Origin of the sequence: Rathayibacter sp. VKM Ac-2926, from assembly GCF_022815565.1 — a bacterium.
GTDB classification, from domain to species: domain Bacteria; phylum Actinomycetota; class Actinomycetes; order Actinomycetales; family Microbacteriaceae; genus Rathayibacter; species Rathayibacter festucae.
The window spans coordinates 55142-111416 of the sequence record NZ_JALGRS010000001.1; the positions used below are offsets into that span (position 1 = coordinate 55142).

Genomic DNA, 56275 nt, shown 5'->3' on the forward strand with positions numbered 1-56275 from the left:
GCCCGCCGGCCCGGCGGTCACAGGGAGCCGCCGGCGCCGAGGATCGCGTCGATGCGGGCCCGTGCCGTCTCGCTGCGGTAGGGGTCGGTCGCCTGGACGAGGGAGTCCGCGATGCCGAGCGCCCCGAGGACCGCGACGACGGAGTCGAGCCGGGCCGAGCCGTCTCCCGCCTCAAGCCGGCGCAGCGTCTCGCGGGTGACGCCCGCCCGCTCGGCGAGCGAGGACGCGGTCATCCCGTTCACGGCTCGCCAGCGCCGGATGTTGGCGCCGATCTCGGCCAGCTGGAGGGAGCGGCGAGGCGATCGTCGTGCGACCATGCGATCCTCCTGAACTCTGTAGGTTACAGACTATCGCCGATTGGCACCTCTACCGTTCAGACTTCCTACCGCTCCCTCATGGCTGAATGCGCGGGAATATCCCCAGCCGCACGTGGTTGGATGAGGATGTACATGCGAACGCATGAATCAGGTCTCGCCAGCACGGGGCCACGGAGAGAAGGAGCGCCCGATGCAGTTCGGCATCTTCACGGTCAGCGACATCACCACCGACCCCACGACCGGCCGCACCCCGACCGAGTCCGAGAAGATCGCGGCCACCGTCGCGATCGCCCAGAAGGCGGAGGAGATCGGCCTCGACGTCTTCGCGCTCGGCGAGCACCACAACCCGCCGTTCTGGTCCTCCTCCCCCACGACGACCCTCGCCTACATCGCGGCGAAGACCGAGCGGCTGCAGCTCAGCACCGCGATGGCCCTGATCACCACGAACGACCCGGTGAAGCTCGCCGAGGACTACGCGATGCTCCAGCACCTCAGCGGCGGCCGCGTCGACCTGATGCTCGGCCGCGGCAACACCGGCCCGGTCTACCCGTGGTTCGGCAAGGACATCCGCCGCGGCATCGAGCTCACGATCGAGAACTACGACCTGCTGCACCGCCTCTGGACCGAGGAGTTCGTCGACTGGGAGGGCCAGTTCCGCACGCCGCTCCAGGGCTTCCAGTCGACCCCGCGCCCGCTCGACGGCGTCGCCCCGTTCGTCTGGCACGGCTCCATCCGCTCGCCGCAGATCGCCGAGCAGGCCGCGTACTACGGCGACGGCTTCTTCGCGAACCACATCTTCTGGCCCGCCTCGCACACCGCGAAGATGGTGCAGCTCTACCGCCAGCGCTTCGAGCACTACGGCCACGGCAGCGCCGACCAGGCGATCGTCGGACTCGGCGGCCAGATCTTCCTCGCGAAGAACTCGCAGGACGCGGTCTCGCAGTTCCGCCCCTACTTCGACAACGCCCCGGTCTACGGCCACGGCCCCTCGCTGGAGGACTTCACCGAGCAGACCCCGCTCACCGTGGGCTCGCCGCAGGAGATCATCGACCGCACCCTCGGCTTCCGCGAGTACGTCGGCGACTACCAGCGCCAGCTGTTCCTGATGGACCACGCGGGCCTGCCGCTGAAGACCGTCCTCGAGCAGATGGACATGCTCGGCGAGATCCTGCCCGCTCTGCGCGCCGGCTTCGCCGAGGGCCGCCCGGCACACGTGCCGGACGCGCCCACCCACTCCTCGCTCGTCGCCGCCCGCGCCGAGCAGCCCGTCCCCGTCAGCGCCTAGGAGGCCCGCCCATGGACACCCGCAGGATCACCGTCCTCTCGGCCGGCCTCAGCACGCCGTCCTCCACCCGCCTGCTCGCCGACCGCCTGGCCGACGCGGCCGAGGCCTCGCTCACCGAGCAGGGCTTCGCCGTCGAGCGCAGCGTCGTCGAGCTGCGGGACCTCGCGCACGACGTCACGAACAACCTGCTCACCGGCTTCGCGAGCCCGGCGCTGCAGACCGCGCTCGACGCGGTGGCCGGCGCGGACGGCCTGATCGCCGTGACGCCGATCTTCACGACGAGCTACAGCGGGCTCTTCAAGTCGTTCGTCGACGTGCTCGACACCGAGGCGCTCCGCGGCCTGCCCGTCCTGCTCGCGGCGACCGGCGGCTCGCCCCGCCACTCGCTCGCGGTCGACTACGCCATGCGCCCGCTCTTCAGCTACCTGCACGCCGCTCCCCTGTCGACGACGGTCTTCGCCGCGACCGAGGACTGGGGCGGAGCCACCGAGGACGGCCGCGCGCTGCCCTCGCGGATCGAGCGGGCGGGCCGCGAGCTCGCGACCGAGGCGGCACGCACCTCGCGCGCTCCCGCGGACCCGTGGGCGCTCGACGGCTCGTTCGAGGGGATGCTCGGCCGCCGGAGCTGACCGGGCCGTCTCACAGGATCGGCGATCCGTCCAGTAGGTCCGCGCTGCCGTTGCGCGGGGTTAGCCTCCCTCGGGGAGCCCGCCCGTGGCCCCCGAGGGGAGGCCATGATGGCTCTGGACAGGACCGCGCTCGGCACGAGCGTCTTCGACCGCGCGATGCTGGACCGCCGCCGCTTCCTCAGCGCCCTGGGCGTCGCCGCCTCGGTCCCGGTGCTCGCGGGCTGCGGCTTCGCGCCGGCCCGCCCGGCGGCGAGCGCCGACAGCGGCACGCTGACCTTCACCACCTGGGGCACGGATGCGGAGCTCGCCGGCTTCCAGCGGGCGATCGACCGCTTCCAGGAGGCGAACCCCGGCTCGACCGTGGCGCTGAACTCGGTGCCGTACGAGCAGATGTTCACCAACATCGACGCGCAGCTGCAGGCGGGGAACCCGCCGGACGTCTTCCGCGTGCCGTACTACACCTTCGGCAGCTACGCGGGTCGCGACCAGCTGCTCGACCTCACCCCGCACCTCGAGGCGGACGTGGCCGACCGCTTCACCGACCCGGCCTGGGCCGCGGTGCAGAGCAATGGCAGCCCCTTCGGCGTGCCGCACCACACCGACACCTCGCTGATCCTCTACAACACGGAGGCGCTCGCCACCGCGGGCATCACCGACTTCCCGGCCTCGCCGGAGGAGGCGTGGACCTGGGAGGAGTTCACCGAGGTCGGCCGCACGCTGCGCGCCTCGCTCCCCGCCGAGCGCTACCCCTTCGCCTACAACTGGCAGGGCAACGGCGTCACCCGCTGGCTGAGCCTGCTCTTCCAGGCCGACGGCCGCTTCCTCACCGAGGACCTCTCCGCCCCGGCCATCGACTCCGACGCGGGTCGCGCGGCGATCGACTTCAGCCGCAGCTTCTTCACCGACGGCCTCGTGCCGCCGAGCAGCTCGATCCAGGCGACGACCTACGCGAGCGACCTCTGGTACTCGCAGACGACCGCGATGACCTTCGGCGGGGCGTTCCTCATCCCGGACGCGGAGTCGACGCTCGACTTCGAGTGGGGCGCGACCTACTCGCCGCGGAACGTGCGCGGCGGCGGCGACTTCGGCGGCAACGCCCTCGTCGCGACCAAGGCGACCGCGAACCCCGAGCTCGCGGCGGCGTTCCTCGCCTTCGTGACCGAGGAGGAGTCGATGCGCGACTTCTGCGCCGGCGCCTCGCTCCTGCCCACCCGCCGCGACCTGACCGAGTCTGGCATCGAGTTCGAGGTGCGCCCCGAGCTCGCGGAGGTCTTCCTCGGCCAGGCGGGCACCGTGCAGGCGTCCGACGCGGCGCAGGTGGCCTCGCCGGACATGGCCGCGATCATCGCGGTGCTGAAGGACCAGCTGGAGCAGGCGTTCGTCGGCGGCCAGAGCACCGAGGACACGATCGCGAAGCTCAGCTCCGGCATCGCCACCGCCGTGCAGTGAGCGGCAGGATCCGGTGACCCGCACCCTCCCCGCGCCCGAGGAGGTGACGGCGCGACCGCGCCGCTCCTCCCGGGCGCCCGCCGCCCGCGAGACCGTCGCGGCCTACGGGTTCCTCGCGCCGAATCTGCTGATGCTGGCGCTGTTCGTCTTCGTGCCGCTGGTCGGTGCGTTCCTGCTCAGCTTCCAGCGCACCAACGGCTTCGGCGACGGCGTCTTCATCGGCCTGGACAACTACGCGCGGCTGCTCAGCGACCCGCTGTTCTGGCGCTCGACCCTCAACACCGCGCTGTTCACGCTGATCGTCACGCCGCTCTCGATGGCTCTCGGGCTGGGCGCCGCGGTGCTGCTGAACTCCGTGCTGCCGGCCCGGCCCGTCTTCCGCTCGATCCTGATCCTGCCGATGGCCGTCTCGGGCGTCGCGACGGCGCTGATGGGGGTGCTGATCTTCGACGAGAACAGCGGTGTGCTCGACGGGCTGCTGCAGACGATCGGGCTGCCGCGCATCGCCTGGCAGTCCGGCGGAGCCGCGGCCTTCGCCTCCGTGATCCTCGTCACCCTGTGGTGGCGGGTCGGCTTCAACATGCTGATCTACCTGGCCGGGCTGCAGGGCGTGAACCCCGCGCTCTACGAGGCGGCGCGGCTGGACGGCGCGAACGGCTGGCAGCAGTTCCGGCACGTGACGGTGCCGCTGGTCGGCCCGTCGACGTTCTTCCTGCTCATCCTCAACGTCATCTACTCGTTCCAGGTCTTCGACATCGTCTTCGTCCTCACCGGCGGCGGGCCGCAGAACTCCACCTCGGTGCTGGTGACCTACGCCTACGACACCGGCTTCGTCACCCGCGATCAGGGCTACGCGGCGGCGATCGGCATCGTCCTGCTGATCCTGACGATGATCTTCACCGCCGTGCAGTGGCGCACGAACCGCTCGAGGGACCTCGTCGAATGAACCGCGTCTCCCGCTCGACGACCGTGCTCCGGCTCGTCCTGGCGATCCTCGTCTCCCTCGTCATCCTCTTCCCGCTCTACTGGATGCTCGTCGTCGCGTTCTCCTCGCGCGCCGAGCTGCTCGGCGGCACACTGCGGCTCTGGCCGCGCGAGTTCACGCTGGCCAACTTCGAGCGCGTCTTCGACTCGTTCCCGGTCGCGACCTGGTTCGGCAACTCGCTCGCGATCAGCCTCACCACCGCGCTGATCACCGTGGCGATCAACCTGCTCGGCGGCTACGCCTTCGCGCAGCTGCGCTTCCGCGGCTCCGGCGTGCTCTTCCTGCTGGCCCTGTCGACGCTGACGCTCCCCGTGCAGGTGATCATGGTGTCGCTCTTCCGGCTCGTCACCGATCTCGGCCTCTACGGCAGCTACTGGGCGGTGATCCTGCCGACGGCGGCCTCGGCCTTCGGGCTGTTCCTCGCGCGGCAGTTCATCCTCGCGATCCCCCGCGACCTGATCGAGGCGGCCCGGATCGACGGGGCCGGCCACTTCCGCGTCTTCACCCGGATCGTGCTCCCGCTCTCGAAGCCGCTGATCGCCGTTCTGTTCTTCATGTCGCTCCTCGGCTCCTGGAACGACTTCGCCTGGCCGCTGATCGCCCTCAAGGAGAACGCCCTCTTCACCCTCCCGATCGGGCTGCTCTACCTGCAGGGGCAGTTCGGCAGCGACTACGGCGGAACGATGGCCTTCGCGCTGGTGAACGTGCTGCCGATGGTCGTGCTGTTCCTGATCTTCCAGCGTTACTTCGTGCAGGGCTTCGCCCGCAGCGGACTGCGCTGAGCGGTCCCGCTCGGCGCCGGATCGACTGCTTCTATCACGGCAGTATGTCAATCCCGGCTATTGCGCTCCCCGTTGTCGCGGCACCGCGGTACCGTCTACCCAGGCGCTCGTCCTGAGCGCCGCGGAGCACGTCGCTCCAGCAGAAGGCGGGGTCGTCGTGAGCACCATCGCCGCCAATGCCGCCCAGCAGCGGGTGGCCGGGCGCTACTTCCTGATCGAGCGCATCGGCTCGGGCGGGATGGGCTCGGTGTACCGGGCCCGCGACGAGACCGTGCAGCGCGAGGTGGCCGTGAAGGTCTTCCGCGCCGAGGCCTCCAACCCCGAGGACGTCGCCCGCCAGGAGCGCGAGGTGCGGATGCTCAGCTCCTTCGCGCACCCCGGCATCGTCAACCTCTTCGACGCCGGCCTGCACAACTTCGGCGGCGAGGTGCGCCGCTACGTCGTGATGGAGCTCGTCGCCGACCCGACCCTCGAGGCGCGGCTCGAGCCCGGCCCGATGGCGCCGGACGAGGTCGCCGCGATCGGCACGCAGCTGGCCGAGGCGCTCGCCTACCTGCATGAGCGGGGCGTCGTGCACCGCGACGTGAAGCCCGCGAACATCCTGGTCAGCGAGGTGGCCTCCAGCGGCTACGCCCGCACCGCCAAGCTCACCGACTTCGGCGTCGCCCACTTCATGGACGGCTCGCGCCTCACCAGCGACGGCATCGTGATCGGCACCGCCAGCTTCGTCAGCCCCGAGCAGGTCGCCGGCGAGCCGATCAGCGGCGCCAGCGACGTCTTCTCGCTCGGCCTCGTGCTGCTCGAGGCGATCACCGGGCACCGCGAGTACTCCGGCACCGTCCTCGAGGCCGCGATCGCGCGCCTCAACCGCTCCCCCGTCGTCCCGGCGACGCTGCCCGCACCCTGGCGCGCGCTGCTCACCTCGATGACCGAGCGCGACCCGGCGAAGCGGCCCACGGCCGACCAGGTCGCGCACCGGCTGCGCGCGGGCATGACCGCGTCGACCGTCTCCGGGCTGGATGCGGCGTCGGCTCCCGACGGCCGCGCCGTCCGCCTCCGCCGCGCCGTCATCATCGGCTCGAGCGTCGTCGGCGTCGGCGCCGTCGCCGCCCTCTCCTGGATGCTCGGGATGCTCGCCGGCCGCTGAGCCGCACCCCCGGCGGCCGAGCAGCCGCCACCGCACACGCTGGTGGAGCAGCCGCGCAACGGCCGCCTTGCATGCTGGTCGAGTAGCCGCGCAGCGGCGTATCGAGATCCGCCCCTCCCTGACGTGGGCCCGGCGGCTCAGGTCTCGGTGACGGTGGATCCACTGGGCAGAGACGCCCGCAGACATGCTGGTCGAGTAGTCGCGCAGCGGCGTATCGAGACCCACCGACTTCAGAACGCAGGCCCGACGGCTCAGCTCTCGGGGACGGTGGATCTCGATACGCCCGCTGCGCGGGCTACTCGATCAGCATGCAAGCGGGTCAGGCCTCGCCCGGGAGGGCCTGGCGGAGGACGATGCGGGTCCAGGCGCCGACGTAGACGCGGTCGCCCTCCTCGATCTCGCGGCGCTGGCCGGTGGGGATCGGGGTCTGCGGGAGCGGAGCGCCGGCCGCGGCGAGGTAGGTGCCGTTCGCGGACTGCAGGTCCTCGACCCACCAGCGGTAGCCGTCGGTGTTGAGCTGGCAGTGGCGGCGGGAGACGCCGGAGTCGGTGCCGCAGTCGATCTGCGGCGAGATGCCGCGCGAGACGGAGGGTCGGCCGACGAGCACCGAGCGCTCGCGCAGCACGACGATCGTCGGCGGGCCGGCCGAGGGCATCGGGTCCTCGGCGCGCTGCTCCGTGTACCAGTCGGGGTCGACCCAGATCTCGGCGATCCAGGGGTCGCCCTCCTCCGGGGCCGCGGGCACGGCGGGCGCGGCCGTCGGCGTGCTCCCGGTGACCTCGGCGAGGACCTCCGTGGCAGGCGCGGCGGGCGGTGCGGTCGCGATGGGCACGTCGAAGCCGGCCGCCTCCTCCGGAACGAGTTCGGGCGGCGCACCGGGAGCGGCCGACGCGGGCGCCTCGCCCAGGTGGGCGGCGGGGTCGCCGGCCGCCGAGGCGGAGCCGCCGACCTCGCCGGGTGCGCGGACAGCGCCGGACTCGGTGAAGGGGTCGGCCTCGGGGAGCGAGCCGGTGGTGAAGTCGTAGCCGCAGTTCTCGCAGAACAGCGCGCCGGCCTCGTTCGGGTACGAGCAGTTCGGGCAGACGGCGGGACCGGTCGGGATCGCCGTGGTCGGGTCGGCGGCGCGGGGCGCGGGGGCGGACGGCGCGGCGGGCGCGATCGGCGCACCGCAGACGTCGCAGTAGTCGCCGGACTCGGAGGTGTGCCCCTCGGGGCAGCGGTAGCTCACTTGCGCACCCGCGTGGTCTTCGTCGAGGCGGTGTCGAGCGCCATCTCGTCGAGGCGGGCGACACCGCGCTTCAGCCGCACCGTCCCCTCGTTCGGGTCGTCGATCTCGACGACCTTGCGCAGCTTCGCGGTCGCCTCGTCGTTGCCGGTGGCGGTGGCGAGCTGCACGGCACGGCCGAGCTTGACGGTCGCGGTGGCGTCGTCGCCGACGGCCTTCGCGGCGAGGCCGTCCTGGATCGCCGAGGCGAGCTCGGTCTGGCCGGTGTAGTGCGCGACCGCCGGGTCGATCCGGGCGGTGAGTGCGGAGTCGTCGGTCCAGCGGGCCTTCACCAGCGCGGAGGCGACGACCTCGTCGCGCACGCTGAGCTGCACGCGGGCGGCGAGCTGCTCGGCGCCGACCGGCTTCGAGGCGACGCGCACGGCCACGTGGTACTCCCGCGACTCGTCGCCCCAGGCGCCGGTCGGGTAGGAGCCGGTCAGCGGGTTGACCGCGGTGCGACGCGAGCTCAGGTCCTCGAGGTTCGGTGCGACCTGGCGGACGAAGAGCAGCTGCGAGCCCTGCGGGGTCCAGACGCGCAGCTCGCCGTCGGCGACACCGCGGCCCATCGACGCCTGGATCAGCTGCTCGAAGTCGGCGGCCATGTCGGCCGGGTTCGCGATCAGGCCCACGGTGCCCAGCAGCGCGCTGGCGATGGTGCGCGCCTCCTCGACGACCCAGCGGGAGCCGACGCCGCGGACGTCGCACTGGAAGACGCCGCCGGCCGCGCGGATCGCCGCGTCGAGCTGCATCCGCGACTCGTGCTCGTTCTTGCCGTCGGTGAGCAGGATGGCGTGCCGCTGCTTCGCCTCGGGGACGCTGGAGAAGAGCTGGCGGGCGAGGGTCAGCCAGGTGCCCATCGCGGTGCCGCCGTCGGCCTGGAGGAAGCCGATGGCCTCCTTCGCGGCCGCGCGGGCGCCGGGCTCCATCCGCACCATCGAGACGGAGGCGTTGGGGTACGGGAAGGCGCGGTCGGCGCGCTCGGAGCCGGCGACGACGGCGAAGAAGGTGCCGTCGAGGATCTGGTCGACCGCCACGGCGGCGGCGCGCTTGGCCGCGGTCATGTTCTCGCCGGTCATCGACCCCGAGCAGTCGACGATGATGATCTCGGCGGCCGCTCCGTCGCTGCCGGCCGCGCCGGTGCCCGAGGCGGTCACCGTCACGATCGCGTGCACATCCGTCGCGCCGTCCGAGAGGAACTCGTTCTGAAAGACACTCGCGCTGAACTCCGCCATTCGGCCAGTTTATTGTGCTGCCTGGCCGCGACGGCCCTCCTCCTCGCCGGATGCGCAGCAACCGTCGGACAGCCGACCCCTCCCCCGGCGGGCGCGGGCTTCGACTACCAGCTCGGCGGCAGCTACCCGCCGGCCGACGGCGTCGAGCTCGTCGTCCGCGACCGCGAGGCCGAGCCCGCGCCCGGCGTGTACTCGGTCTGCTACGTCAACGCGTTCCAGACGCAGCCCGGCGAGGAGGCGGAGTGGGCGTCGCGCCCCGAGCTGCTGCTGCGGGACGCCGCGGGCGAGCCGATCACGGATCCGGACTGGCCGGACGAGACGCTCCTCGACGTGTCGACGGAGACGAAGAGGGAGGCGCTGGTCGAGGTGGTCGCGCCGTGGCTCGAGGGCTGCGCCGAGAGCGGCTTCGACGCCGTCGAGGCCGACAACCTCGACTCCGCCACGCGTTCCGAAGGGCTGCTGACCGACGACGACACGGCGGCGTTCGCGAGTGATCTCGTCGACGCGGCGCACTGGGCCGGCCTCGCGATCGGCCAGAAGAACGCCGCGGAGCGGGCGGCGGAGATGCGCGGGCTCGGCTTCGACTTCGCGATCACGGAGGAGTGCGAGGTGTTCACCGAGTGCGACGCCTACACGGACGTCTACGGCGAGCGCGTGTACGAGGTGGAGTACACGGACGTCGACGATGCGGACGCGGTCTTCGCGCGGGCGTGCGCGCGCGGCGACGGCATCGGCGTGCTGCTGCGCGACCGCGACCTGCTGACGCCGGAGGACGAGGGGTACGTCTCGGAGCGGTGCTGAAGCACGAGAGAGTCTGCACGGCGAGAAATACCGCCCGACCTCGGGCCGTTCGACGGGTCAGGCGGACGGAAAGGACGGGACCGCCGACGCCGGGCGGGCCGCCTCCCACCAGGCCGCGTGGCGGAGCACGTCGAGGTCGGCGAAGCGGCGGCCGGAGATCTGCAGGCCGATCGCGCGACCGTCGGCCGTGCGGCCGGCGTTGATGCTCGCGGCCGGCTGGCCGGACATGTTGTAGGGCAGCGTGAAGGCGATGTGCGCCATCCCGCGGTCCTCGTGTCCCCACGGCATCGGCCACTCGGCCGGGAACGCGGCGACCGGGGCGACGGGAGACAGGACCGCGTCGAACGGCAGGGTCGCCTCGACGGTGCGGCGCCGCAGCTCGCTGATCGCCTCCGTCGCCTCGAGCACGCGCCGACCGGAGACGTCCGCCCCGCCGTGCACCCAGGTGGTGATGAAGGGGAGGGCGCGCGCCTTCGCCTCGGTCGGGAGGTCGTAGTAGGTGCGCCAGAACCGCACGCGCCAGAACAGGTCGACCTGCTCGAGCACGCCGTCGTCGATGAACGGGGGCAGCGCGACGACCTCCGCGCCGGCGTCGGAGTAGGCGTCGGCGGCGGCGAGCACCGCCGCGCGGATCTCGGGGTCGAGGGGCATGCCCGCGCCGGCGTCCGTGTGCACGCCGATCCGGGTGCCGCGCACGTCGAGCCCGAGGTCGTCCCACGCGATCGCCTCGGGCGGCAGCGAGGTGTAGTCGCGCGCGTCGGGGCGGGCCAGCACCGACATCGCGAGCGCGACGTCGGCGACCGACTGCGCGAGCGGGCCGGCGGCGCGGCCCTGGTAGGGGTTGTCCAGCGGGATGCGGCCGTCGCTCGGCTTGAGCGTCGCGAGGCCGAGCCAGGCGGCGGGCAGCCGCACGGAGCCGCCGATGTCGGTGCCGACGTGGAAGGTGCCGAAGCCGGCCGCCGCTGCGGCGCCCGCACCCGAGGACGAGCCGCCGACGGTGAGGGCGGGGTCGAGCGGGCTGCGGGTGATGCCGTGCGCACTCGAGACACCGGAGGAGAGCATCCCCCAGTCGGGCATCGTGGTGGAGCCGACGATGACGGCCCCCGCCTCTTTGAGACGGGCCACGATCGGCGAGTCCTCGCGGGGCACGACGGCGGCGGCCGCCGCGGTGCCGGCGCGGGCGGGCAGGCCGGCGCGGGAGAGGTTCTCCTTGACCGTGACAGGCACACCGTCGAGGGGGCCGAGCGGCTCCCCCGCGCGCCGGCGCCGCTCGCTCGCGGCGGCCTGAGCGCGCACATCCGCCGGGTCGAGGTCGCTGAAGGCGTTGATCGCGCTTTCGCGCACGGCGATGTCGGCGAGGATCTCGTCCGCCACATCGACGGGCGAGAGCTCCCCCGAGGCGAAGGCGGCGGCGAGGCGCGCGCCGTCGTAGCGCGAGAGGGCGGTCGAGACGGAGGTGTCGGTCATCGGATCTCCTGGCGGTGGCGGATCGAGGGCGTCGCAGCGATCAGCGCCCGGGTGTAGTCATCGGCGGGGTTCTCGTAGATCTCGCGGGTCGAGCCCTGCTCGACGATCTCGCCGCTGCGCATCACGGCGACGCGGTCGCAGAGGTAGCGGACGACGCCGAGGTCGTGCGAGACGAAGATCAGGGTCAGCCGGTACTCCTCGACCAAGTCGGCGAGCAGGTTGAGCACCTGGGCGCGCACCGAGACGTCGAGGGCGCTCACCGGCTCGTCGGCGACGAGAATCCTCGGCCGGCAGACCAGGGCCCGCGCGATCGAGATGCGCTGGCGCTGCCCGCCCGAGAACTGGTGCGGGTAGCGGTCGACGGAGTCGGCGGGCAAGCCGACCGCGCGGATCATCTCGGCGACGCGCGCCTCCCGCTCGGCCTTCGGCACGGCGGCGCCGGTGTTCGCGGCGTTGAGCAGCGGCTCCGCGACGATGTCGCCGACGCGCATCCGCGGGTCGAGCGAGGCCATCGGGTCCTGGAACACGATTTGGAGGCTGCTGCGCAGCTCGGCGAGATCGGCGCGGCGGTGCGTGGTCAGATCGCGGCCGACGACCTCGATCGCTCCGGCGGTCGGGGTGTCGAGGCCCGAGAGGATCCGCAGCAGGGTCGACTTGCCGGAGCCGGACTCCCCCACGATGCCGAAGCGGTCGCCCGCGCGGATCTCGAAGTCGAGTCCGCGGAGGGCCTCGACCTTCTGCGGTGCGGCGAAGAGGGAGGAGCGGCCGCGCGTGTAGGTCTTGGTCAGCCCGGAGGCGCGCACGACGGCCGGCGCCGCGGGGGCGGCCTCGCGCTCGGCGCGGCCCGCGTCCATCCGCGCGACCGAGCGACCCGGGGTGTAGCCCTCGGCGGTGGCGACGGTGAAGAGACGCCCGGCCGCGTCGGTCGCGTCGAGGTCGGAAGCGGCGAGCAGGCCGCGGGTGTACGGGTGCTCGGGCCGGGTGAAGACACGATCGATCGGCCCCTCCTCGACGACGACTCCGGCGTTCATCACGAGCACCCGGTCGCAGGTCTCGCCGACCACGGCGAGGTCGTGGGTGATGAAGAGGAGCCCGGTGTCGCGCTGCGAGACGGTGCGCAGCACGAGGTCGAGCACCTGCTTCTGCACCGTGACGTCGAGCGCGGTCGTCGGCTCGTCGGCGACGAGCAGCGCCGGATCGTTGGCGAGCGCGATGGCGAGCACGACGCGCTGCCGCTGACCACCGGAGAGCTGGTGCGGGTAGGCGCGCGCCGCCTCCTCCGGCGAGGGCAGCCCGACGTCGGCGAGCATCTCGACCGCGCGGCGGCGCGCGGCGCGGCGGTCGGGCTGGGTGCGGTGGATCTCCATCGCCTCCGCGATCTGGCGGCCGACTCGCATCAGCGGATTGAGCGCGGTCATGGGCTCCTGGAACACCATCGCCACGGCGGAGCCGCGGAGGCGGGCGGCCTCCCGCTCGCCCAGGCCGACGATGTCGGTGTCCGCGCCGCCGACCCGCACGCGGCCCGTCGCGGTGACGGTGTCCGGCAGCAGGCCCATGACGGCGAGCGAGGTGAGGGACTTGCCGGAGCCCGACTCGCCGATCAGGCCGACGCGCTCGCCGGCGCCGATGCGGAACGTGAGGTCGTCGACGAGGAGGCGCTCGCCGGCCCGCACCGAGAGACCGGCGACGTCGAGGGCGGACGGACGTGCTTCGGAGGTGCGGGACTCGGGCATCAGCGGTTCCTCATCTTCGGGTCGAAGCGGTCGCGCAGACCGTCGCCGAGCAGGTTGAAGCCGAGGACCGCGATTGCGATCGCCAGGCCGGGCACGATCGCCAGGTAGTCGTAGGCGCCGAGGAACTGCTGCGAGTCCTGCAGCATCCGGCCCCAGGAAGGTGTCGGCGGCTTCGTGCCGAGCCCCAGGAACGACAGCCCGGCCTCGGCGAGCACGGCGATGCCGAAGTTGACCGAGCACTGCACGACGAGAAGGCCGGCGATGTTCGGCAGCACGTGGCGGATCGCGATGGCGAACCCGGAGCGGTTCGCCGCGCGGGCGGCGAAGACGTAGTCCGTCCCCATCACCTGGAGAGTGCCGGCCCGGGCCACCCGGGCGAACGCCGGGGCCGCGCCGATGCCGAGGGCGACCATCGCGGTCGTGGTGTCCGCCCCGAAGACGGCGCCGAAGACGATCGCGAGCAGCAGCCCGGGGAACGCCATCACGACATCGCTGCCGCCCATGATCAGCGAGCCGACGCGCTTGGGCCGCATTCCCGCGAGGATCCCGAGCGGGACGCCGAGGATCGCCGCGATCGCGACCGCGACGGTGCCGACCAGCAGGGTGATCTGCGCGCCGACCATGATCTGGGACAGGACGTCGCGACCGTAGCGATCGGTGCCCAGGAGGTGCGCCGGGCCGGGGAACAGCAGCCTGTCCCCCGGGACGGAGCGCTCCGGGTCGTACGGGGTCCAGACCAGCGAGACGAGCGCGACGACCAGCACGAGCAGGATCAGCGCGGCGCCGATCCAGAGCTGGGCGTCCGCACCGAGGCGCGATCGGCGGAAGCGGCCGGGGACCTTCGGGATCAGCGTGGTCCGCGGCGGGACCGAGCGGCCGGCCGGCGAGCCGGTGCCGGGCGGGAGCATGGCGGTCATGCGGCCCTCCTGAGTCGGGGATCGAGGAACGTGAAGGCGAGGTCGACCAAGAAGTTGATCGCCACGATCGCGACGACCAGCACGGCGACCACGGCCTGCACCGCGAGCAGGTCGCGGTTGCCGACCGAGTCGACGAGATAGCTGCCGAGACCGGGGATGCTGAAGACGCGCTCGATCACGACAGCGCCGATGAAGAGTCCCGCGAGCTGGACGCCGACGATCGTGAGGACAGGGATTCCCGCGTTGCGCAGCCCGTGCTTGACCAGGGCAGCGCCCGCGGTGAGCCCCTTCGAACGGGCGGTGCGGAGGAAGTCCTCGCGCATGATCTCCAGGACGGCCGAGCGCACGTACCGGGTCAGGATCGAGGCCTGCACCGAGCCGAGCGCGATCGCCGGCAGCGCGATGTGCGACAGGAACTCCGGGTCCGAGGGTGGCACCCACCCGCCGGAGGGGAACCAGCGCAGGTCGATCGCGAACACCGCGACGAGCAGCACGCCCACCAGGAAGTTCGGCACCGCGACGCCGAGCTGCGAGACGCCCGAGATGACGACTCCCGAGGCGTGCCGCTGCCGCATCGCGGCCAGGGTGCCCAGCGGGATCGCGACGACCAGGGCGATCAGCATCGCGACCACCACCAGGATCAGCGTCACCTGGAACCGGTCGGAGACGATCGGCGAGATGTCCTGCCCGCTCACGTAGGAGGTGCCGAAGTCGCCGCGGACGAGTCCGCCCAGCCAGTCCAGGTACTGCACGACGAGCGGAGCGTCGGTCCCGTTCGCGTCCCGCCAGGCGGCGAGCTGCTCGGGAGTGGCCTCGATGCCGAGCGCGACCGTGGCGGGGTCGCCGGGCATCACCCGCAGCAAGAGGAAGACGACGATCGTCGAGACGAGGACGGTGGCGAGGAAGTTGCCGACGAGGGCGAGCATCCGCAGCGCCATGGTCAGGACCAGGCCAGCCCGGTGAGATCGAGCGACTCCGTCACCGAGTTGCCCGCGATGCCGGTGAGCCCGGAGTCGGCGATCACGATGTTGGGGAAGAGGAAGAGCGGCACTGCGGGCACGTCGGCCGCGACATCGGCGACCACGTCCTGCATCCCGGTGACCCACTCGTCCTGCGAGGCGGCGTCGGCGGCGTCGGCGGCGGTCCGGACCTCGGCGTTGTCGTAGCCCAGGTAGTAGTCCGGGTCGCCGAAGTTGGCGAGGAAGTCGCGCGGCTCGACGGCCAGGATGACGGACATCTCGTAGTCGTGGCGGGTGAAGACCTTGTCGAGCCAGACGGCGGGGAACTCGTCGGAGGCGATCGTGGCGTCGATCCCGACGTCGGCGAGCTGCGAGACGACGACCTCCGAGACAGCGGTGGCGTAGGGGCGGGTCGGCACGTCGAAGGTGATCGAGAGGTCCTCGGCGCCGGCCTCGGCGAGCAGCTCGCGGGCCTTCTCCGGGTCGTAGGCGTACTCGCCGGTCAGGTCCTCGTAGTACGGATCGGTCGGCGGGACCATCGCGCCGATGAGCTTGCCGTAGCCGGCCCACGCGGTGTCGATGATCGCCTGGCGGTCGAGGGCGTAGGCGACGGCCTGGCGGACCTTCAGATCATCGAACGGCGCCTTCGCGTTGTTCATCGAGAGCATGATCTCGCCGTTGGAGGTGCCCTGGATCACCTGGAAGTCGTCGTTCGTCTCGAACTGCGCGACCAGATCGGGGGCCTGCATGTTGTAGAGCATGTCGACGTCGCCGGCGCGCAAGGCGTTGGTCGAAGCGACGGCGTCGGCGAAGTAGCGCAGCGTCACGTCGGTGACCGCGGGCGCCTCGCCCCAGTAGCCGTCGCGGGCGGCGAGCTCGATTCGGTCGCCGGTGACGCGCTCGGTCACCGTGTAGGGGCCGGTGCCGACCGGCGTGTTAGCGAGATCCGCGACTCCGCTCTCGTCGAACATCAGACCGACGCTGCCTCCCATGTCGAAGAGCCAGGAGTTGCTCGGGCGGCTGAGGACGACCTTCGCCTCGGTCGGCGAGACGACGTCGACGCGGTCGAGCACGGCCATCTTCGCCTGGTTGATCGCCCAGTCCGTCTTCACCCGCTCGAGCGAGAACTTGACGTCATCGGCGGTGAACTCGGCGCCGTTCGAGAACGTGACGCCCTCGTTCAGCACGAAGTCGTACTCCAGGCCGTCCTCGCTGACCGTCCAGGAGGAGGCGAGCTTCGGCTCGAGCTGCCCGTCCTGGCCGACGGCGACGAGGCCCTCGTAGACGTTGTTCATCAGCGCCTGCGGGATGGCCGCCCCCGCGGTGGTCGTGAAGTCGAGGTTGGCCGGCTCGCCGGTGAGGCCGATGATCGCGGTCGGAGCGTGCGCCTCTCCGTCGGATCCGGAGGACGAGGCCCCGGCTCCGGCGCTGCACGCGGAGAGCACGAAGGCGGAGGCGAGAGCGGTCGCGGCGAGCGCGAGGCGGCGGGTTCTGGTGATCACGGGTGCGGCTCCGGGGGTCTGGCGGTGCGTGAGTCGGGAGGGGTGGTCGTCGATCCGAGCTACTGGTCTGACCAGTAGAAGGAACGCTAGGATGGCGTCGCGATACGGGTCAAGCGAGGAAACAAAGATGTAACACCCCTCGATCCGGTCGGCGGAGGGAGAGCAGTGGCGTTCAGTCCCGTTCAGAAGGTCAGCGCGTACGAGTCGATCGTCGAGCAGATCGAGCGCGCCGTCGAAGCCGGCGACCTCAAGCCCGGCGACCGCCTGCCCGGCGAGCGCCAGCTGATGGCGGACTTCTCCGTCAGCCGCGCGGTCGTGCGCGAGGCGCTGCGCGTGCTGCAGGCGACGGGCCTGCTGGAGTCGCGACCCGGCGACCCGCGCGGCCCGATGATCACCGCGTACTCCCCGCGCATGCTCGAGAAGTCGATGGCGCGGCTCGCGCACCTCGAGAGCATCAGCCGTGTCGAGCTGCTGCAGTTCCGCCTGCTGCTCGAGGGCCAGTCCTGCCTGCTCGCCGCCGAGAACCGCACGGCCGACGATCTCGCGGCGATCGAGGAGCACCTCGCCGGTCTGCACGAGGTCGCCCGCGGCGAGGCCGACGGCTTCGGCGAGCGCGTCAACCGCTTCCACGCCGCGATCCGCCGCGCCTCGGGCAACCAGCTGATCGAGGTCTGCGGAAACGTCGTCGGCGGCGTGATGGCGCATCTCGCCGACGGCCGGCTCACCACCGAGACCGACCGCCTCGCGCGGATGCGCCGCAGCGCCGCCGACGCCGAGACGCTCGTCGATGCCCTTCGCCGCCGCTCGGCGCGCGAGGCGGCCGACGTCTCGCGCCGGAACATCTACCGCTACTACGCCGACGACCTCTCCCCCGCCGAGACGGCCGCGCTCGCGAGCTCGCTGCCCGACGCCGTCGATGCGGCGGTCTGACCGGCAGCCGAGTCGCGCAGGTCAACCCCGGAGCCGCACGGCCCGGCGAGTGACAGGCTGGGCGCCGTGCCTTCCTGGTCCCTCGCGCTGCTCAGCGGCGCCATCGGCGGCGCGACCCTCCTCGTCGGAGCGGCGCTCGCCTGGTTCGTCCGTGTCCCGCCCAAGCTGACCGCCGCGATCTCGGCGTTCGGCGCGGGGGTCCTCATCTCGGCGCTCGCCTACGAGCTGGTGCAGGAGGCGGCCGACGACGGCGGACTGCTGCCGACGATCCTCGGCACGCTCGCCGGTGCCGTGGTCTTCGTCGGGGCGGACGGGCTGCTCACCCGCGCCGGCGCCGGGAATCGCAAGAGCGCGAAGGGCTCCGGCTCCGCGGGCGGCGGCACCGCCATCGCCGCGGGCGCCCTGATCGACGGGATCCCGGAGTCGATCGTGCTCGGCCTCTCGGTGGCGCAGGGCGGCGCGGGAGCGGCGATCAGCGTGCCGATCGTGGCCGCCGTGGCGATCTCGAACCTGCCGGAGGGGCTCTCCTCGACCGTCGGCATGAAGGCCGACGGACGCTCCGCCCGCTACGTCTTCACCGTCTGGGGCGGCATCGCGGCGCTCTCCGCGATCGCCGCGCTCGTCGGCTTCCTCGTCTTCGCGAGCGCACCGGGAGCGGTCGTGGCGTTCGTGACGACGGTCGCGGCCGGCGCGATCCTCGCGATGATCTCGAACACGATGATCCCGGAGGCGTTCGATCGGGACGATGTGCTGACGGGGCTGTACGCCGTCCTCGGGTTCGTGACGGCGTTCGCGCTGCACAGTGTTTCTTGAGGACGCCGCGGGGCGGCGTCCTGCGGTCGGCAGAGCGCGGGGGGTGTTTCGCAGAGCCCGGTGCGTGCGCCGACGGGAATCCGCTGGGACGCGGATTCCCGGATACGGCTCGTGCGTGGCCGGGTGGTTCGGAGGACCGCCGGCCGATGGTCGGGGAGAGAAGCATGCTGGTCGAGTAGCCCCGGAGGGGCGTATCGAGACCCGGCCTCTGCAGAGCGGCGGATCTCGATACGCCCGCTCCGCGGGCTACTCGATCAGCATGGGGAGGCCCGCCGCGCGTGCGGCTCGATCAGCATGGGGAGGCCCGCCGCGCGTACGGCTCGATCAGTGTGTGCCGCCCGTGCTGGTGATCAGCACGACCGCAGCATGCTGGTCGAGTAGCCGCGCAGCGGCGTATCGAGACCGGGCGCGTCAGCCGCTGAAGGCGGTCAGGGCGTCGTCGAGGATCGCGAGGCCGCGGGCGACCTCGGCGGGGGTGACCACGGCGGGCGGGACGACGTGGATGCGGTTGTCGGCGGTGAAGGGCAGGAGGCCGCGGGAGAGCAGGTCGGCCTTCAGGCGGCCGACGGCGGCGGCGGGCAGCGGCTCGCGGGTGGCGCGGTCGGTGACGAGCTCGAGCGCCCAGAAGACGCCGGAGCCGCGGACCTCGCCGATCAGGTCGTGCTTCGCCTCGAGGGCGGCCAGGCCGGGGGCGAGGTGCTCGGAGCCGATGGTCTTCGCGTTGTCGACGATGCCCTCCTCCGCCATGGCCTCGAGAGTCGCGACGACGCTCGCCGCGGCGAGCGGGTGACCGGAGTAGGTCAGCCCGCCGGGGAAGACGCGCTCGTCGAAGTGGTGTGCGATCGGGTCGTCGATGAGGACGCCGCCGATCGGCACGTAGCCCGAGTTGACGCCCTTGGCGAAGGTGATCAGGTCGGGCCGGACGTCGAAGGCGTCGAACGCGAACCACTCGCCGGTGCGGCCGAAGCCGGCCATCACCTCGTCGAGGATCAGCAGGATGCCGTAGCGATCGGCGAGCGCCCGCACGCCGGCGAGGTAGCCGGGCGGCGGCGTGAGGATGCCGGCCGTGCCGGGGATGGTCTCGAGCAGCAGCGCCGCGATCGACTCGGGGCCCTCGGCCTGCACGACGCGCTCGAGGTGGTGCAGCGCGCGCTCGCACTCCTGCTCGGGCGTCTCGGCCCAGAACTCGGAGCGGTAGAGGTACGGGCCGAAGGCGTGCACGTGCCCGCGGGCGTACTCGTTGGGGATGCGGCGCCAGTCCCCGGTGGAGACGATCGCGGCGCCGGTGTTGCCGTGGTACGAGCGGTAGAAGGAGACGATCTTGTCGCGACCGGTGTAGAGGCGCGCCATCCGGATCGCGTTCTCGTTGGCGTCCGCGCCGCCGTTGGTGAAGAAGACCTTCTCGAAGCCCTCGGGCGCGCGCTCGGTGATCAGACGTGCCGCCTCGGCCCGGGTCTCGTTCGCGAAGGCCGGGCCGACGGTGGTGAGCACGGCGGCCTGCGCCTGGATCGCGGCGACGACCTTGGGGTGCTGGTAGCCGATGTTGACGTTCACGAGCTGGCTGGAGAAGTCGAGGTAGCGGGTGCCGTCGACGTCCCAGACCTCGGCGCCGAGGCCGCCGGCGATCGGCAGCGGGTTCAGCGCGCCCTGCGCGGACCAGGAGTGGAAGACCCGTGAGCGGTCGGCGGCGGTGACGGAGGCGTTGGTGCTGCCGGTGGGAGTCGTGTCCGAGGGTGTCGTGTCCGAGAGCGTCATACCTCCATCGTGCCGCGCGGGGGCCCGTCGCGGGCGGCCCGCTTTGTCGAAGCGTCGGCCCTACGATGGACAGAACGTCGAATCCCGAGGGAGCCGCCCGTGCCCGCGACCGTCCGCGATCTGCTCGCCGAGCCGGCCTTCCGCCTCCACGTCCTCGCGGGCGTGCACGACGAGGCGGCCCTCGACGCCCCGCTGGTCTGGGCGCACTCCTCCGACCTCGTCGATCCGACGCCGTGGCTCGAGTCGGGGCAGCTGCTGCTCACCGACGGGGTGCACTTCGAGCAGAGCCCCGAGACGCAGGGCGCCGACTTCTCGGAAGCGTACGTCGCGCGCCTGCGCGGCCGGGGCATCCGCGCCCTCGGCTTCGCGACCGGCATCGTGCACGACGAGGTGCCCGCTCCGCTCGTCGCGGCCTGCGCCCGGCAGGGGCTGCCGCTGCTCGAGGTCGCCGATCTGACGCCCTTCATGGGGATCATCCGCTTCGTCGCCGACGTCATCTCGCGCGAGCAGCGCGAGCGACTGGAGTGGTCGCTGGAGGCGCAGCGCCGGGTCGCGCGGGCGGCGCTGCGCCCGGACGGCCTCGCGGCGATCCTCTCGGAGCTGGAGCGCCAGCTGGACTGCTGGGTCGCGCTCTACGACGCGGTCGGACAGCGGGTGCACCTGCCGACCCGGCTCGACGTTCCGGAGGCGGCGGAGCGCTCGGTCGCGGCGGCCGTGCGCCAGGCGCTCGCCCGGGGCAGCCGCGCGGGGCTCCGGCTCGACGACGGCGGCGGCGTCACCCTGCAGACGCTCGGGCAGCGCGACCACCTGCGCGGGGTGCTCGCGGTCGGCACCGGCACTCCCCTGGATCCGGCCGGCAACGACCTGGTGGCGAGCGTCATCGGGCTCGCGAGCATCGCCCTCGAGCAGCGGCGCGCCCTCGACACCTCGCGGCGGCAGCTGCGCTCGGGTCTGCTCGAGCTGCTCGTCGCCGGGGCCTTCGACGTCGCGGCCCGCACGGCGCGGCAGCTCTGGGGCACGCTGCCCGCCGAGCCGGTCCGCGTGAGCGTGCTGAGCGAGCCGGTGCGCGGCGACTCGCTGCTCGACGAGCTGGAGGTGTTCGCGGAGGAGAACGGGGCGCGGCTGTTCTTCGCCGAGCGCGACGGGGCCCTCGTGGTGATCACGGGTGCGGAGGATCTGGCGCTGATCGCGGGGGTGCTGGAGCGGCACGGTGCGCAGGCGGGGTCCTCGGCGCCGATCGCCTGGTCGGAGCTGGAGCGGGGGCTGGTGGAGGCGCGACGCGCGGCCGACCGGGCGACGGCGGAGCATCCGCTGCTCCGCTTCGAGGACGTGTCGGCGCAGGGGATGCGCGGCCTGCTCACGGCTGCGGGTGCCGAGCCGCTCGCGCGGCGGCTGCTCGCGCCGCTGCTCACGCCCGAGGGCGGCGTGCTGCTCGAGAGCGCCCGCGTCTGGCTCCGCTGCAACGGCGCCTGGGAGCCGGCCGCCCGCGAGCTCGGCGTGCACCGGCACACGCTGCGGAACCGCATCACGGCGGTCGAGCGGGCGCTGGGTGTCGACCTGGACGACGTGGACGCACGCACCGAGCTGTGGCTGGCGCTGTGCTTCTCGGCGCCGGTCTCCTCCTCCGTCGTCGATCGGCCGCGGTCGGCCGAGCGAGAGGGGGACGCCCCACAGAGCGACGCACGTCCGCCCACGACGAATCGCTGACACGCGATTCGCCGGTTGCGCTCGACCTTGCGATGGTCGGTGCGCGGTGGCCCCGCGAGATGCCACTTATGAGCAGGACACGCCGTAGAAGTCGCTCATAAGTGGCATCTCGCGGCCCGGCTCAGTTCTGAGGGAAGCCGAGGTTGATGCCGCCGTGCGACGGGTCCAGCCAGCGGCTCGTGATCGCCTTCTGCTGCGTGAAGAAGCGGACGCCCTCCGCGCCGTGGGCCTTGGTGTCGCCGAACAGGGACGACTTCCAGCCGCCGAAGGAGAACGTGGCGACGGGCACCGGGATCGGCACGTTGATGCCGATCATGCCGACCTCGACCTCGTTCTGGAAGCGGCGGGCCGCTCCGCCGTCGTTGGTGAAGATCGCGGTGCCGTTGCCGAAGGCGCCATTGTTGATCAGCGCGACGCCCTCCTCGTAGGACTGCACCCGGACGATGGAGAGGACCGGGCCGAAGATCTCCTCGGTGTAGGCCTTGGAGGTGATCGGGACGTCGTCCAGCAGGGTCGGGCCGAGCCAGAAGCCGTTCTCGTCGCCGTCGACCTCGATGCCGCGCCCGTCGACGACGACCTTCGCGCCGTCCTCCTCCGCGATCGCGATGTAGGAGGCGACCTTGTCGCGGTGCGCCTCGGTGACCAGCGGGCCCATGTCGCAGCCGCGGCGGCCGTCGCCGATCCGCAGGGTCGCGGCGCGCTCCTGGATCTTCGCGATCAGCTCGTCCGCGACCGGCTCGACCGCGACGACGACCGAGATGGCCATGCAGCGCTCCCCCGCCGAGCCGAAGCCCGCGTTGATGGCGGAGTCGGCGACGAGGTCGAGGTCCGCATCCGGCAGCACGAGCATGTGGTTCTTCGCCCCGCCGAGGGCCTGGACGCGCTTGCCGTGGCGGGTGCCGGTCTCGTAGACGTACTGGGCGATCGGGGTGGAGCCGACGAAGGAGATCGACTTGACGTCCGGGTGCTCGAGGAGGCCGTCGACCGCGACCTTGTCGCCGTTCAGGACGGTGAAGACGCCGTCGGGGAGACCGGCCTCCTTCCAGAGCGCGCCGAGCCAGATCGCCGACGACGGGTCCTTCTCGGACGGCTTCACGACCACCGTGTTGCCGGCGGCGATCGCGATGGGGAAGAACCACATCGGCACCATCGCGGGGAAGTTGAAGGGGCTGATGATGCCGACGACGCCGAGCGGCTGCTTCACGGAGTAGACGTCGACGCCGGTGGAGACCTGCTCCGAGTACTCGCCCTTGAGGTGGTGCGCGAGGCCGGTCGCGAACTCGACGACCTCCTGGCCGCGGGTGATCTCGCCCATCGCGTCGGAGAGGACCTTGCCGTGCTCGGAGGTGATGATCTCGGCCAGCTCGCCCTTCTTCGCCTCCAGCAGCTCGCGGAACTTGAACACGATCTGCTGGCGCTTCGCGAGGGACGTGTCGCGCCAGGCGGGGAACGCGGCCTTGGCGGAGGCGACGGCCGCATCGATCTCGGCGGCGTCGGCCAGCGCGACCTCCTTGGTCGCGACGCCGAGCGCCGGGTCGTAGACCGGCGCGGTGCGGCCGGACGACGAGGGCGACGCGGCGCCGTCGATCCAGTGGCCGACGGTGGACAGCGAGGTGGCGGGCGACTCGGCGATGCTCATGGAGTCGAGGGTAGGCGGGGACGGCGCGGACGCGGGGAGCGGATGTGTCCAGGTACCGGCACCTCGGATGGACGGAGCGGCACGGCGGGGGGATCTCGATACGGCCGCTCCGCGGCCTACTCGATCAGCATGGAAGGGGGCGGCGCAGCCTCCGCCGCCGGAGCGAAGCGCGCCAGGGCCGCCGTGATGTTGTCCTGGCCGCCGCGCTCGTTGGCCCAGGCGACGAGCGCCTCCGCCAGCGCGACGGGGTCGTCGCCGACCCGGGCGACGGCGTCGTGCAGCACGGCCGCGAGCTCGTCCGCGGGCGAGGCGTAGTTCCAGAGGCCGTCGGAGCAGACGAGCACCCAGCCGGGCTCGTCGAGCACGGTGGAGGCGAGGGTCGGCGACTCGTCATGGGCGTCAGCACCCAGCCACTTGGTGATGGCATGCGCATCGTGCGCGGACTCGGCCTCGGCGCGGGGGACGCCCGAGGCGATCTGCTCCTGCGCCCAGGAGTCGTCGACGGTCAGCTGCCGGGCGGGGCCGGCGTCGGGGACCCAGTAGCTGCGGCTGTCGCCGACGTTGCCGGTGACCAGCAGCGCGCCGTCGAGGATCGCGGCGGTGAAGGTGCAGGAGGGCGGGTTGTCGCGCTTCTCGGGCACCGCGGCGTCGATCGCCCCGGAGGCGCGCGCGACCGCCATCTGCAGCAGCGCGCCCCAGCGCTCGGCGCCGTGCACCTCGCCGCCGACCTCGGACCGCAGCGCGCTCAGCGCGGCGCGGGCCGCGGCAAGGGAGGCGGTGTCGGAGTCGGGGGTCGAGGAGACGCCGTCGCAGACCACCAGAAGCGCCGTCCGCAGGCCGCCGTCCTCGCCGGCCGTCGCGCCGAGCGCCATCGCGTCCTCGTTGGCCGCGTGCCGGATCCCGCGGTCGCAGACACCGCCGACCAGCGCGTGCGGCGCCTCCGCCCAGTGCTCGCGCTCGGTCGGCGCGCGCTGCCCGCACTGCTCGCAGTAGCCGTCGTCGGCGATCGCTCCGCCGCAGTGCAGGCAGGCGGTCGGGCCCTCGGAGCCGGCGGCGGGCGGTGCGGCCGCGGCGGCCGGGACGATCAGCGTCGTCCCGCAGGCCTCGCAGAAGGCGTCCCCGGTGGAGACCGGTTCGCCGCAGTTCGGGCAGGGCGTGGACAGCTCGGCGCTCACGGAACTCTCCCCGCTCACGTCGCTCTCCCCGCTCACGTCGCTCTCCCCGCTCACGTCAGCGTCCAGCGGCGCACGGCGTTCGCCCGGTCGACGAGGCGCAGGCGCTCCTCCTTGTCGCGGGTGGCGGCCGCGAGCGAGCGGTAGGAGGTCTCGAGGCCGTCCCGGAGGGCGGGCTCGGTGGCGTCGATCCCGCCGATCGTCGCGCCCTCGGCGGGCCCGTCGCGGCGGACCAGCTCGAGCGCCGACTCCAGCACCCCCGTCGTCAGCTCGAGCCGGGTCCGCGAGTCGATCGCCACCGTGTCGACACTGGCGAGCGCGGCGGAGAGCGCCGGCAGTCCGCGGCCGGAGCCGGCCAGCAGCTCGGCGCGGCGGCGGCGGGCGTCGACGTAGGAGGAGCGGGTCGGCGTGACGATGTCGAGCGCGTCGAGCGCGCCGTCCAGGTCGGCCCGGTGCTGCCGGACCCGGGCGAGACCGAAGGCGGCCGGCGCGGTGTAGTTGGCGTCGGCACGGGCGCAGATCACGTAGAGCGACTCCGCCACCTCGGGCTCGCCGCTCGACTCGCAGGCCGCGGCGAGCGCGAGCTTCGGCGCGAGCTCGCCCGGCACCTGACCGTAGACGGTGTTGAACGAGGCGCGGGCGCCGATGTCGTCGTGGCGGGCGAGCTGGGCCAGCCCGCTCATCCAGACCGCGCGCCACTCCCAGGGGTCCTCGGTGAGGATCTCGCCGGTCGCGCGGGCGACGTCCTCCCAGCGCTCGGCCTCGATCGCCGCGCGGGCGCGGGCGAGCCGCACCTCGACGGTGACGGTCGGCGCGAGCGCGAGGGCGCGCAGCCGCACGATCGGGTCGGCGACGTTGACGCCCGCGAGCCAGGCGCGGGCCGGGTCCGACTCGTCGGTCTTGAGCCCCGGCAGCGCGTCCCAGGGCAGCGGACGGTCGACCACGTCGGCGACGGGCGCCTCGAAGAGCGCGGACTCGGTCGAGTGCAGCGCGGGGTGACCCGGCCCGCGGTCGGTCGCGACGACCTCGCGCAGCACGCCGAGCAGCTGCCCGCGCATCTCGTCGACGGTGGCGAAGCGGTCCTGCGGGTCGGGCGCGCAGGCCTTCGCGACCAGGCGGTAGAACGAGTCGTACTTCTGGAACAGCGGCGTCTCGGACACCGGCGGCAGCGAGGCGACGTAGGTGGTCTGGTTGCCGCGGAAGTCGAGGACGAGCGAGGCGATCGTCCGCCCGATCGTGTAGACGTCGGAGGCGATCGACGGCCCGAGCTCGGGGACCTCGGGCGCCTGGTAGCCGACCGTGCCGTAGATCGCCGACTCCTCGTCGTCCGCGCGGCGCACCCCGCCGAGGTCGATCAGCTTGACCTGGTCGCCGACCTGGATCATGTTGTCCGGCTTGAAGTCGCAGTAGAGCAGCCCGTGGTCGTGCAGGTAGGCGAAGGCGGGCATCACCTCGAGGACGAAGGCGAGCGCCTGGTCGACGGGCAGCGGATCCGCGGAGCCGCCGTTCGCGTCGCGGCGCTCCTGGAGGATCTGCTTGAGGCTCGGTCCGCCGACGTACTCCATCACGATGTAGCCGGCGCCCTCGTGCAGGACGAAGTTGTAGATCTCGACGATCAGCGGGTGCTCGACCTCGGCGAGGTACTGCCGCTCCGTCACCGCCGCGGCGTACGCGTCCGGGTCGCCGGAGTTGAGCAGGCCCTTGAGCACGACCCAGCGGCCGGAGACGTTGCGGTCGCGGGCGAGGTAGATCCAGCCGAGTCCGCCGTAGGCGAGGCAGCCGACCACCTCGTACTGCCCGCCGACGACGTCGCCCTTCGCCAGCTGCGGCGTGAAGCTGAACGGGGTGCGGCAGTTGGGGCAGAAGCCCTCGGTGCGGCCGGGCTTGCCGTCGCGGCCGCGGCCGACCGCGGTGCCGCAGTTGGAGCAGAAGCGCTTGCGCTCGGGGAGCACCGCCTCCTTCATCAGCGCGGCCATCGGGTCGGCGGCGGGGCGCGAGGGGACGGTCGTCAGCCCGGCGCCGAGCCGCGGTCCGCGCAGGCGGGTGGAGGTGGTGCCGACGCGGCGGGTGGTCTTCGAGCCGGTCTGCGCCGTGCGGGCCGAGCCGAGCGCGGCGGTCGCGAGGCGGGCGGAGGAGGTGCGGCCGCTGCGGGCGGTCGCCGCCTCCTCGGTGCTGGACCCGACCGGGGCCTGCGCGTTCGGCGCGCCCTCGGCGAAGCCGGTGCCGAAGGCGGCGGAGGCGGTGGCGGGAGTGGGGCCGGCCGCGGGAGCGGGGCGGCGCGCGGTGGGAGTGGAGACGGCGGGAGCGGACACCGCGGCCGCCGGCGCCTCCGCCGGCAGCCCGCAGACGTTGCAGTAGCCGTCCTCGATGACGCCGGTGCAGCCCGGGGTCGAGGTGCAGGGGTCGCCGTTCATGAGCTGGCCTTCCGGTGGTGCGAGGGAGACGGGGCGGTGGGCAGATCGCGGGTGACCACGTCGTACTGCTCGACCAGGTGGCGGGCGAGCGGCACCGAGCAGGGCACCGCGTCGAGCGCGGCGCGGACCTCGGCGTCGGCCGCGACGCCGACGGCGGAGGCGGCCCGGCCGTTGGCGGCGGCGCGCTCGCGTAGGGCCCGCAGCCGGAAGCCGAGGGCGGCCCGCTCGCGCAGCGGCGAGGTGTAGGCGGCCTCGACGGCGTCGAACGCCCGGCCGACGGCGGTGAGGCGGGCGAGGTGCGCGTCGAGCGCCTCCCGACCGCTCGGCGGCTCGCCGAGGCGCGAGACGTCGGGCACGGCGAGGCGGGGCGGATCCGCGATCTCGCGGCGGCAGCGGGCGACCAGCTCGCGCAGCGGCGCCTCGCGCAGCTCCGCGGCGGCGGCCAGCTCGCGGGCGCGGACCCGGTCGTGCTCGAGGCCGCGGCGCTCGGATGCGGCGATGATCAGGTCGCGCTCTAGCCGGGCGGAGTCGCTCTCCAGCTGGCCGAGCGGCCCGGACACGTCGGCGCCGCGGCCGGCCTTCTCGGCGAGGGCGTCCAGCCGCGAGCGGAGCACGGCGACGCGCTGGGCGGCGGCCTGGTCGACGGTGCCGCGCGCGTCGCGGGTGAGGTCGCGGCAGCGCTCGATCTCGGCGCGCACCCCGACGATCCGGCCGGCGACGTCGGTGCCGCTCGGGTCGAGCTCCAGGCGCGACTTCAGCTGGCCGATGACGGCGTCGCAGAGCCGGACGGCCTCGACCAGCGAGACGGCGGCACTCCCGCCCGAGCCGGAGGAGTCCAGCCGCCCCCAGATCAGCTGCGACATCCGCTCGCGCGCGACGGCGTCCACGCGGCCGGAGTCCCAGACGACCTCGAGCTCGGCCAGCCGACGGGTGACCGACTCGCGCAGCGACTGCGCGAGGACGACGTCGGCGGTGTAGCTGTCGGCCTGCGGCGAGGCGAGCGCGGCGGCGTCCAGCCGCGAGAGCTCGCGGGTCGTCCGCTCCAGCCAGCGGCCGAGCTGGGCGAGGTAGTCGAAGAGCTCGCGCTGCGGGATCGCCTCGCCCAGGCGCCCCGGAGCGACGGGCGTCCCCTCCGAGACTCCCGCCCCCGAGACCCCCTGCGCGCTCGTCCCGGCCGCCATCAGCGCCCGTACACGGCGGCGGGCGGCGTCGCCGTGCCGAGATCGCCGAGCCAGCGCTGGTAGATGCTCTGCCAGCGGCCGTCCGCGCGGATGCTCTCGAGCGCCGCGTTGACGAAGCGCACGTAGTCGGTGTCGCCGGCCGGCATCCCGAGGCCGTAGGGCTCGGAGCTGAGCTGGTCGCCGATGACCTCGGCGTACGGGTCCTGCGCGACGAAGCCGGCGAGGATCGTGTCGTCGCCGGCGATAGCGTCGACGGAGCCCTCCTGGAACTGCGCGAGGCACTGGGTGTGCGTGTCGGCGGCGACCGCCTCCACGTCGGGGTAGTCGCTCTCGAGCCGGCTGAGCGTGGTGGTGCTGCGCGGCGCGCAGACCTTCGCGCCGGCCAGCTCGTCGATGCTCTTCGCCTTGTTCTTCTCGGAGACGAGCACCTTCAGCCCCGCGGCGTAGTACTCGGAGGAGAAGGCGATGCTGTCCCAGCGGTCGCAGGTCATCGTCAGCGTCCGGGCGACCAGGTCGACCTGCGGCGTCGCGGCGTCGCCGCTGAGGGCGGGCAGGCGCTGAGCCGAGGTGATCACGACGAACTCGATCTCGTCGGGGTTCCCGAGGATCGCGCCGGCGATCTCGCGGGCGATGTCGATGTCGAAGCCCTCGATCGTGCCGGTCAGCGGGTTGCGGGAGGACATCAGCAGGGTGTCGGCCGAGACGCCGACGCGGAGCTTCCCGTTGTCCCGGATCTGCGCGAGGCGGGGGCTGTCGGTGACGCCGGTGGGCGCGTAGGAGGTGACCGCCGAGGGCGAGCACTCGGCCGTGGCCGGAGCGGCGGTCGACGGCGCGGACGCCGTGGGGGTCGGCGTGGTCGCCTCGGTGATGCTGCCGAGGTCGCTCGCGCCGCTGGTGCAGCCGGAGACGGCGAGCACGGTGCCGAGCAGGAGCGCGACGGCGCCCGTGCGCAGGGTGCTGAGGCGGGTCATCGGTACTCCTCCAGTCGCTGCGCGACGCCGCGCCAGGCGAGCAGGGCGCCCACCAGGCCGGCGGCGAGCAGTATCCAGGAGGCGATCGAGGCGGTCGCGCTCCCGTCGTCGAGTTCGGTGCGGGTCGCGTTCGTGTCGTCGACGATCGCCGTGCGCGCATCGTTCGCGAAGGCGGTGAACGCGCCGTTGGCGGTGCCGTCCCCGGTGGCGGTGGCGAGCTTCACCGCCTCGTCCCAGTTCCCGCCGTCGTCCTGATCGCGGATCGCCGCGTGCAGATCGAGCCACGCGTTCAGCTCCGTCAGCAGCGCCCCGTCGACGATGCCGTCGTCGACTCCGGCCTGCAGACGGTCGCCCGCGTCCTTCGCCGCCGCCTGGAACTCCGCCTCGAGCGCCGCTCCCGAGCCGCGCTTGATCAGCGTGAAGCTCTCCAGCGACTTCGCGTCGCTCGCCGCCGTGAGCGCCTGCGAGACGACGAGGGTCGCCTGGTAGGAGTCGGCGCGCACCGCCGCCGCGCGCCCGCCGATCGAGCCGAGCAGGATCGTGCCGCCGATCCCGACCAGCAGCAGCAGTCCGGTGGCGGTCGCGAGCGGCCGGTTGAGGTAGCGGTGCGTCCTGCGCGCCAGCCAGACCTGCGCCGCGACGAGCAGGAGCAGCATCGCGAGCGAGCCGATCAGCAGCAGCACGCTGAAGCGCACGGTGTCGTAGGCGGCGGCGACGCGGTCCGCCCCGCGGGTGACCAGCCCGTTGAGATCCGTGAGGATCCCCTTCTCGGCATCGGTCAGCTGCGCCGAGGCCTGGTCGAGGTACGCCGAGCCGACCGGGAAGCCCTGCCGGTTGTTGGCGCGGGCCTGCTCGATCAGTCCGCTGTAGGTGGTCAGCTTGGTGGCGACCTTCGCGAGGGTCTCGGCGTCGTCGGGCTGCGTCGCGGCGAGCCGGGCGATCCGCGAGGACGCGCCGGCGAGGTTGTCCACGTAGGTCTGGCGCTGCTCCGCGGGCTCGAGACCGCCGACCAGGAAGGTGTTCGCCGCGATCGCGTTGGCGTCGACGAGCAGGTTCCGCACGTCCTGCACGCCGATCAGCTGGGCGGCCTGCTCGCGGGCCTCCTGCGCGGCGCGCGCCTGCAGCGACGCGGCCTGCTGGGCGAAGACACCGAACAGCACGGCGGCGAGCGCCGTCAGCACCAGCAGCAGGCGGAGGGTGCGCGGAGTGGTCGAGGTCGCGCGGGCGAGGAGGGTCGGTCGCCGAGCGGCAGACGCAGTCTGCGCGGGTGCGGGCGGAGCCGGCGGCGCGGCAGTGGCGATGCTCATGCGATCTCCTCGGTCGATGCGTCGGTCTCGGACTCCGCTGCCGGGGACTCCGCGTCCGGCAGCTCCGCCTCCACGACGTCCTCCGCCTCCAGGGTCCGCAGCTCGTCGAGCGTCGGCTCCTCGGTGTCGCGCAGGCGCCAGGCGTGACGCGCGATGGCCGCGTCGAGCACGTTGCGCACCCAGCGCCCGTTGCCGAACGCCTCGGTGCGCTCCTGCGCGGCGGCGACGTCGGCGAAGGCGGCGACCGCCTCCTCCGTCGGGGTGAAGTCGGCGGCGGCGGCGAGGCGCGCGAAGATCGCGGAGAGCTCCTCGTCGCTGTAGTCCGCGAAGTCGATGGTGGTGGAGAAGCGGCTCGCGAGCCCGGGGTTGGTGTCGAGGAAGCCCTGCATCGGCCCGGAGTAGCCCGCCACGATGACGACCAGGTCGCCGCGGTGGTCCTCCATGTCCTTGACCAGGGTGGTCACCGCCTCCGCGCCGTACTGGTCGAGCGCGAGCGCGTAGGCCTCGTCGATGAAGAGCACGCCTCCGCGGGCCGAGGCGATCACCTCGGCGGTCTTCATCGAGGTCTGGCCGAGGTAGCCGGCCACCAGCTCGGAGCGGTCGACCTCGACGAGCACGCCCTTCGAGAGGATGCCGAGCGAGCGGTAGATCCGCGAGACGAGGCGGGCGACGGTGGTCTTGCCGGTGCCCGGGTTGCCGGTGAAGACGAGGTGCCGGGTGAGCGTCGGCGTGGTCAGCCCCGCGGCCTGGCGCAGCGTGTCGATCCGAAGCAGCTGGGTCTGCCGCTTGATCTCGCTCTTCACCCGGTCGAGGCCGATCAGCGCGTCGAGCTCGGCGAGCAGGTCCTCGATCGCCTCCGGCGGCTCGAGCGGCTCGGGCTCGGGTTCCGGCGCAACAACCGCTGGCGGAGCCGAGGCGGTCGGCGCCCCCGGCTCGTCCTGCGGCCCGTCGTGCTCGGTCCGCCGCAGCCGCGCGAGGATCTCGTCGACCCCCGGCACTCCGGCAGGAAGATCGCGCCGGAGTTCGGGCGCGGAGGACCCGGCCGGCGAAGCCGCCGCTCCCTGCACCTCCCCCCGCTGCGCCGCCGCCGTCGCCGACGCCGCCGCGATCCCGCCGATGCCCGGCTGCCCGAGCGAGCTCGCCGCGGATACGACCTCGGTCAGCGCCCGCGCATACGCCCCGGCCTGCTCCGAGCGCGCCGCGACCAGCCCGGCGAGCAGATCGGTCGGCGAGCTGCGCCAGCGCCGCGCGCTCGACGCCGCGGCGAAGAACGCCTCGAGTCCGCCGGTGGTCCCGGTCTCGGCGAGCCAGTCCTGCCCCGCCCCGGTGATCGACTCCGCGACCGCCGCCGCGAGCCGGGCGCCCTCGGCGCGCACGGCGGCGCCGTCGAGCCCGGCGGCGGCTCCGACCAGGACGAGCGCGTCGAGCGACGCCGGCAGCGTGCTCACGAGGCGCTCGGCGGGGTCAGCGAGCCGGGGGCGGCGGGGCTCGAGGACGCGGGCGGCGCGTCGAGCCCGCTCGACAGCGACGACTCCGTGAACTTCTCGGCGAGGAACTGCCCGTGCGCGATCAGCGCCGAGGCGTCCTGCCGCGAGACGGCGTCGGAGATCCGGTCGAGGGTGCCCCCGAGCAGGTCGAGCTGGTCGCAGAGGATCATCAGCGAGGTCTTCCCCTTGTAGACGGCGCGGCGGTCGGCGAAGTCGCGCGGCAGTCGCAGGTAGCCCTCGACCGCCTCGGGCAGATAGCTGGTGGCCGTCGCGACGACGGTGTGGCCCTGCCGGCTCATCCCGCCGAGGCGGTCCAGGCGCGGCACCATCTCACGCACCGTCTCGTCGACCCGGCGGATGCGGGCCGCGACGATCGCCGGGACCTTGCCCGCGGTCTCCGCCGCGACCCGGTCGAGCGCCGCGAGGATGTCGTCGCTGGACGGCACGCGCGGGAGTGCGGGCGCGGTCTCCTCCGGCACCGGATCGGTGCCGCCGAACAGGCGGGAGAGCCAGCCCATCGGCTAGCGGCCGAGATCGAGCGAGGAGGCCGCGTCGATGTCGGAGTTGCTGCGCCGGGTCCGCTCGACGTACTCGCCGGCCTTCGCGGTCTCGACCTGGAGGACGCCGACGGTCTGCGCCATGCTGTCGAGCGCCTTGATCTTGAAGTCCGAGATCGAGTCCATGGTCTGGTAGATGTTCGCGAACGCGGCCTGCAGCTGCGGGAGCCCGACCGTCGCCGACGCCGCCTGCGACTGGATGCTCGCGGACTGCTCGGCGAGCATCCGCGACGTCGCCTCGATCATGTTCGAGGTCGTCGTGTTGAGCGCGGTGATCTGGTCGAGCACGAGCCGCTGGTTGGCGAGCGCCTGCGCGACGATGACCGCCGTGCGCAGCGCCGACACGGTCGTCGTGGTCGCGCGGTCGACGCCCTTGATCAGCTCGACGTTGTTCTTGATCACGACGTCGATCGCCAGGTAGCCCTGGATCGAGACGGCCAGCTGGGTCAGCAGGTCCTGGTGCTTCTGCCGCGCGTAGAAGAGGACGTCCTCGCGCAGCGCCCGGGCGCGGCCCGGGTCGGTCGCGTCGAGCTCGGCGATCTTCGCGGACAGCTTCACGTCGAGCCGCTCGGCGACGTAGATGTACTCGTTGAGGCGCGTCATCGTGTCCCAGAGGTTCTGCTTCTCCAGGTTCAGCGCCGCGTTGTCCTTCCGGAGCTCGTCCTGGCCGTCGTAGAGCGCCTGGATGATCGCGTTGAGGTGCGACTGCGCGCTTTCGTAGCGGCGGAAGTAGTCGGTGATCTTGTTGCCGAAGGGGATGAAGCCGAGGATCTTCTTCTGGATGTTGTCCTCGGAGGGGTCGAGGTCCTCGACCGTGCGGCGCAGCTCCAGCAGTGTCTTGCCGATGTTCGAGCCCTCGGAGAGCCCGCCCTCCTGCAGCGCCCGGACGGGCGTCTTCAGCAGTCGGTTCGAGGAGTCGGCGGCCGAGCGGATGTCGGCGTCGCCCATCGTGCGGATGTCGTTGGCCTTCGCCGCGAACTCGGGGCTGCGCGCCTCCGCGGACATCAGCGACGCGAGGTAGCCGTCGACCTTCGCCTCGAGCCCGGGCAGCGCCTGCTCGGGCACCTTCGGCGCGATCGACGGCGCCGAGGTGGTCGCGACGGCGGCGACGGGCTCGGGCGGCGTGAGCGAGAGAGCGTTCTGGGGCGGCTGCAGGGCCTCGGTCATCGGGGGATCCTCACCGTAACGGGCGCGCACCGTGACCGGCGCTCGGCGCCGACTGGACGAACGTGGCCCCAGCATATCGCCGGGGAGTGAGCGCTCCCTCAGACTCCCGCGGGCCGCCGCCGGAGCGTGGCGACCGCGACTCCGCCCAGCGCGATCGCGCCGCCGATCAGCGCGGCGGCCGGCGGGGTCTCGGCGAGCAGGAGCCAGGACAGCAGCACCACGACGGCCGGGACCGCGTAGGTGGTGGCGGCCGTGCGGCCGGCGCTGGAGCGGGAGAGGACGTAGCCCCAGGTGGTGAAGGCGACGGCCGTCGGGAAGACGCCGAGGTAGACGACGGCGGCGATCGAGGAGGCGGGCGCGGCCTGCAGCGAGGCGAGCAGCTCCGGGGCGAACGGCAGGCAGGCGACGGTGGCGGCCAGGCAGCCGATCCAGGTCATCGTCATCGCGTCGACGTGCCCGAGCAGGCGCTTCTGCAGCGTCGCGGCGCTGCCGTAGAGGACCGCGGCGGCGAGGCCGAGGACGACGCCGATCACGTCGAACTGCCCCGAGGAGGTCGAGAACGCGATGACCGCGACTCCGGCGAGCGCCACCGCCATGCCGCCGAGCAGCCGCCGCGGGAAGCCCTCGCCGAGGAGGAGGCCCGCGAGGACCGCGGTGATCATCGGCGCGATGTTGACCAGGAGCGCCGCGGTGCCGGCGTCGACGTGCCGCTCGGCCGCGTTGAGCGCGAGGTTGTAGACGCCGAACCAGGCGACGCCCCAGACGAGCACGAGCAGGAGGATCCGGCCGCGCGGCACCCGGCTGCGCTCCGGCCGGACGCCGCGGCGGCGCGCCGTGATCACCAGGCGCACCACCGTCAGCGCGATCGAGCCGACGACGATCCGGCCGAGGGTGAGGGCGCCGGGGCCGAAGTCGTCCGCGGCGAAGCGGATCCCGACGAAGGCCGAGGCCCAGAGCAGCACCGTCACCGCGATCGCCGACCAGAGCAGGACCGCGTCGCGGCGGCTCGGGGCGGCGGTGGTGCGGGAGGGCGCGGTGCTCGTCATGGACTCATCGTGGCGGGACGGCGGGCGTCAGCACCAGTCCACGGTTCTACCGGATCGTGCAGTGCGGCTTCATGATCGCTAGGGTCGGCTCATGCTCGACGTCCAGCGCCTCCGCATCCTCCGCGCCGTCGTCGCGGCCGGTTCGATCGTCGGAGCCGCGTCGTCGCTCGGCTACACGCCCTCGGCGATCAGTCAGCACCTCGCCGCGCTGCAGCGCGAGACCGGGCTGACCCTGCTCGAGCGGGTCGGTCGCGGGGTCCGGCCGACCGCCGCGGGCCGCACCCTCGCCGAGCAGGCCGACCGGGTGCTGGAGCGGCTCGGCGAGGCGGAGGCGGTCGTCGCCGACCTGCGCGCGGGCCGGGCCGGGCGGCTCTCGATGACCTACTTCGCCTCCGTCGGCAGCGCCTGGATGCCCGAGGTGGCGCGGCGGCTGATCGCCGGCTTCCCGCAGCTGGCGCTCGATCTGCGTCTGGGCGAGGAGGTGGCGGAGGACCCGGCGGAGCGGCCGGACGTCCAGCTGCTGGTCGCGGAGCCGGGTGGGTCGGCGGACTCCCCCGGCTTCACGGCGCACCATCTGATCGACGACCCGTATCTCGCCGTGCTGAGCCGGTCGCACCCGCTCGCCGGGCGCGCCGAGATCGAGCTGGCCGAGATCGCGGGCGACCGGTGGATCGACAACGACCTGCCGACGGGCTGGTGCCGCCGGACCCTCGTCGACGCGTGCGCGGCGGCGGGCTTCACACCGCGCTTCCGCGTGCAGGCGAACGATCACGTGACGGCGGTCGCCTTCGTGGCGGCGGGGATGGGGCTCACGGTGCTGCCGGCGCTGGCCGCCCAGCCCCTCCCGGCCGGGCTCGTGGCGGTGCCGCTGGTGCGGCCGCGCCCGCTGCGGTCGATCCACGCGGTGGTGCGCGGGTCGGTGGCGTCGTCCGCGCCGGTGCGCGTCGCGGTCGCGGCGCTGGTCGAGCTCGCAGGAGCCGGCTCCGGGCGGTGAATCGCGCCGCGGATGCCGCGGGGCGCGCCGATACTGCGCTGCACAGGCCGGTTCGCAGCAGCGGGGAGCACGATGGCCGCGTGACCTCCGTCGAATCCGTGACCCGCTCCGCGCCCGCGCTCGGCGGGCCGCGCATCCTCCGCCAGCGCTGGACCGAGGCCGCCTTCCTGCACTGGCGCGTCGACCCGGCGCTGGTCGCCCCGCACCTGCCGCCCGGAGTGCGCCCGGACGAGCACGACGGCGCCTCCTGGGTGGGCCTCATCCCGTTCCGGCTGTCGCGGACGGCGTTCCTCGGCGGGCCGCGCGTGCCGTGGCTGGGCACCTTCCCCGAGGTGAACGTGCGGCTCTACTCGATCGACCGGCACGGGCGACGCGGAGTCGTCTTCGTCTCGCTCGAGGCCTCGCACCTGCTCCCGGTGCTGACCGCGCAGGCCGTCTTCGGACTGCCCTACCGCTGGGCGCGGATGGGGATCGAGCACCGCCACGGCGCGGTCATCTACACGACCGAGCGGATCGGCGACCCCGCCGCGCGCTCGCGGATCGTGGTGCGGCCGACCCCGGCCACCGACGCGTCCGAGGACCCGCTCGCCGGCTTCCTGACCTCGCGCTGGGCCTACCACGAGCGCCACCTGGGCTCGACCTGGTACGGCCGCAACCTGCACCGGCCGTGGCCGCTGCAGCGCGCGGAGCTGCTCGCGCTCGACGACGGGCTCCTCGAGGTCGCCGGCTTCCCGGGGCTGGCGACGCGGGCTCCGGACTCGGTGCTGTACTCCCCGGGAGTGGAGACGGTGTTCACGGTGCCGCGGCGGGTCTGAGGCGGGCGCCCGTACCCTGACGGCATGCATCCGTCCGCGACCGTTCCGCTCCGCCTGATCGGCGCGCTCGCTGCGCTGCTGACGCTGGGCGGCTGCACGACCGGTGGGTCGCCGGGCCCTGTCGGGACCGCGGCCTGCGTGCCGCTCGTGCGGGTCGAGCCGGCGGTCGTCGCTCCGGGCGGGACGGTGACGGTGGTGGTGAACGACGATTGCGATCGGGACGCTCCGGACGGCGGCTGGGTCGTGGTCGCGGCGCCGGTGGGGCCGGGTGAGGAGGACCGGGTCCGGGTGGGCGTCGACGGTCGGCTCTCGGAGGGGTTCTCGGCCGAGGTGCGGATTCCGGAGGACTTCCCCGTCGGCGAGGCCTTCGCAGGGATCGACGCGTGGGACTTCTCGGCGTGCTCCGACGGCGCGAGCTGCGCGAGCCCGATCGGGGGCTTCCGGGTCGCGATCGGCGGGTGACGACGGCTCCGGAGTGGTGCGGCGCTCCTCCACAGGATCGACTTCGGCGAGTTCTCCGACGATCCGTCGGAGGAGGCGACCGCGCGTCGGTGGTCTCTGGAACCATTCTCGTATGGTTCAGAACGAGGACGGGGAGCGACCCCACGAGGGGCGCTCAGGCGCGGAGGCTGCGCTCGCCTCGGCGGTCGATGCGGTGTGCGCGGCCGATCCGCTCCGGGCGCAAGCGGAGGCGCAGCGTGCCGAGCTGGTCGAGCGCGCCCGGCTCGCGGCGGCGGCCTCGTACGACGTGCTTGTCGATCCGCTGGTGCGCAGCCGCGCGGAGCGGCGGGAGGCGGCGCAGCGGGCGCTCGTCGCCGAGCTCGCCACCGCGCTGCGGATGTCGGAAGCGCACGTCTGCGGGCTGATCGAGGAGAGCCGGCTGCTCGTCAACGAGCTCCCGCTCACCCTCGCCGCACTCCGTGAGGGTCGGATCTCGCCCGAGCACGCGCGGGTGATCCTCCGCGCCGCCGCCGAGCTGCCGCCCGAGGTGCGCGGGCGCCTCGACGAGGAGGCCGCCGTGGTCGCGGCCGACCGCACTCCCCCGCAGCTGCAGCGTCGCCTCCGGACCCTGCGGGAGCGACTGCATCCCGAGTCGCTCCGCGAGCGCCACCGGCGCTGCGCCGCGCGGCGCGCGGTCTGGCTCGACGACGGGAGCGACGGCATGGCCACCCTGCTCATGCACCTTCCCGCTCCCCAGGCGCAGGGCGCCTTCGACCGCATCGACCGCGTGGCGCGCTCCCTGCGCGAGCTGCCCGGCGAGAAGCGAACGATCGGGCAGCTGCGGGCCGACGTCGGAGCGGCGCTCCTGATCGACGGCGAGACCGACGGCGCGGAGCGGCGCTCGACCGGCACCGCCGTCCCCGTCGGGATCCGGCCGCGGGTCGCCGTCACCGTCCCCGTCCTCACGCTCCTCGGCCGCTCCGACGAGCCCGGCACCCTCGAGGGCTACGGGCCGATCGACCCCGAGACCGCGCGCCGGCTCGCGGCCGATGCGCCCTCCTTCACGCGGATCCTCACCCATCCGGAGACCGGCGCGGTGCTCTCCGTGGGACGCACCTCGTACCGGGTGCCCGCCGATCTGCGGCGCCACCTGCTGCACCGCGACGAGACCTGCCGCTTCCCCGGCTGCACGCGCGCGGCCTCCGCGGGCGACGTCGACCACGGCGTCGAGTGGCAGCACGGCGGCCGCACCGACGCCGACAACCTCGCCCACCTCTGCCGCCACCACCACCGGCTCCGGCACACCAGCACCTGGCAGGTCGAGCACCGGGCCGCCGGAGTCCTGCACTGGATGAGCCCGACCGGCAGGCGGCACGTCACCCGTCCCGCGCGCACCGGGCCGCCGAGAGGCCGTGCGGCACCGGGCAGAGAACCGGACGCCGTGAAGGACGAGCCACCGCCGTTCTGAGGTCGGGAGGGTGTCGGTGCGAGGATCGAAAGGGGGACGTCTTCAGCGAGAGAACGGGATCGGGGGCACAGATGATCGCTTCTTCGACGCGCCTGATCGAGGTCGTCCGCGAGGGCTGGGAGATGGACTGCTGCGGCGCGCCGTTCGCGGTCGGGGATCGGGTCGCCTGGTCGCTTCTCGCCTCTCCGGCCCGACCGACGGGTCCGGCCCGCTACGCGGAGGAGCACCACCAGGACCTGCCCAACGCACTCACGGTGACCGGGGTCGTGCGCGGGATCGTCGACGAGACGGTGCTCGGCGCGATCCCGGCGATCGGCGAGGGCGTCTTGGTCCCCGACCCCGCCCGGCGGAGGCTGCAGCGACTCGCGTCCTGGGACCGCTCCACCGGCGGCGCGACCCTCCGCGTCGCCCTCGAGATCGACGCGGACGCCGAGCTCCCGCCGCCGTGGGAGCCGCCGGAGTCCACCCCCGATACTCGGATGCCGGACCCGGAGGTCGTCGCCGCTCTGCACGCGCTGCTCGTCCGTCTCCACGGCACCTGGCGCGGCCGGGTCGGCATCCGCTCCATCGAGCGCGGCAGGAAGGCGAGCATCGTCCCGCACACCGCGGGCGCCGGCGAACTGCACTGGGCACTCGGGCCCGAGCACCTCGTCGTGAACCTCGGCGATGACCGCGTGATCCTGCCCGGCGATCTCGAGGGCGCCGCCCGGCTCGAGGTCATCGCCGACGAGGTCGCCCGCGGCGTCGCCCGTCAGGACCCGCCGATCACGAGTCAAGGGGTCCTGCTGATGCCCGCGCGCAGGCGTAGGGTTCCCACTTCGGCCTGGTGAGACACTCGGCTCCCGCACTCGGCTTCCACGACCAGCAGAGGACGACCCACATGCCCACGACACCGACCGCCGTGCTCTTCGACATCGACGGCACGCTCGCCGACACCAACTTCCTGCACGTGGAGGCCTGGTCGCGCGCCTTCTGGCAGGCCGACCTCGACGTCGCGACCTGGCGGATCCAGCGGGCGATCGGCGCCGACTCGTCGGAGCTGCTCGACCTGCTCCTCGAGGACGACGTCGACGACGACGCGCGCACCCTGGTGAAGGGCCTGCATGCGAAGAACTACGCCGAGGCGTCCGCCCGGATCGCGCTCCTGCCCGGCGCGCGCGAGCTGATCCGGGCGCTCGCCGGGCGGGGCGTCCGCATCGTGCTGGCGACGTCCGCGCCGCAGAACGAGCTGGACGTCCTGCTCGACGTCCTCGACCTCGGCGACGCGGTGCACGCGGTGACGAGCGGTGAGGACGTCGAGACCGCGAAGCCGTCGCCCGATGTGATCAGCATCGCGCTCGAGCGCGCCGGCGTCTCGACCGACCGCGCGATCATGATCGGCGACGCGACCTGGGACGTCCTCGCCGCCGAGCGGGCCGGCCTCGCGACGGTCGCGGTGCAGTCCGGCGGCACCGGCGAGCACGAGCTGCGCGAGGCCGGCGCCATCGCGGTCTACGAGGACGCCGCGGCGATCCTCGCGGATCTCGAGGGCGGACCGCTGGCGAGCCTCCTGCGCTGACCCCGGGAGGAGAGCAGGGGGCCCGCCCCGCGGTCAGCTCTGCGGACGCCTCCGCAGCACGAGCAGCGTGATGCCGATCGCCGCGACGACGGCGACCAGCGCCCCGCCGATCCAGAGCACGTCGCCCAGCAGCGCCGGGTCCGACCCCGTCGCCGCCTCGGCCTCGTCGGCGGACGGCGCCGAGGCGTCGGACACCGCGACGGTGCCGTTGCAGTCGGGGACCGACTCCGAGCCCTCGGCGAGGGCGACGTCCGCTCCCGGCTGCCAGTCGAAGCCGTACTGCCCGGAGACGGGGTGCCCGTCGGTCGAGACGACCTGCCAGGTCACCTCATAGGCACCGGCCGCGCCCAGCTCGAGCGGCATCGACGCCTCCGGTCCGACGACGCTGACGCAGCCGTCGCCGTAGTAGAGGCCGTCAGGCCCGACGACGCGGAGGGCCGCCGCGGCGCCGTCGTTGCCGAGGACCAGCAGGTCGTCATTGGTCGTCAGAGCGAGCGTGCCGGGCTGCTCGGTCACCGTCGAATCGACGGCGGGCGTCGTCGAGACGAGGTAGTTGTGGGCGCTGGCGGGCGCCGCCACCGCGACCGAGCCGATCAGCCCGATCGCAGCGGCGGCGAGGACGAGGCGTCCGCCCTTCCGGTGAGCGACCGTCACGCGGACGCCTTCGGGCTGCGGCGACGCGAGGCGAGACCGAAGGCGACGCCGACGGCACCCAGGACGAGTCCGCCGACGCCGAGGACGCGCGCGAGCACGTCGTCGCTCTGGCCGGCCGCGGTGGTGGCGGAGGCGGTGGTCGCGACCGCGTCGTCACCGTCGCCGTCGTCGTCGTGGTGGCCGGAGCCCTCCATCGCCGCGGTCACGGCGACGGTCGGCGCCGGCAGCTCCGGCTCGTCCTCGCCCTCGACGGTGGGCTGGTCCCAGGCGGTCGAGCCGGTCTCGCAGGTCTGCAGCACCGGGAACTCGAGGGTCGAGCCGGCCGCGTCCTCCGGCAGCTGCAGCTGCAGCGAGACGGTGTCGCGGTAGCCGTCCGCGAGCGCGGTCTTCGCGGTGTAGACGACGTCGGAGACGCGCTGGGTCGCGGTGTTGCCGTGCGAGTCGGTCACCGGGTCGGCGATCTCGACCTCGTTCTTCACGACGTCCCAGTTGGGGTTCACGGTCGGGCTGACCGAGTTGATCCCCTCGGGGATGGTGATGCTGAGCCCGGTCGTCGGCGAGCCCTCGCAGCCGTGGGCGAGCGAGAAGGTGACGACCGTGTACGAGCCGGCGGCCGTGCTCGACGCCGCGGCGGTGACGTGCGCGCTCGCGGCCGTCGGAGCGGCCAGCGCGAGGGCGACGGAGCCCGCGGCGACGAGCGCACCGCCGCCGACGAGGCGGACGCGGGAGGAGAAGGCGGAGGCAGAGGAGGAAGAGGAGGTGCGGGTGGTGGTCATGATCGTGAGGAGTCCTAGCGGGAGTCGGCGCAGCCGCGAGAGGGCGGCACTGAGAAGGGTGAGGGCGCAGCGCGGGATCGCGGTGCGCGCGGGCTCACCGGCCGGCACGGCCCACTCGAGCGGGCAGGACGTCAGACGGCGAGCAGGGCGCGCGCGGGCGGGCCGCGGTGCCGCAGGACCCGCAGGACCGCGTCGAGGGCGCGGGGCGCGCTCGGCTCGACGGCGCCGAGGACGGCCACCGAGGCGCCGAGCGGTGCCAGCAGGGCGGACGCTCGCGCGACCAGCCGCACGACGACGCGCAGCACGGCGGTGCCGAGGGTCCAGAAGACGCGCTCGCCGTGGCGGAGCGCCGCGACGGTGACGACGGCGGCCACCAGGTGCGAGAGGAGCATCAGCGGGGTGTGCGCGGCGTGACCCGACGCCCCCGCGATCAGCTCGACCGTGCCGCCGCCGTGGAAGTGGCCGCCGGCGGTGGCGCCCACGACGCTGACGTCGCCGCCACCGCCGGTCACCAGGAAGAGGGAGTGGTAGGCCAGCTGGCTGAGCAGCACCGCCGCTGCGAGGCGCGCGAGCGAGAGCGTGCGACCGGCGAGCAGGACGCAGACGACGGCCGCGAAGGCGGTGGCGAGCGCGAGGATCGCCGGAGCGGGGGCCTCGGCGCCGGCGAGGGTGTGCGAGGCGGCGGCGGTCGCGGTCGCGGCGACGGCGGCGACGACTCCGCGTGCCGTCCGTGCCCTGCGCGTCTGCACCTGCTCGACTCCTGGTCTCTCGTGTCGCTGGTCTCTCGTGCCGCACAGCGTGCGCGGACCGACATCCAGGGTAATCGCCCTGCCTCCGCCGTTATGAACCCGTGACCCGATTGCTCCGATCGATTCCAAACCCCCTCGGGGAGGGCTCCGAAGACTGTTCAACGGCCGCGAAACGGTCCACACACAGCCAGGTCCTCCGCATCCCGTGGGGGCCGTATCACGAAGGAGCATCCCCATGCGATCCACCAAGCGCACCACCCTCGCCGCGTTCGCCCTGCTCGGCACCGCCGCCCTCGGCCTCACCGCCTGCTCGTCCGGCGCCGGCACCACCGACGCCGCCAGCGACACCGCTTCCGAGATGTCGACCCCGATGATGACCGAGTCCGCCACCCCCATGGCGACCATGGACCCGGCCGCCAACCTCGTCGGCTCCGGCTGCGCCGCGTACGCCGAGCAGGTCCCGGACGGCGCCGGCTCGGTCGGCGGAATGGCGCTCGACCCGGTGGCCACCGCCGCGTCGAACAACCCGCTGCTGACCACCCTGACCGCTGCGGTCTCGGGTCAGCTCAACCCCGACGTCAACCTCGTCGACACGCTGAACAGCGCCGAGTTCACCGTCTTCGCCCCCGTCGACGACGCGTTCGCCAAGCTCGACGCCGCCACGCTCGAGACGCTGAAGACCCCCGAGGGAGCGGCCACGCTCTCCTCGATCCTGACCTACCACGTCGTCCCCGGCCAGATCGCCCCTGACGACATCGACGGCACGCACGCCACCGTCCAGGGCGGCGACGTCACCGTCACCGGTTCCGGCGACAACATCATGGTCAACGACTCGAAGGTCATCTGCGGCGGCGTCCAGACCGCCAACGCGACCGTCTACCTCATCGACACCGTTCTGACCCCCCCGGCCTCCTGAGCCGGCGCGATCCTCGGATCGCACCCCTGAAACGCCGAAGGGCGGGCACCCACCGGGTGTCCGCCCTTCGGCGTTCCTGCGCGAGCAGGGAGACGGCCACTACTCGCCGGCGCTGATCTCGGCCAGCACCCGGTCGCCCGGGTAGGCCTGGATCATGTCGGCGCGGATCTCGGCGCGCTCGAGCAGCTCCTCCATGCGGTGGCGGCGGTTGCGCGTGATCAGCGTGACGACCGTGCCCTTCTTGCCCGCGCGGCCGGTGCGGCCGGAGCGGTGCAGGTAGGTCTTGTACTCGTCGGGGGCGTCGGCCTGGATGACCAGGTCGATGTCGTCGACGTGGATGCCGCGCGCGGCGACGTCGGTCGCGACGAGGACGTCGACCCGGCCGCTGGTCAGCAGCGCGAGGTTGCGCGTGCGGCGGGACTGGTTGAGGTCGCCGTGCAGGCTGGTCGCCGGGATGTCGGCGTGCTCGAGCTGCTCGGCGAGCTGCTCCGCGAACGCGCGGGTGCGGGCGAAGATCAGCGTCTTGCCGGCACGCGCCGCGAGCTCCTCGATGATCGCGCCCTTGTCGCGGTGCTCGATCAGCAGGACGCGGTGGTCGATGCTCGAGGACGCCTGGTCCTCGCCCGCGACCTCGTGCACGCTCGGCTCGACCAGGAACTCGTCGACGAGCGTCGCGACGCCCTTGTCCAGGGTGGCCGAGAACAGCAGGCGCTGGCCGCCGCGCTCGGTCTGGCGGAGGATGCGCTGCACCGGCTCGAGGAAGCCGAGGTCGCACATGTGGTCGGCCTCGTCGAGGACGGTCACCGTGATGGTCGAGAGGTCGAGGCGACCCTGCTCGATCAGGTCCTCGAGGCGGCCGGGCGTGGCGATGATGATGTCCACGCCGCGCTGGAGGGCGCCGACCTGCTTGTACTGCGGCACGCCGCCGAAGATCGTCGCGGTGAACAGGCCCACGGAGCGGGCGATCGGCTGGATGGTGCGGTCGATCTGCATCGCCAGCTCGCGGGTCGGCGCGAGGATGAGGGCGCGCGGGGCGCGGCCGGGCTTGCGGCCCTTGGCTCCGTCGTTCTCCATCAGGCGCTCGACGACGGGGGCGCCGAACGCGATCGTCTTGCCCGAGCCCGTCTTGCCGCGGCCGAGGACGTCCTTGCCGGCGAGGACCTCGGGGATCGTCGCGGCCTGGATCGGGAACGGCGAGGCCGCGCCCATCTGGGTCAGCTGGCGGACGATGTTCGCGCCGAGACCGAGGTCGCCGAAGCTGACGCCCTCGACGTCGACGGCGAGCGTGGCGGTCGCCTCGAGGCGCTCGAGCACGACGTCGTCGGCCTGGTGCGAGGCGCGGCCGTCGCGCTTGGGGTAGAAGTCCGAGCCCGAGTCGCGGCGCGGGCCGCGGTCGTTCCGGTCGTAGCCGCCGCGGGCGGGGCGCTCGGTGCCGCGGTCGAAGCCGCGCGCCGGGCGCTCGGTGCGGTCGGAGGAGCGGGCGGGGCGGTCCGTGCGGTCGAACGAGCGGGCCGGGCGGGCGTCGCGGTCGTTCGAGCGGGCCGGACGGGCGTCGCGATCGAAGGAGCGCGCCGGGCGGTCCGTGCGGTCGAAGCTGCGCGCGGGGCGGTCGGAGCGGTCGGTGCGGTCGTAGGAACGGGCCGGACGGTCGTCGCGGTCGTTCGAGCGGGCCGGACGCGCGTCGCGGTCGAACGAGCGGGCCGGGCGGTCCGTGCGGTCGAAGCTGCGCGCGGGGCGGTCGGTGCGGTCGTAGGAACGCGCCGGACGGTCGTCGCGGTCGTTCGAGCGGGCCGGACGGTCGGTCCGGTCGTAGGAGCGGGCCGGACGCGCGTCGCGGTCGAAGCTGCGCGCCGGGCGGTCGCTGCGGTCGTAAGAACGCGCCGGACGGTCGTCGCGGTCGTTCGAGCGCGCGGGGCGGTCCGTCCGGTCGTACGAGCGGGCCGGACGGTCGTCGCGGTCGTAGCTGCGGGCCGGGCGGGACTCGCCGCGGTCGTTGCCGCGGGACTCGCCGCGGTTCTCTCCGCGCTCGGTCAGCTTGGCGGCGCGCTCCTCGGCGTTCCAGCGCGCCTTCTTGGGCGCGTTCTCGTCGACGGGGCGGTAGCCGCGGTGGCCCTCGCTGCGCGAGCCGGTCTTCGGCGCGGCGAAGCGCGGGCGGCCGCCGAGCTGGGACTTGCCGCTCGAGGCGCCGAAGCGGTTGGGCTCGAAGTTCTTGGCGGGGCGTCCGCCGGCGGGCTTCTTGTTCTTGGGCATGGCTGCTTCCTGGGTTCAGGTCTTGCGCGAGCAGGCACACGCCGATCGATCACCCTCGTGGGGTGCGAACGGACAGGGCGCTGCGGGAACCCGGGTGAGTCGCTGCTCTGAGACGCTGACCGGGGCCGATTCACACATGTGATTCATCTCGCGACGACTGTCGGAGATCCGGCCCGCTTGACTGACAAACCCATCCGCGCGGCGACGCACGGAGTCAAGAGCCGACCCAGGGAGTTTACACGCGACCCCGGGCGCTGGCTAGGGCACCGCCTGGCCGCAGCGCAGTCAGCTCGACGCCCGCCGCGCCCGGTACGCCGCGACGTTCGCACGGTTGCCGCAGTTGCCGGTGTCGCAGTAGCGCTTCGAGCGATTGCGGGAGAAGTCGACGAGCACCGCCTCGCAGTCGTCCGCCGCGCAGATCCGGATGCGGTCGCGCTCGTCGCCGCGGATCACGTCGACGAAGCCCATCGCCGCCTCCACCACGATGCGGGTGGCCAGCGGGCTCTCGTCGCGGGTCGCGTGCAGGTGCCAGCCGAAGATGCCGTGCCGCACCAGCTGCGGGAGGGCCCGGCCGTCCTCGAGCATCCCGTTGACGACGGCGACCAGGTCCTCCTCGGCGCGACTGCGCCAGAGCGAGCGGAGCGGCACGCGCACCGAGCGCACCGCCTCCAGCTCGGCGGTCGAGCCGTCGCGGCTGCCGGTGTAGCGGTTCTCCAGCAGGAACTCGTCCAGCTGCTCGATCGACGCCATCTCGTCCTCGCCGGACTGCGACAGCTCGGGGAGGGTGTTGACCAGGACGGCCGTCGAGGTGAGGGCCGCTTCCACGTCATAGGCGAAGACCATGTTGACTCCTGACACGTTCGCTCAGTACTGTCACGAGCATAACGACTTTGACTCCTGAAAGAGGCTGACGTGACTCCCACTGCGCCACCGCGGCAGCTCGGCTCCGGGTTCGTCCTGGCCCTCTCGGCCGCCGCGGCCTTCGGCCTGGGCGGGCCGTTCGTGAAGCCGCTGCTCGAGGCGGGCTGGAGCCCCTCCGCCGCCGTGCTCTGGCGGGCCGGCGGTGCGGCGCTGATCCTCGCGATCCCGGCCGCACTGTCGCTCCGCGGTCGCTGGCACGTGCTGCGCCGCAACCTCGGCACGGTCGGCCTCTACGGCGTCTTCGCCGTGATCGCCGCGCAACTCTGCTTCTACAGCGCGATCGAGCACATGTCGGTCGGCGTCGCGCTCCTGATCGAGTACCTCGCTCCGGTGTTCCTCGTCCTCTTCGCCTGGGCGCGCACCCGCCGCCACCCCGGGCGCTTCACGCTCGCCGGCTCGGCGCTGGCACTGGCCGGTCTCGTGCTCGTGCTCGACCTCTCGGGCGAATCCACTCCCGAGCTCGTCGGCGTCGCCTGGGCGCTGACAGCGTCGCTCGGCCTCTGCGTCTACTACGTGATCGCCGGCCGGATCGACCCGGAGCTGCCGCCGATCGCGCTCACCGCGGGCGCGATGACGGTCGGCGCGGGGCTCCTGCTGATCCTCGGCGTCACCGGGCTCGTGCCGCTGCGGGCGACCTTCGGCGACGTCGTCTTCGTCGGGAACGACGTGCCCTGGTTCCTGCCCGCGGTGGTCATCCTCGGCATGTCCACGGTGCTCGCCTACCTGCTCGGGATCGAGGGCGGCTCGCGGCTCGGCACCCGGATCGCCTCGTTCGTCGGGCTGACCGAGGTGCTGTTCTCGATCGTCGCCGCGTGGGCCCTGCTCGGCGAGCTCCCGGCGCCGATCCAGTTCGGCGGCGGGGCGCTGATCCTGGTCGGCGTGGTGCTGGTGCGGCTGCAGGCGGAGGCGCCTAGTGCCGTCGCACCGGAGCCGCTGGAGTCGGACGAACGGCCACCGGTCCCGCTGTCCACCCCCTGATCGCGGGGTCGCTCTAGGCGGGCGCCGCCTTCTCCCTTATGCTCGCCTCACCCATGCGCGAGCCCAGCCGACCCACGCGACCGATCGCCCTCTCGTCGGCGATCCTGACGCTGCTCGCGGTCGGCCTCGCCGGCTGCTCGAGCGCCCCCGTCTCGCAGCCGATCGCGCAGGCGGCCGGCGTCGCCGCGGTCACCGCGTACGACGACATCCCCGTCACTGCTGACCTCGTGTACGACGAGGCGACCGGCCAGGCGCTCGACGTCTGCTCGCCCGTCGATGCGGCGGCCGGAGCCGCCCTCCCCGCGGTGCTCGTCGTGCACGGCGGCAGCTGGACCCGCGGCGACAAGGCCGACCCCAACTGGCGCCCGCTCTGCCAGTGGCTCGCGTCCGAGGGCTTCGTCGCCGTCTCGGTGAACTACCGCCTCGCCCCGGCCGACGTCTTCCCCGCGCAGATCGAGGACGTCTCGGCCGCCCTCGATTGGATCCTCGAGCCGGTGCAGACCGAGCGCTTCGGGATCGATCCGTCCCGGGTCGCCGCGTTCGGCGGCTCGGCCGGCGGCAACCTCGTCTCCCTGCTCGGCACCGACGACGCACTGACGGCCGACGACGCCGGCACCTCGCGCCTCGCCGCGGTCGTCGACCTCAGCGGCCCCGCGGATCTCACCGCGGCGGGCCTGGCGGACGACGACCCGATCGTCGGAGTCGGCGCGGCGGTCCGCGGCTACCTCGACTGCGCCGACCTCGACGGCTGCGCCGCCGCCGAGGAGGCCTCGCCGATCACGCACGTCGACGGCTCCGAGCCGCCCTTCCTCATCGCCCACTCCGCCGGCGAGCGCGTCGCACTGAGCCAGTCGCAGGACTTCGCCGAGGCGCTGGACGCGGCCGGGGCGAGCGTCGACTTCGTCCTCGTGCCCGGCACCCGGCACTCGATCGCGATGCTCGACGACTCGCTCCGCCGCACCGTCGTCGACTTCCTGCACGAGCAGCTCGACGCGCCGGCCGAGCAGACGCTCTCGCTCGAGCCCGCTGCGCAGACCGAGCCGGCCGCGGCGCCGTCGTCGTGACCGCCGGGGTCGTCGTCCGGCTGGAGCGGCCGGAGCCGGCAGCGCTCGCCTCGCTGCTCACCGCCGAGCTTCCACCGCACGCCCGGCTCCTCGTCGCCCGCGACGGCGACGCGCAGCAGCCGATCGGCGTGCTGGCGCTGACGCCCGGTCCCGACGACTTCGCCGAGCTGCTCGCCCTCGAGGTGGCCCCGGAGTCGCGGCGGAGCGGAGTCGCCCGCCGGCTCGTCGCCGCGGCGCTCTCCTACGCGAGCGTGCAGCGCATCCGCACGCTCCGCTTCCGCGTGCCGGTCCAGGCGGAGGCGGCCCTCGCCGCCGCCCGCGCGCTCGGCTTCACCGAGATCGACGGCTTCGGCGCGCACGTGGGCGACGACTCGGGCGTCTGCTTCGCGCGCTCGGTGCGATGACCGACGCCGTCTCACCGCGCGACCTGGTCGCCTCCGCTCTGCGCCGTGAGCGCGGCCGCCTCGGCCTGAGCATCTCCGAGATCGCGCGCCGCGCCGGGATCGCCAAGTCGACGCTCTCGCAGCTCGAGGCCGGCGAGGGGAACCCGAGCCTCGAGACGCTCTGGGCGCTCGGCGGCGCGCTCGGCGTGCCGTTCTCGCACCTGGTCGAGCCGCCGCGCCGCGCCGTGCAGCTGATCCGCGCCGGCGACGGCCCGCGCAGCGCCTCGGCGACGACGGACTCCGCGGCCACCCTGCTCAGCGCCTGCCCGCCGGGAGCCCGCCGCGACGTGTACCGCCTCACCGCCGAGCCCGGAGCCGCGCGGAACTCGGAGCCGCACGCCCGCGGCACCGTGGAGCACCTGATCCTCGCCACCGGACGCGCCCTGGTCGGTCCGGCCGACGCCCCGGTCGAGCTCGCGCCCGGCGACTGCCTGTCCTACCCGGGCGACGAGCCGCACGTCTTCGACGCCCTCGAGCCCGGGACGAGCGCCGTGCTCGTCTCGGAGCAGGTCTGAGAAGGCGCCGGCGCTCAGTCGAAGGCGCTCGCGCTCAGTCGAAGGCGCAGGCCGTCTCGTCGGACAGCGCGCGGCTGATCCGCTCGCGGTGATCGGCGCTCATCGGCGGCAGCGCGTCCGGCGCGAACCAGCCGACCTCGCTCGACTCGTCGTCGGCGACGTGCGCCTCGCCCGAGAGGTAGCGGGCGCGCAGCACGTGGTCGAGGTACTGAGCGCGGTCGCCGTTGGAGTACTCCATCGGCGGCAGGGTGTGCAGCCAGACGACGCGCTCGACCTCGATCTCGACGCCCGCCTCCTCCAGCGCCTCGCGCCGCGCGGTGCCGGCGACCGTCTCGCCGGGGTCGATGATGCCGGTGACCGCGGTCCAGGCGCCGGTGTCGGCGCGCCGGACCAGGAGGACCTGGCGGACCGGCTCCTCGCGGACGATCACCGCGGTGACGCCGGTCAGCCAGAGCAGCTCGGTGCCCACCTGCTCGCGGAGCCGGAGGACGAAGTCGGGGGTCGCCATCGCGCGCGCTCCCGCGCCTAGCCCGCGAGCGCGCCGGCGTCGAACGGCTCGGGACGGAAGTCGAAGGCGACCACCCCGGCCGTGTCGAGCAGCGGGCCGACGAGGCCCTTGAAGGCGTCGTGCGCGGGATCGAACAGGCCGGGGCCGTCGACCGCCGGGCGGCCGATGTAGTAGTTGAGGTCGCCCTCGGACGCGAAGGTCAGCAGGAACGCGCGGTCGAAGCCCTCGCCCGCGCCCTCGGTGCTGAGCTGCGGACCGTTCTCGATCGAGACGATGTACGGGCGGCCGTCGCGCAGGCACTCCTCGCCGAGGGCGAGGAACGCTGCGATCACGCCGTCCACCTCGGCGACGAGCGCCGTCGGGCGGAAGCGGAACAGCACGATGTGTCGAATGATCCCGGGCCGGTGGTCCGCGGCGACGAAGCGCTCGGGGCCGACCTCGGCGATCGCGCGGGCGGCGCGGTCCGGGCCGCTCGTCCAGCGGGAGCCGATCGTCTCGGGGGCCGCGGCGACGACCTCCGCGGCCGTGGTCTCCACTGCCGGGGTGCTGAATCCTGTGTCGCTCATGCCGACGCCTCTCCGGCGCGGGCGGCACGCCGCCGCTCACGATACCCCTCGACCAGGTTGTAGACGACCGGCAGCACCACCAGCGTGAGCACCGTCGAGGACACCAGGCCGCCGATCACGACGATCGCGAGCGGCTGCGAGATGAAGCCGCCGTGGCCGGTGATGCCGAGCGCCATCGGCAGCAGCGCGAAGATCGTCGCGAGCGCCGTCATCAGGATCGGCCGGAGCCGCCGCTCGGTGCCGTGCAGCAGCGCCTCGCGCACGGGCATCCCCCGCTCGCGGTACTGGTTCACCAGGTCGATCAGCACGATCGCGTTGGTGACCACGATGCCGATCAGCATCAGCACGCCGATCAGCGAGGGCACGCCGAGCGGCACGCCGGTGAGCACCTGCAGCAGGATCGCGCCGGTCGCCGCGAACGGCACCGACACCAGCAGCAGCAGCGGCTGCAGGAGCGAGCGGAACGTGGCGACCATCACGACGTAGACGATCAGGATCGCCACCAGCAGCGCGATCCCGAGCTGCGAGAAGGCGTCGCTCTGGTCGGCCGTGACGCCGCCGAGCGAGGCGGTGACGCCGGCCGGCAGCTCCGTGTCGTCGATCGCGCTCTGCACCGCGACGTTCGCCGAGGCGAGATCGTCGCCCTCCGGGGTCACCGTGATGGTGGCGGTGCGCTGCCCGCGCTCGGTGGTGATGCTCGCGGGCCCGTCGGTCTGCTCGACGACGGCGAGCGAGGAGAGCGGCACCGTGCCGGTGCGCGTCGGGATCTCGAGGGCCGACAGCTCGTCGAGGGTGGCCGGCGGCTGCGCGTCGGCGAGGTAGACGGAGAGCGTGCGGTCGTCGATCACGACGCTGCCCGTCTGCGTCGGCTGCAGCGCCTGGCTGACCAGCGTGCCGACCGCGACCTCGGTGAGCCCGGCGTCGGCGGCCGCGGCGCGGTCGACCCGCACCGCGATGTAGGGCAGCGAGGAGGAGAGGTTGCTCTCGGCCTGGCTGATCCCGTCGGTGCCGCGCAGCGCCGTGAGCAGCGCGTCGTTCGCGCTCTGCAGGTCGCTCTGCGAGGCGGTGGAGAGGTCGACCTCGATGTTCGAGGAGGCGCCGAAGCCGGACGAGGCGGCGACGCTGATGTCGTCGGCCGAGGCGACCGAGCCGAGCGCCGTGCGGACGTCGGCCTGCACGGTCTCCTGGTCGGCCGACTCGTCGGTGGTGACGGCGTAGCGGATCGAGGTGCCGCCGCCTCCGCCGCCGAACGCGCTCTGCAGCCCGCCGCCCGCCGAGCCGATCGAGAGCTGCACGGTCTGCACGCCGCCGACCTCGAGGATCGCCGCGCTGGCCTGCTGCGCGGTCGCGTCCTGCGCGTCCAGGCTCTGGCCGTCGGGCACGGTCTGGGTGACGGTGAAGGTGTTCTGACCGCTCGCGCCGAGGAAGTTCGTCTTCATCAGCGGGTAGAGCGCGCCGGTGCCGACGAGCACCAGCAGCGCGAGCAGGACGGTCGCGACGGAGTGCTGGAGGGTCCAGGCGATCACGGGGCCGTAGACCCGCTGCAGGCCGGCCGCGCGGCGGGGAGTGGAGCGGGCGCTGTGGCGGGCGTGCTCGGGCTCGGCCTCGGGAACCGCAGCCACCGTCTCGCCCGCTGCGCCGCGCTCCTCGGCGAGCGCCGCCTGGGCCGCCTCGCGGACACCGGGGCGCTTCGAGGGCCGGAGGAACCAGTACGCCAGCACCGGCACGATCGTCAGCGCGACGAGCAGCGAGGCGAGCAGCGCGATCGACACCGTCAGCGCGAACGGCCGGAACAGCTCGCCGGTCGTGCCGCCGACGAACGAGATCGGCAGGAACACGGCGACCGTGGTGATCGTCGAGGCGGTGATCGCGCCCGCGACCTCGCGCACCGCGACCGCGATGGTCGCCGCGCGCTCCTCCCCCGCGTCGAGGTGCCGCTTGATGTTCTCGATCACGACGATGGAGTCGTCGACCACGCGGCCGATCGCGATCGTCAGCGCGCCCAGGGTGAGGATGTTGAGCGTGTAGCCCGCGGTCTGCAGGCCGATGAAGGTGATCAGGACCGAGGTCGGGATCGAGATCGCGGTGACCAGCGTCGAGCGCACCGAGAGCAGGAACAGCAGGATCACGAGCACCGCGAAGACGAGGCCGAGCGCCCCCTCCTGCGCGAGCGACTCGATCGAGTCCTGGATGTAGGGGGCCTGGTCGAAGACCGAGGTGAAGGTCGCGTTCTCGCCGAGGGACGCCTCGAGATCCGGCAGCAGCGCCGTGACGCCGGTGGAGACCTCGACGGTGTTCGCCGCGGGGAGCTTGGTGATCGAGAGGGTCAGCGCCGGCTGGCCGTTCACCCGCGAGATCGAGGTGATCGGGGCGTCGGTGACGGCGACGGTGGCGACGGAGCCGAGGGTGGGGGCGGTGGCGGGCGCCGTGGGAGCGAGGGCCGCGGCGCTCGCGGACGGGATCAGCGGCAGCGCCGCGATCGCGTCGGTCGAGTCGAGCTTGACGCCGGACTGCACCGAGAAGGTGCTGCCGTCCTGGGTGATCTCGCCGCCGGCGACCAGCACGCCGTTCTGCTGCAGCGCGGTGCGGATGTCGGCGGTCGAGAGGCCGGCGGCGTTGAGCGCCGCGTCGTCCGGGGTGATCGTGACGCGCTGGGCGCTCTCGCCGACCAGCGCGACCTCGCGGACGCCGTCCACCTTCTCCAGGTCCGGGATGACGCTCGTGCGCAGGCGGTCGGCGAGCGCCTTCGCGTCGCCGTCGCTGGAGACGGCGAGCTGCAGCACCGGCAGGTCGTCGAACGAGCCGGTCACCACCTGCGGGTCGACGCCGTCCGGGAGCGTGCTCTTGATCCGGTTGATCGCCTGCAGGATCTTCTGCTCGGCGGTCGCCAGATCGGTGCCGTAGGCGAAGGAGGCGGAGATCAGCGACGAGTTCGTGGACGAGGTCGCGCTGGTCGTCTCGAGCCCGGGAACGCCCTGGATGGCGGTCTCGATCGGCGTCGAGACGTCGTCGTTGACCACCTCCGGAGCGGCACCCGGGTAGCTCGAGATCACCGCCAGCTGCGGGAAGGAGATCGACGGCGCGAGCTCCTGCTTCAGCCCGGTGAGGGCGACGCCGCCGAAGACGGCGATGACGACCGTGACGAGCGCGATGAGCGCCCGGTTCTTCATGCTGAGGACCGCGAGGAGATGCACGCCGTGAGTCTTCCATCAGCTGGCTGAGTATTCGTCCCCCTCCGGGAGGACCTGGAGGATCAGACGACGTCGGCGAGGTAGCCGGTGTCGGCCGCCGGGTGGCGCGCGACTTGGCTCCAGGCGACGGCGAGCGCGTCCACGGCCCGATCGGTGATCTCCGGCGAGTAGCCGATCGGGATGCGCAGGAAGCGCTCGAAGGCGCCGTCGATCCCGAAGCGCGGGCCGGCGGTGATCAGCAGGCCCGAGGTGCGGGCAGCGAGCGCCAGCTGCGAGCTGGCCGGGCGGCCGAGGCCGACCCAGGTGGAGAGGCCGCCGGAGACCCGCGGCACGCTCCACTCCGGGATCGCGCGGGCGAGCGCCGCCTCGAGGTGGTCGCGGCCGGCCCGCAGCTGCTCGCGGCGCAGCTCCAGCACGCCGTCCATCCGGCCGAGCATGTCGGCGACCAGGAGCTGCTCGACGATCGGGCTGCCGAGGTCGCCGGCCGAGCGCGCGGCGACGAGCTTGCGGATGACGCTCCGCTCGGCGCGGATCCAGCCGATCCGGATGCCGCCCCAGAGCGTCTTGCCGACCGAGCCGATCGAGATCACCGTGCCCTCGGGACCGTAGGACGCGAACGGCAGCGGCGACATCCGCCGGTCGATGTCGAGCTCGGCGGTGGTCTCGTCTGCGATGATCAGCGTGCCCTGGCGCGCGGCGGCCGCGATCGCGCGCTCGCGCAGGTCGACGGCCATCGAGCGGCCGGTCGGGTTGTGGAAGTCGGGCATCAGGTAGGCGAGCGTCGGGCTGGTGCCGCGGATCGCCGCGATCAGGCCCTCGCCGTCCCAGCCGTCGGCGCCGTCCACGTTGACCGGCACCAGCCGGGCGCCGGCGAGCCGGAGCGCCTCGTAGGCGTGCGGGTAGGTCGGCGCCTCGATCAGGGCGCGGTCGCCGCGGGCGAGCAGGGTGCGCGCGACGAGCGCGATCGCGTGCTGAGCGCCGATCGTCACCATGATCTGGCCGGGCTCCGTGCGCAGGCCGCGGCGGGTGTAGCGCTCGGCGATCGCGCGGCGCAGCAGCGGCAGGCCGACGGTGTCGTAGGAGCCGTCCTCGAAGTACTCCGGCGCGAGGCGCGCGGCACGGGCGTAGGCCTCGGCGAGCTCGGGCACCGCGGGCAGCGCCGCCTTGGTGAAGTCGACGAAGTCGGGCGCGAGGGTCGGCACGGCGTGCACCGCGGCGCCGGGGAGGCGGGTCGCGCTGCCGGAGCCGCGGACGCTGACGAGGTAGCCGCTGTCGCGCAGCTCGCGGTAGGCGGCGGCCACGGTGGTGCGGCTCACGCCGAGCCGCGCCGACAGCTCGCGCTCGGCGGGGAGCCGGCTGTCCGTCGGGATGCGGCCGTCGATGCTGAGCAGGCGGATGCGGTCGGCGAGGGCGAGGTACGCGGGGCGGGTGCCGCGCTGCTCGCGCCAGTCGCCGAGGAGGGTCTGCAGGGCGCGTACGCCGAAGTGGACATCAGCCATGCGTCCAAGATAGCCGGATTGGACCGCGCGAAGAAGGCCACTCCTGCGATGGGATTCTCGGCATGACGATCACCGCGCCCCTCGCCGTCCCCGCTCCCCCGGCGAGCCAGTGGCGGCTGCGACCCGTGCCGCGGCTGCTGGTCGGGCTCGTGCTCTACGGCTTCGCCGACGCGATGATGATCCGCGCGTCGATCGGCGTGGACCCGTGGACCGTCTTCGCCCTCGGCGTCGCCCGCCAGACCGGACTGGGGATCGGACTGCTCACCAACGTGATCGGACTGCTCGTCCTGCTGCTCTGGATCCCGCTGCGGCAGCGACCCGGCCTCGGCACCGTGCTGAACGTGCTGGTGGTCGGCACGACGATCGGCGTCGGGATCGAGCTGCTCGCCGTCCCCGCGGAGTGGTGGGGCAAGGCACTGCTGTTCGCCGGCGGCCTGCTGCTGCTGGCCGTCGCGAGCGGGATCTACATCGGCGCCCGCCTCGGCGCCGGCCCGCGCGACGGGCTGATGACCGGCCTGCACAACCGCCTCGGGCTGCCGATCTGGGCGGCCCGCGGCGGCGTCGAGCTCACCGTGCTCCTGATCGGCTGGGCCCTCGGCGGCGACGTCGGCCTCGGCACCCTCGCCTTCGCCCTGCTGATCGGCCCCCTCTGCGCGGTGACCCTGCCACTGCTGGGCGTCCGCCGCAGCTGACCGCTCATGCCGCTCCGGGGCTCCCCGACCAGCATGTGGACGTACGCGCAGCGGGCCCCTTCATGCTGATCGAGTAGCCCGCGAAGCGGGCGCATCGAGATCCACCACCGCCAGCAGGACGAGTCTGCAGACCGCCCTGCTGAGGACGGCGGGTCTCGATACGCCGCTCCGCGGCTGCTCGACCAGCATGTGGCCGCACAACATCAGCTGAGACGAGGGGGCATCCCCTGACAGCGGAGGCCCACCCTTCTCAGCTGATGTTGTGCGGCGCCCCGCCGTCGAGCCGCCCGCGCAGCGGGTCCACCTTCATGCTGAGCCGCCCGCGCAGCGGGCCCCTTCATGCTGAGCCGCCCGCGCAGCGGGCCCCCTCATGCTGATCGAGTAGCCCGCGAAGCGGGCGTATCGAGATCCACCGTGGTGCAGACGGTGGGTCTCGATACGCCCCTGCGGGGCTACTCGACCAGCAGGAGGGGGCCGCTCCGCGGCTGCTCGACCAGCATGTGGCCGCTCCGGCTAGCGCTTCGCGCTCAGCTCCGCGCGGGTGCGCTCGGCCTCGTCCGAGTCCTGGATGGAGGCGATGCCCTCGGTGATCGAGGTGCCCGAGGCGGGGGCCTCGTGCTCGTCCGCGCCGAGGGTGGCCTCGTCGAAGGGGGCGCGGC

At 73.3% G+C, this 56275-nt stretch carries 51 protein-coding genes (1 of these 51 only partly in view); 22 read left to right on the top strand and 29 right to left on the bottom strand.

Going from position 1 to position 56275, the window contains the following annotated elements; translation table 11 throughout:
- Positions 1-17: 17 nt before the first annotated feature.
- A complete protein-coding gene (locus MT351_RS00290; protein WP_123444948.1) occupies positions 18-317 on the bottom strand; it encodes a helix-turn-helix domain-containing protein in 300 nt (99 codons plus the stop codon).
- A 190-nt stretch (positions 318-507) separates the two neighbouring features.
- Here MT351_RS00290 and MT351_RS00295 point away from each other — a divergent pair, with 190 nt between their 5' ends.
- The 6 genes from MT351_RS00295 (at position 508) to MT351_RS00320 (ending at position 6594) form a co-directional block, all read left to right on the top strand.
- The gene (locus MT351_RS00295) at positions 508-1602 is read left to right on the top strand and encodes an LLM class flavin-dependent oxidoreductase (protein WP_132434718.1); all 1095 of its coding nucleotides are present in this window, start codon (positions 508-510) and stop codon (positions 1600-1602) included.
- 11 nt (positions 1603-1613) lie between these two features.
- Positions 1614-2231, top strand: coding sequence for an FMN reductase (locus MT351_RS00300; RefSeq protein WP_123734953.1), 618 nt, complete (start codon positions 1614-1616; stop codon positions 2229-2231).
- A 108-nt stretch (positions 2232-2339) separates the two neighbouring features.
- Entirely contained in the window at positions 2340-3680 is a 1341-nt protein-coding gene (locus MT351_RS00305) for a sugar ABC transporter substrate-binding protein (RefSeq protein ID WP_243580973.1), read from the top strand.
- Between the two features lie 13 nt (positions 3681-3693).
- Positions 3694-4626, top strand: coding sequence for a carbohydrate ABC transporter permease (locus tag MT351_RS00310; protein WP_243580974.1), 933 nt, complete (start codon positions 3694-3696; stop codon positions 4624-4626).
- Positions 4623-5447, top strand: coding sequence for a carbohydrate ABC transporter permease (locus tag MT351_RS00315; RefSeq protein WP_132434720.1), 825 nt, complete (start codon positions 4623-4625; stop codon positions 5445-5447). Before MT351_RS00310 ends, MT351_RS00315 begins: the two co-directional genes overlap by 4 nt.
- Before the next feature lie 157 nt (positions 5448-5604).
- Positions 5605-6594, top strand: a complete 990-nt coding sequence (locus MT351_RS00320; protein WP_132434722.1) for a serine/threonine-protein kinase — start codon at positions 5605-5607, stop codon at positions 6592-6594.
- 319 nt (positions 6595-6913) lie between these two features.
- On the opposite strand, the gene MT351_RS20185 is transcribed toward MT351_RS00320, so the two are convergent.
- Complete coding sequence (locus tag MT351_RS20185) at positions 6914-7822, bottom strand: FHA domain-containing protein (protein ID WP_132434724.1); 909 nt, start codon at positions 7820-7822, stop codon at positions 6914-6916.
- Complete coding sequence (locus MT351_RS00330) at positions 7819-9093, bottom strand: VWA domain-containing protein (RefSeq protein WP_132434726.1); 1275 nt, start codon at positions 9091-9093, stop codon at positions 7819-7821. Before MT351_RS00330 ends, MT351_RS20185 begins: the two co-directional genes overlap by 4 nt.
- Positions 9094-9105: 12 nt before the next feature.
- Between MT351_RS00330 and MT351_RS00335 the strand changes: the two genes are divergently transcribed.
- Entirely contained in the window at positions 9106-9894 is a 789-nt protein-coding gene (locus tag MT351_RS00335) for an endo alpha-1,4 polygalactosaminidase (protein ID WP_243580975.1), read from the top strand.
- Between the two features lie 57 nt (positions 9895-9951).
- On the opposite strand, the gene MT351_RS00340 is transcribed toward MT351_RS00335, so the two are convergent.
- From MT351_RS00340 to MT351_RS00360, 5 genes are read right to left on the bottom strand one after another with little or no spacing between them, the layout of a single operon-like run.
- A complete protein-coding gene (locus tag MT351_RS00340; protein WP_132434728.1) occupies positions 9952-11361 on the bottom strand; it encodes an amidase in 1410 nt (469 codons plus the stop codon).
- A complete protein-coding gene (locus tag MT351_RS00345) occupies positions 11358-13094 on the bottom strand; it encodes an ABC transporter ATP-binding protein (protein WP_132434730.1) in 1737 nt (578 codons plus the stop codon). The genes MT351_RS00340 and MT351_RS00345 overlap by 4 nt, the downstream gene beginning before the upstream one ends.
- Positions 13094-14011, bottom strand: coding sequence for an ABC transporter permease (locus MT351_RS00350; protein WP_243580976.1), 918 nt, complete (start codon positions 14009-14011; stop codon positions 13094-13096). The genes MT351_RS00345 and MT351_RS00350 overlap by 1 nt, the downstream gene beginning before the upstream one ends.
- The gene (locus MT351_RS00355; protein ID WP_132434732.1) at positions 14008-14949 is read right to left on the bottom strand and encodes an ABC transporter permease; all 942 of its coding nucleotides are present in this window, start codon (positions 14947-14949) and stop codon (positions 14008-14010) included. Before MT351_RS00355 ends, MT351_RS00350 begins: the two co-directional genes overlap by 4 nt.
- A gap of 2 nt (positions 14950-14951) precedes the next feature.
- Positions 14952-16472: an ABC transporter substrate-binding protein gene (locus MT351_RS00360; protein ID WP_132434734.1), complete on the bottom strand. Its 1521-nt coding sequence runs from the start codon at positions 16470-16472 to the stop codon at positions 14952-14954.
- 165 nt (positions 16473-16637) lie between these two features.
- Between MT351_RS00360 and MT351_RS00365 the strand changes: the two genes are divergently transcribed.
- Positions 16638-17402, top strand: coding sequence for a FadR/GntR family transcriptional regulator (locus MT351_RS00365; RefSeq protein ID WP_123701916.1), 765 nt, complete (start codon positions 16638-16640; stop codon positions 17400-17402).
- 66 nt (positions 17403-17468) lie between these two features.
- Positions 17469-18215, top strand: coding sequence for a ZIP family metal transporter (locus tag MT351_RS00370; RefSeq protein ID WP_132434736.1), 747 nt, complete (start codon positions 17469-17471; stop codon positions 18213-18215).
- Positions 18216-18626: 411 nt separating this feature from the next.
- Here the strand turns inward: MT351_RS00370 and MT351_RS00375 are convergent, their stop codons facing one another.
- Positions 18627-19970 carry an aspartate aminotransferase family protein gene (locus tag MT351_RS00375; protein ID WP_132434738.1) on the bottom strand — a complete coding sequence of 448 codons (1344 nt, stop codon included), beginning with the start codon at positions 19968-19970 and terminating at the stop codon, positions 18627-18629.
- A 99-nt stretch (positions 19971-20069) separates the two neighbouring features.
- Between MT351_RS00375 and MT351_RS00380 the strand changes: the two genes are divergently transcribed.
- Positions 20070-21677, top strand: coding sequence for a PucR family transcriptional regulator (locus MT351_RS00380; RefSeq protein WP_132434740.1), 1608 nt, complete (start codon positions 20070-20072; stop codon positions 21675-21677).
- Positions 21678-21798: 121 nt separating this feature from the next.
- On the opposite strand, the gene MT351_RS00385 is transcribed toward MT351_RS00380, so the two are convergent.
- The 10 genes from MT351_RS00385 to MT351_RS00430 all read right to left on the bottom strand — a co-directional run bounded on the left by MT351_RS00385 (position 21799) and on the right by MT351_RS00430 (position 34618).
- Complete coding sequence (locus MT351_RS00385; RefSeq protein WP_123444932.1) at positions 21799-23316, bottom strand: CoA-acylating methylmalonate-semialdehyde dehydrogenase; 1518 nt, start codon at positions 23314-23316, stop codon at positions 21799-21801.
- A gap of 116 nt (positions 23317-23432) precedes the next feature.
- On the bottom strand, positions 23433-24491 hold the full coding sequence (locus tag MT351_RS00390; RefSeq protein ID WP_207901588.1) for a PP2C family serine/threonine-protein phosphatase: 1059 nt from the start codon (positions 24489-24491) through the stop codon (positions 23433-23435).
- 50 nt (positions 24492-24541) lie between these two features.
- Positions 24542-26902 carry a serine/threonine-protein kinase gene (locus tag MT351_RS00395; RefSeq protein WP_132434744.1) on the bottom strand — a complete coding sequence of 787 codons (2361 nt, stop codon included), beginning with the start codon at positions 26900-26902 and terminating at the stop codon, positions 24542-24544.
- On the bottom strand, positions 26899-28083 hold the full coding sequence (locus MT351_RS00400) for a hypothetical protein (RefSeq protein ID WP_132434746.1): 1185 nt from the start codon (positions 28081-28083) through the stop codon (positions 26899-26901). Before MT351_RS00400 ends, MT351_RS00395 begins: the two co-directional genes overlap by 4 nt.
- Complete coding sequence (locus tag MT351_RS00405; protein WP_132434748.1) at positions 28083-29054, bottom strand: glutamate ABC transporter substrate-binding protein; 972 nt, start codon at positions 29052-29054, stop codon at positions 28083-28085. The genes MT351_RS00400 and MT351_RS00405 overlap by 1 nt, the downstream gene beginning before the upstream one ends.
- Positions 29051-30361: a hypothetical protein gene (locus MT351_RS00410; protein WP_123734943.1), complete on the bottom strand. Its 1311-nt coding sequence runs from the start codon at positions 30359-30361 to the stop codon at positions 29051-29053. The genes MT351_RS00405 and MT351_RS00410 overlap by 4 nt, the downstream gene beginning before the upstream one ends.
- Positions 30358-31809 carry an AAA family ATPase gene (locus MT351_RS00415; RefSeq protein ID WP_243580977.1) on the bottom strand — a complete coding sequence of 484 codons (1452 nt, stop codon included), beginning with the start codon at positions 31807-31809 and terminating at the stop codon, positions 30358-30360. The genes MT351_RS00410 and MT351_RS00415 overlap by 4 nt, the downstream gene beginning before the upstream one ends.
- On the bottom strand, positions 31806-32366 hold the full coding sequence (locus MT351_RS00420; RefSeq protein ID WP_185020075.1) for a hypothetical protein: 561 nt from the start codon (positions 32364-32366) through the stop codon (positions 31806-31808). The genes MT351_RS00415 and MT351_RS00420 overlap by 4 nt, the downstream gene beginning before the upstream one ends.
- A 3-nt stretch (positions 32367-32369) precedes the next feature.
- Positions 32370-33572, bottom strand: a complete 1203-nt coding sequence (locus MT351_RS00425; protein ID WP_243580978.1) for a toxic anion resistance protein — start codon at positions 33570-33572, stop codon at positions 32370-32372.
- 98 nt (positions 33573-33670) lie between these two features.
- Positions 33671-34618, bottom strand: a complete 948-nt coding sequence (locus MT351_RS00430; protein ID WP_123734941.1) for a DMT family transporter — start codon at positions 34616-34618, stop codon at positions 33671-33673.
- Between the two features lie 91 nt (positions 34619-34709).
- On the opposite strand from MT351_RS00430, the gene MT351_RS00435 reads away from it, so the two are divergent.
- The 6 genes from MT351_RS00435 to MT351_RS00460 all read left to right on the top strand — a co-directional run bounded on the left by MT351_RS00435 (position 34710) and on the right by MT351_RS00460 (position 39894).
- Positions 34710-35612 (top strand): LysR family transcriptional regulator, encoded by a 903-nt coding sequence (locus MT351_RS00435; RefSeq protein WP_123734940.1) that lies wholly within the window; start codon positions 34710-34712, stop codon positions 35610-35612.
- An 80-nt stretch (positions 35613-35692) separates the two neighbouring features.
- A complete protein-coding gene (locus tag MT351_RS00440; RefSeq protein WP_221181079.1) occupies positions 35693-36427 on the top strand; it encodes a YqjF family protein in 735 nt (244 codons plus the stop codon).
- A 24-nt stretch (positions 36428-36451) separates the two neighbouring features.
- Positions 36452-36889: a hypothetical protein gene (locus MT351_RS00445; protein ID WP_123734939.1), complete on the top strand. Its 438-nt coding sequence runs from the start codon at positions 36452-36454 to the stop codon at positions 36887-36889.
- 112 nt (positions 36890-37001) lie between these two features.
- Positions 37002-38336, top strand: a complete 1335-nt coding sequence (locus MT351_RS00450; RefSeq protein WP_123734938.1) for an HNH endonuclease signature motif containing protein — start codon at positions 37002-37004, stop codon at positions 38334-38336.
- Positions 38337-38407: 71 nt separating this feature from the next.
- A complete protein-coding gene (locus MT351_RS00455) occupies positions 38408-39166 on the top strand; it encodes a DUF6578 domain-containing protein (RefSeq protein ID WP_123734937.1) in 759 nt (252 codons plus the stop codon).
- A 50-nt stretch (positions 39167-39216) separates the two neighbouring features.
- Positions 39217-39894, top strand: coding sequence for an HAD family hydrolase (locus MT351_RS00460; RefSeq protein WP_123734936.1), 678 nt, complete (start codon positions 39217-39219; stop codon positions 39892-39894).
- A 33-nt stretch (positions 39895-39927) separates the two neighbouring features.
- On the opposite strand, the gene MT351_RS00465 is transcribed toward MT351_RS00460, so the two are convergent.
- From MT351_RS00465 to MT351_RS00475, 3 genes are all read right to left on the bottom strand, one after another.
- Positions 39928-40548, bottom strand: coding sequence for a copper resistance CopC family protein (locus MT351_RS00465; RefSeq protein WP_123734935.1), 621 nt, complete (start codon positions 40546-40548; stop codon positions 39928-39930).
- On the bottom strand, positions 40545-41324 hold the full coding sequence (locus tag MT351_RS00470) for a YcnI family protein (protein WP_148060207.1): 780 nt from the start codon (positions 41322-41324) through the stop codon (positions 40545-40547). The genes MT351_RS00465 and MT351_RS00470 overlap by 4 nt, the downstream gene beginning before the upstream one ends.
- Positions 41325-41455: 131 nt before the next feature.
- Positions 41456-42073: a hypothetical protein gene (locus MT351_RS00475; RefSeq protein ID WP_123734933.1), complete on the bottom strand. Its 618-nt coding sequence runs from the start codon at positions 42071-42073 to the stop codon at positions 41456-41458.
- Between the two features lie 235 nt (positions 42074-42308).
- Here MT351_RS00475 and MT351_RS00480 point away from each other — a divergent pair, with 235 nt between their 5' ends.
- Positions 42309-42989 carry a fasciclin domain-containing protein gene (locus MT351_RS00480; RefSeq protein ID WP_123701880.1) on the top strand — a complete coding sequence of 227 codons (681 nt, stop codon included), beginning with the start codon at positions 42309-42311 and terminating at the stop codon, positions 42987-42989.
- 99 nt (positions 42990-43088) lie between these two features.
- Here the strand turns inward: MT351_RS00480 and MT351_RS00485 are convergent, their stop codons facing one another.
- Together MT351_RS00485 and MT351_RS00490 are read right to left on the bottom strand one after the other, a co-directional pair.
- Positions 43089-45239: a DEAD/DEAH box helicase gene (locus MT351_RS00485; protein WP_123734932.1), complete on the bottom strand. Its 2151-nt coding sequence runs from the start codon at positions 45237-45239 to the stop codon at positions 43089-43091.
- Positions 45240-45524: 285 nt separating this feature from the next.
- A complete protein-coding gene (locus MT351_RS00490) occupies positions 45525-46082 on the bottom strand; it encodes a CGNR zinc finger domain-containing protein (RefSeq protein ID WP_123734931.1) in 558 nt (185 codons plus the stop codon).
- Positions 46083-46151: 69 nt separating this feature from the next.
- On the opposite strand from MT351_RS00490, the gene MT351_RS00495 reads away from it, so the two are divergent.
- From MT351_RS00495 to MT351_RS00510, 4 genes are read left to right on the top strand one after another with little or no spacing between them, the layout of a single operon-like run.
- The gene (locus tag MT351_RS00495) at positions 46152-47138 is read left to right on the top strand and encodes a DMT family transporter (RefSeq protein WP_123734930.1); all 987 of its coding nucleotides are present in this window, start codon (positions 46152-46154) and stop codon (positions 47136-47138) included.
- A gap of 53 nt (positions 47139-47191) precedes the next feature.
- Positions 47192-48202, top strand: a complete 1011-nt coding sequence (locus MT351_RS00500; protein WP_243580979.1) for an alpha/beta hydrolase — start codon at positions 47192-47194, stop codon at positions 48200-48202.
- Entirely contained in the window at positions 48199-48606 is a 408-nt protein-coding gene (locus MT351_RS00505) for a GNAT family N-acetyltransferase (protein WP_123734928.1), read from the top strand. Before MT351_RS00500 ends, MT351_RS00505 begins: the two co-directional genes overlap by 4 nt.
- Entirely contained in the window at positions 48603-49160 is a 558-nt protein-coding gene (locus MT351_RS00510) for a helix-turn-helix domain-containing protein (RefSeq protein ID WP_123734927.1), read from the top strand. The genes MT351_RS00505 and MT351_RS00510 overlap by 4 nt, the downstream gene beginning before the upstream one ends.
- A 34-nt stretch (positions 49161-49194) precedes the next feature.
- On the opposite strand, the gene MT351_RS00515 is transcribed toward MT351_RS00510, so the two are convergent.
- The 4 genes from MT351_RS00515 to MT351_RS00530 are packed head-to-tail and all read right to left on the bottom strand — an operon-like array spanning position 49195 to position 54924.
- Positions 49195-49668, bottom strand: coding sequence for an NUDIX domain-containing protein (locus tag MT351_RS00515; RefSeq protein WP_123734926.1), 474 nt, complete (start codon positions 49666-49668; stop codon positions 49195-49197).
- A gap of 17 nt (positions 49669-49685) precedes the next feature.
- Positions 49686-50234, bottom strand: coding sequence for a Dabb family protein (locus MT351_RS00520; protein ID WP_123734925.1), 549 nt, complete (start codon positions 50232-50234; stop codon positions 49686-49688).
- Positions 50231-53428 (bottom strand): efflux RND transporter permease subunit, encoded by a 3198-nt coding sequence (locus tag MT351_RS00525; protein WP_123734924.1) that lies wholly within the window; start codon positions 53426-53428, stop codon positions 50231-50233. Before MT351_RS00525 ends, MT351_RS00520 begins: the two co-directional genes overlap by 4 nt.
- A 59-nt stretch (positions 53429-53487) precedes the next feature.
- A complete protein-coding gene (locus MT351_RS00530) occupies positions 53488-54924 on the bottom strand; it encodes a PLP-dependent aminotransferase family protein (protein WP_123734923.1) in 1437 nt (478 codons plus the stop codon).
- Positions 54925-54986: 62 nt separating this feature from the next.
- On the opposite strand from MT351_RS00530, the gene MT351_RS00535 reads away from it, so the two are divergent.
- Positions 54987-55616 carry a YitT family protein gene (locus MT351_RS00535; RefSeq protein WP_308197687.1) on the top strand — a complete coding sequence of 210 codons (630 nt, stop codon included), beginning with the start codon at positions 54987-54989 and terminating at the stop codon, positions 55614-55616.
- A gap of 513 nt (positions 55617-56129) precedes the next feature.
- Here MT351_RS00535 and MT351_RS00540 read toward each other — a convergent pair.
- Positions 56130-56275, bottom strand: partial view of a cation:dicarboxylate symporter family transporter gene (locus tag MT351_RS00540; protein WP_123734922.1) — the final stretch only. 1306 nt of this gene lie beyond the right edge of the window; only the last 146 of its 1452 coding nucleotides appear in the window; the start codon falls outside the window, past its right edge; it ends in the stop codon at positions 56130-56132.

What these genes read in the sequence shown, in the direction of transcription:
- MT351_RS00455 (WP_123734937.1), top strand. Translation starts at nt 38,408, where the DNA reads ATGATCGCTTCTTCGACGCGCCTGATCGAGGTCGTCCGCGAGGGCTGG.
- MT351_RS00395 (WP_132434744.1), bottom strand. Translation starts at nt 26,902, where the DNA reads ATGAACGGCGACCCCTGCACCTCGACCCCGGGCTGCACCGGCGTCATC.
- MT351_RS00340 (WP_132434728.1), bottom strand. Translation starts at nt 11,361, where the DNA reads ATGACCGACACCTCCGTCTCGACCGCCCTCTCGCGCTACGACGGCGCG.
- MT351_RS00400 (WP_132434746.1), bottom strand. Translation starts at nt 28,083, where the DNA reads ATGGCGGCCGGGACGAGCGCGCAGGGGGTCTCGGGGGCGGGAGTCTCG.
- MT351_RS00315 (WP_132434720.1), top strand. Translation starts at nt 4,623, where the DNA reads ATGAACCGCGTCTCCCGCTCGACGACCGTGCTCCGGCTCGTCCTGGCG.
- MT351_RS00425 (WP_243580978.1), bottom strand. Translation starts at nt 33,572, where the DNA reads ATGACCGAGGCCCTGCAGCCGCCCCAGAACGCTCTCTCGCTCACGCCG.
- MT351_RS00295 (WP_132434718.1), top strand. Translation starts at nt 508, where the DNA reads ATGCAGTTCGGCATCTTCACGGTCAGCGACATCACCACCGACCCCACG.
- MT351_RS00305 (WP_243580973.1), top strand. Translation starts at nt 2,340, where the DNA reads ATGGCTCTGGACAGGACCGCGCTCGGCACGAGCGTCTTCGACCGCGCG.
- MT351_RS00300 (WP_123734953.1), top strand. Translation starts at nt 1,614, where the DNA reads ATGGACACCCGCAGGATCACCGTCCTCTCGGCCGGCCTCAGCACGCCG.
- MT351_RS00375 (WP_132434738.1), bottom strand. Translation starts at nt 19,970, where the DNA reads ATGACGCTCTCGGACACGACACCCTCGGACACGACTCCCACCGGCAGC.
- MT351_RS00405 (WP_132434748.1), bottom strand. Translation starts at nt 29,054, where the DNA reads ATGACCCGCCTCAGCACCCTGCGCACGGGCGCCGTCGCGCTCCTGCTC.
- MT351_RS00515 (WP_123734926.1), bottom strand. Translation starts at nt 49,668, where the DNA reads ATGGCGACCCCCGACTTCGTCCTCCGGCTCCGCGAGCAGGTGGGCACC.
- MT351_RS00510 (WP_123734927.1), top strand. Translation starts at nt 48,603, where the DNA reads ATGACCGACGCCGTCTCACCGCGCGACCTGGTCGCCTCCGCTCTGCGC.
- MT351_RS00520 (WP_123734925.1), bottom strand. Translation starts at nt 50,234, where the DNA reads ATGAGCGACACAGGATTCAGCACCCCGGCAGTGGAGACCACGGCCGCG.
- MT351_RS00470 (WP_148060207.1), bottom strand. Translation starts at nt 41,324, where the DNA reads ATGACCACCACCCGCACCTCCTCTTCCTCCTCTGCCTCCGCCTTCTCC.
- MT351_RS00385 (WP_123444932.1), bottom strand. Translation starts at nt 23,316, where the DNA reads ATGAGCATCGCCGAGTCGCCCGCCACCTCGCTGTCCACCGTCGGCCAC.
- MT351_RS00350 (WP_243580976.1), bottom strand. Translation starts at nt 14,011, where the DNA reads ATGACCGCCATGCTCCCGCCCGGCACCGGCTCGCCGGCCGGCCGCTCG.
- MT351_RS00480 (WP_123701880.1), top strand. Translation starts at nt 42,309, where the DNA reads ATGCGATCCACCAAGCGCACCACCCTCGCCGCGTTCGCCCTGCTCGGC.
- MT351_RS00355 (WP_132434732.1), bottom strand. Translation starts at nt 14,949, where the DNA reads ATGGCGCTGCGGATGCTCGCCCTCGTCGGCAACTTCCTCGCCACCGTC.
- MT351_RS00445 (WP_123734939.1), top strand. Translation starts at nt 36,452, where the DNA reads ATGCATCCGTCCGCGACCGTTCCGCTCCGCCTGATCGGCGCGCTCGCT.
- MT351_RS00535 (WP_308197687.1), top strand. Translation starts at nt 54,987, where the DNA reads ATGACGATCACCGCGCCCCTCGCCGTCCCCGCTCCCCCGGCGAGCCAG.
- MT351_RS00420 (WP_185020075.1), bottom strand. Translation starts at nt 32,366, where the DNA reads ATGGGCTGGCTCTCCCGCCTGTTCGGCGGCACCGATCCGGTGCCGGAG.
- MT351_RS00345 (WP_132434730.1), bottom strand. Translation starts at nt 13,094, where the DNA reads ATGCCCGAGTCCCGCACCTCCGAAGCACGTCCGTCCGCCCTCGACGTC.
- MT351_RS00500 (WP_243580979.1), top strand. Translation starts at nt 47,192, where the DNA reads ATGCGCGAGCCCAGCCGACCCACGCGACCGATCGCCCTCTCGTCGGCG.
- MT351_RS00290 (WP_123444948.1), bottom strand. Translation starts at nt 317, where the DNA reads ATGGTCGCACGACGATCGCCTCGCCGCTCCCTCCAGCTGGCCGAGATC.
- MT351_RS00490 (WP_123734931.1), bottom strand. Translation starts at nt 46,082, where the DNA reads ATGGTCTTCGCCTATGACGTGGAAGCGGCCCTCACCTCGACGGCCGTC.
- MT351_RS00460 (WP_123734936.1), top strand. Translation starts at nt 39,217, where the DNA reads ATGCCCACGACACCGACCGCCGTGCTCTTCGACATCGACGGCACGCTC.
- MT351_RS00530 (WP_123734923.1), bottom strand. Translation starts at nt 54,924, where the DNA reads ATGGCTGATGTCCACTTCGGCGTACGCGCCCTGCAGACCCTCCTCGGC.
- MT351_RS00485 (WP_123734932.1), bottom strand. Translation starts at nt 45,239, where the DNA reads ATGCCCAAGAACAAGAAGCCCGCCGGCGGACGCCCCGCCAAGAACTTC.
- MT351_RS00450 (WP_123734938.1), top strand. Translation starts at nt 37,002, where the DNA reads ATGGTTCAGAACGAGGACGGGGAGCGACCCCACGAGGGGCGCTCAGGC.
- MT351_RS00330 (WP_132434726.1), bottom strand. Translation starts at nt 9,093, where the DNA reads ATGGCGGAGTTCAGCGCGAGTGTCTTTCAGAACGAGTTCCTCTCGGAC.
- MT351_RS00430 (WP_123734941.1), bottom strand. Translation starts at nt 34,618, where the DNA reads ATGACGAGCACCGCGCCCTCCCGCACCACCGCCGCCCCGAGCCGCCGC.
- MT351_RS00410 (WP_123734943.1), bottom strand. Translation starts at nt 30,361, where the DNA reads ATGAGCATCGCCACTGCCGCGCCGCCGGCTCCGCCCGCACCCGCGCAG.
- MT351_RS00435 (WP_123734940.1), top strand. Translation starts at nt 34,710, where the DNA reads ATGCTCGACGTCCAGCGCCTCCGCATCCTCCGCGCCGTCGTCGCGGCC.